Origin of the sequence: Oligella urethralis DSM 7531, assembly GCF_000372065.1 — a bacterium.
In the GTDB taxonomy this organism is placed as follows: domain Bacteria; phylum Pseudomonadota; class Gammaproteobacteria; order Burkholderiales; family Burkholderiaceae_B; genus Oligella; species Oligella urethralis.
On the sequence record NZ_AQVB01000002.1, the window covers coordinates 115,344 to 173,014 of the forward strand.

The following is a 57,671-nucleotide window of genomic DNA, read 5'->3' on the forward strand; positions in this document are numbered from 1 at the left end:
GCCTGCCATTGATAATGCAACAGGCAACACGAGCGCTTTAAAAATTTTTTTCATGTGTTTAATACTCCATCCTTAGTGTAAATAAAAGTCGCAAACTCAATGAAACATTGCAAGATGTACATTTGATTACGACTTGAAACCTTAATCATAACTGATTCTAGCTGTAGTTTTCAAAATTTTCTTAATCTGCTGATCTTGCTCAAGGATTCAGGGCAAATCAAGAATATACACGCTAAAATTTTCCCTGAGTTTCGTATTATCAAAGTCGGTCTTGCAGTTTTTTGTAGTAATATCCAATAAAGTGTGTGTTTTATAGCTAAGAAATTCTTAATTGTTAAATTAGTCTGATTGAGGCTTGACATCTTATTTTATTGGTAATATAATCTTTTTCTTAGGTTGTTAGAGGCTCTTTAGCTCAGTTGGTTAGAGCGACGGAATCATAATCCGCAGGTCCCCCGTTCGAGTCGGGGAAGAGCCACCAAACACCTCATATGCGCCCGTAGCTCAGTTGGATTAGAGTGCTTGGCTACGAACCAAGAGGTCGTGGGTTCAATTCCTGCCGGGCGCGCCAGATTATAAGCCCTCATAGCATTTGTTATGAGGGTTTTTTCATTATGTTTTAGGATAATAAGCGCTTATCCGCTTTTAGAAACGATTAACGATTAACGGTCCCAGTATTTACTCAGGACCGTTACTCTTTGTGCTATCTTAATCTAGTTTGATGGCTGCAGATTTAATCATTTCTTGGTATTTTGCTAATTCCTCTTTAGCATAATTAGTGAAATCTTGGGCGCTACCAGGTTCTAAATCAGAGGCCATATTGCGCATCTGCTGTTGTACACGCTCATCTTTCATACCTTCTGCGTAGGCTTGGTTGAGTTTTTCGATAATAGCTTCCGGTGTGCCGGCCGGCGCAACCACACCAAACCAGGTGGAGATATCGAAATTCGCAATGCCACTTTCTTCAAGTGTCGGTACCTCACTTAAAAAACTACTGCGTTCGGCGGTCGTAACGGCCAAGGCGACGACTTCATCTGCTTTAATTTGTGGGAGTGACGATGCTAGATTATCAAACATGAGTTGCGTTTGATTAGCTAATAGCGCCATTTTGGCGGGGTTTGCACCTTGGTAGGGGATATGCAGCATATCCACCGCCGCACGCTGTTTAAATAATTCGCCAGCCAAATGACCAGCACTGCCATTACCACCCGAAGCGTAGTTAACTTTATCACCATGTTGTTTTAGATAATCAACTAAGGTCTGGACATCGTTGATGCCATTTTCAGTAGCAAACTTTTTATTTAGAATGAGCACATTTGGCACATTGGATAAAAGTATCACCGGCGCAAAGTCTTTGCTCGGGTCAAAGGGCATTTTTTGATAGAGCCAAGGATTAATCGCCATGGTTGCAACCGCTCCCATGCCTAGGGTATAGCCATCGGCTTTGGCTTGAGCAACACTTGCTAAACCCACATTGCCACCGGCGCCGGCTTTATTTTCAACGATCACATTTTGGCCAAGCGTTTCTTGGACTCGCTCACCTAATTGACGGGCGGCTGCATCTAATGGGCCACCCGCTGCGTAGGGCACCACAAAATGAATGACTTTATTAGGATAATTGCTAGCTTCATCGGCTAGGGCAGGGGCATTTGTTAGGCATAAAGTTAAGCCAAGCGCTGTGAGTGTTAAGCGTTTTAAGAAATTACGTTTGTGATTGTTCATATAGAGCTTCCTATATTCTGTCTGATTAGTTTTTACCGGTGCTACCAAAGCCGCCGCTGCCGCGATCGCTTTGATTGAATTCATCGACCACACGGAATTGTACTTGATGCACTGGCACCACCACCAATTGTGCTAAACGTTCCATCGGTTCAAGCCTAAAGCTTTGCTGACTGCGATTCCACACGGAGACCATCAGCTCACCTTGATAGTCAGAGTCGATTAAACCGACCAAATTACCTAAAACAATTCCATGCTTATGACCTAATCCGGAGCGCGGTAAAATCATGGCTGCATAGCCAGGATTATCCAAATGGATGGCTAAACCAGTGGGGATAAGCTCGGTTTGGCCTGGTGCTAGGACTATGGCTTCATCAATGCAAGCTCGTAAATCGAGACCGGCAGAGCCAGCGGTGGCATACTGAGGCAGTTGCTGCTCCATGCGTTTATCGAGAATCTTCAGATTGACTAACATGCTTTAATACCTATGTTGAGTTGAACGAATTGCTTTATATTTAAAAAATCGCTATGCCTGGCAGCATATACAGTGGCGGCCAAATCACAGCAGAGCAAAAATTAGCGAGTTGAAATTTGTAAAATGGTACCCGTAATACGCCCGCTACTGTGGGTACACTTGAACGTAAGGGACCTAAAAAGCGTCCAAAAAAAACCGCATAAATACCGAATTTACGAAATAGTAGATGAGAACGTAAAATCACATTGCGGTAACGTTGATAGATCCTGGCATGAAGCAGCCCAGGACGCACTTTGCGACCAATGGTGTAGGAGATATTATCACCCAAAAAGCAGCCGATGGAGGCAGCCACACTAATTGGCCAAAAGGGTAGCGCATCCGCCCCGATGAGGGCACCGGTCGCTACGAGGATGACCGTTGCAGGCATCAGCAGACCAATCACAAAAATGGATTCTAGCAAAGCCACCATGCCAATAAGGGGTGGTGCCCAGGCCTTATTTTGAGCAATAAAATTCAAGAATAAATCAACATATGCTTGCATTAGTTACCTTGAGCGATAGCGCCGGGCGATTTCTGCAACCAAGGCAGCGGCAGCAGCTGGTTTTGACGCTGGCTGCATCTCGCTGACGCCACTATCAGCAAACAGCACAAAGCGAGTGCTATCCCTATCCATGACGTCTTGCGCTAGATTACCGACCACCAGAGGTAGCTTTTTACGTTGACGCTTGGCTTCGGCGTATTCGTATAAATTATCCGTTTCGGCAGCAAAGCCGATGGGCCATGGGCCGTTTTCCATCGTGGCAACGCTAGCGATAATGTCTGGATTAGGGGCAAACTCCAGTGCTGGAAAACCACCATCTGCTGTTTTTTTAATTTTGCTAGTGGTGCTATTTTTAATATACCAATCAGCCACGGCGGCGACGGAGATAAAAATATCGTGTGCCGCTGCCACTGTCATCACGGCTTCATACATCTCACGCGCCGAGCGCACACTTATAAAATCAACACCATAAGGACGGGGCAGGGCTGTGGGACCAGAAATTAAGGTGACCTTGGCGCCTGCGCGACGTGCTGCCGTGGCAATGGCATAACCCGTTTTACCGGAGGAGCGGTTGGTGATAACTCGCACTGGGTCAATGGCTTCTTCGGTGGGGCCAGCAGTCATTAAGATTTTTATGCCTTGCAGTAGTTTAGGACTGAAGAAGCTAATCATCTCTTCAACTAAGTCTGGCACCTCCAACATGCGTCCTGAACCAATCTCGCCACAAGCCTGCTCACCTGCGGCAGGCCCCCACACGCTAATACCATCATCAATTAAGCGTTGAATATTACGTTGTGTGGCGGGGTTAGCCCACATCTCTCGATTCATGGCGGGTGCAAGGATTAATGGGCAAGCTCCACGGGCTAAACAAAGGGTTGATAGTAAATCATCAGCCAAGCCATGGGCTAATTTTGCAATAAAATCAGCGCTGCATGGGGCAATCAAGATCGCATCGGCCTCACGACTTAAATTGATATGCGCCATGCTATTAGCCATGGTGGGATCGAGGGTTTCGCTATATACATGCTTACCAGATAGGGCTTGCATGGTGGTTGGTGTAATAAAGGCGCAGGCGGCATCCGTCATCACGACCTGAATGCTGGCCCCCTGATCCTGCAAACGTCGGCATAACTCTGCACTTTTATAGCAAGCAATACCGCCGGTTAGTCCGAGCACGATACGCTTTTCACTAAGCAGCTGGCTCATGATGCATTCTCCTCTGTCGTTTAGACTTGCTTCTGTCGTCGAATTCTAAGTAATTCGTCCAGTATTAATAAGCCAGCGCCCACGGTAATAAAGCAGTCGGCTAAGTTAAAGGCGGGGAAGTAACGATCGCCCCAGTAAAACAGTAAAAAATCAATCACATGACCGAGTAGCAAACGATCGATCAAATTGCCTAAAGCCCCCGCTAGAATTAAGGTCAGCGCCAAATTAAATAATGATTTAGCAGGATTGCGTCGCAGCAAATAAATAATCACGGCGCTAGCAATGAGACTGAGGGCAGCAAAAAACCAACGCTGCCAACCTCCGTGATTGGCTAGAAAACTAAAGGCCGCCCCGGTGTTATAGACCAAAATAAAATCAAAAAATGGCAGTATATTCAGGCGCTCAGCAAACTGGAAATTTAGTTCAAAATACCATTTACTGAGTTGATCTAACACAATCAAGACGGCTGCAATCACTAACCATCGACTCAGGGGCCAGTGGCTCTGAGCAAGCGTTGCTGTCGGCTTTTTATGAGCCGACAAGGTTTGCGCTTGAGACTCTGCCGGCTTAGGCATAGTGACGTTCCTCGCCGTGCGTGGTCAGATTTTCAATGCAGCGACCGCAAATGCCTGGGTGCTCAGGATCCTCATTAACATCCTCACGATAATGCCAACAACGTTCACATTTCTCATGGTTAGAGGCTGTAATTTCAAAGCGCGGCTCGGTACTGTCGGCAGCGGCTTGATGAAGTGTGGCGCGCGATACGATAAAGACAAAGCGTAAATCATCCGCTAAGCTCTTAAGCAACTCATAATCCTCGCCAGTCGCATAAATATCGACCTCAGCCTGTAGGGCAGAACCGATTTTACCTGCGCTGCGCACCTCCTCTAAGTCTTTATTGAGTCGTGCACGAATTTCAAGTATGCGTGCCCATTTCGCCAGTAATACGTCAGCATCCTCAATCGCAGGTAGGGTTTCAAAGACCTCGGTAAAAATAGTTAAGCCATCTGCTAGTGCCGTGTTTTTAAGGAAAGTGCGGCGCATCTCAGTCCACGCCTCCTCACATGTAAATGAGAGGATGGGGGCCATCAGTTTGACCAAGGTCATGGTGATGTAATAAAGGGCTGTTTGCGCTGAACGACGCGCAAGGCTTTCCTTAGCCGTGGTGTAGAGGCGGTCCTTTAAAATATCCAAATAGAAAGCGCCTAAGTCCTCTGAGCAATAGATCTGCAAGCGATGCACTGCTGGGTGGAACTCATACTTGTCATAGAGTTTTTGGATATAGTCCTGCATCGTGGCCGCTGAGGCAATGGCAAAACGATCCACTTCCAGTAGCTCATCAAGGGCAACTAAATCCTTAGTCACATCAAAATCGCTGAGATTACCTAGGAGGAAGCACAGGGTATTACGAATCCGGCGATAGCTCTCAACCACACGTTTTAAGATCTGATCGGAAATCGATAACTCACCCGAGTAGTCGGTAGCCGCCGTCCATAGACGAATAATCTCTGCACCGAGGGTATCAGACACCTGCTGGGGCGCAATGACATTACCCAGGGACTTACTCATTTTGCGACCATTGCCGTCCACCACAAAGCCGTGTGTCAATAAACCGTTGTAGGGTGGACGACCATAGAGCATGGACGAGGTCAAGAGAGAAGAGTGGAACCAGCCGCGATGCTGATCCGAGCCCTCTAAGTAAAGATCGGCAGGCCAGCGTAAATCATCGGCATGGGAACCCTTGAATTCGTGGTTTTGACCGCCCATCACATGCACATGCGTGGTGCCTGAATCAAACCAGACATCTAAGGTGTCTTGGTTTTTCTCATACTGATCGGCCTCATCACCGAGGAAATCCGAAACCCTAACCGACTGCCAGATCTCGATACCTTCTTTTTCGACGAGTTTAGCAATGTCCTCTAACAGCTCAATGGTGCGAGGGTGTAATTCTCCTGTTTCCTTATGCACAAAGAATGCCATCGGTACACCCCACTGACGTTGACGCGAGAGGGTCCAGTCTGGGCGGTTGGCAATCATATTGTGCAAGCGGGCACGACCCCAGGTAGGATAGAAGTTAGTATTTTCCACGCCCTCTAAGGCGATTTCACGTAAGCTGCGAGTGTCGTCATGGGCCGTTCTGTCCATGCCAGCGAACCATTGGCTAGTAGCACGATAAATCACTGGTGTCTTATGACGCCAGCAGTGCATGTAGCTGTGGTTAAGCTTTTCGAACTTAAGCAAATTGCCAGCAGCCTTTAAGGCCTCAACAATTTTAGGATTGGCATCCCAGATTTTCATGCCGCCAAACAGGGCTAAGCTATCGGCGTAAACACCATTACCCATAACCGGGTTTAGGATCTCATCATCCTGCATACCGTATTGCTTACAACTAATAAAGTCCTCCACACCATACGCTGGTGAGGAGTGCACAATACCGGTACCAGCATCAACCGTGACATAATCGGCTAAATTAATCTTTGATAAGCGGTTGTAGCCCGGATCCATTTTTGCTAATGGATGGTAAAAGCCAATACCTTCAAGCGCTGCGCCTGTACACGTTGCTATCACTTCGCCGCTTAAACCATAAGCTGCAAGACAATCTTCATAGCGATCCTTGGCCAAGATTAATAGCTCACCACTGGCAGGGCGCGGGCTGACCTTGACTAACACATAGTCTAACTCAGGGTGTACGTTAAGCGCTTGGTTAGCAACCAGGGTCCAGGGGGTGGTGGTCCAGATAGCCACGGCGCCATCGGCAATGCTGTCAAGTCCAAAGGCCTTGGCCACTTTGTCTTTTTCAGCAAAGGGGAAGGCCACATCAACTGCCGGATCCATGCGATCCTGATACTCTACCTCGGCTTCAGCCAGGGCTGAACCGCAATCAAAACACCAATTGACCGGTTTTAAGCCACGGAAGACGTAGCCCTTTTCGATCATTTTAGCGAGGGCACGAATCTCATCGGCTTCGTTTTGATAGTTCAGGGTGAGATAAGGATTATCCCACTGACCTAAGACACCAAGGCGAATAAAGTCCTCGCGTTGGTTAGCGATTTGCTCCATAGCATAGGCACGTGCTTTAGCCATCATCTCTTTCGTGGCTAGGTTTTTGCCGTACTGCTTTTCGATTTGAATTTCAATCGGCATACCGTGACAGTCCCAGCCTGGCACAAACGGTGCATCAAAGCCTGACATATTGCGGCTTTTGAGAATAATATCCTTGAGAATTTTATTAACAGCGTGACCGATGTGGATACTACCATTAGCATAGGGAGGGCCATCATGCAAAATAAACTTAGGTCGACCTTTTGAGGCTTCACGAATTGCTTCGTAGACCTTTTTTTCTTGCCATTCTTTAACCCAAACGGGTTCGCGCTTTGCTAAATTACCTCGCATGGGGAATTGGGTTCCCGGGAGGTTTAATGTATCTTTATAGTCCATGCTGATTAAAATATTCACGAGCAGTGTCCAAGTCTTGATTCATGGCACTGACTAGGGTTTCTAAATTAGGAAATTTTTCTTCGTCCCGTACATGCTGTAGGAACTCGACTGTTACTAGTTTACCGTAAGCATCGATGTTTGTATCTATCAGGTGCACTTCAAGTAGCACTTCGCCATTGGCAGTGACCGTCGGTCTGACGCCTAAACTGGCAATGCCAGCCATGGCAGGGTAATGAGCGCTTAATTGGTGCAGCGGTGACTCATGCGCTGAGGTGCTGGACGGCGCCTGAATTGTCGTAGGCGGAATCAGACCTCTGACTTTGACCACATACACCCCAGAACGAATAGCACAGTGGGGCATCAGCTTAATATTCAAGGTCGGATAGCCCAAGGTACGCCCCAGTTTTTTGCCGTGCGTGACACGACCGCTGATACTGTAAGGACGTCCTAAAAAACGATTGGCCGCTGCGATATCGCCAAAGGATAAGGCATTACGTAACTCGGTACTGGAATAGCGGATACCGTGAGAGTCATTTACATCCTCAATGGTTTCCACTTCAAAGCCATGGCGCTGACCGTAAGTGCGGAGTAAGGCGAGATCGCCCTCACGTTTATGACCGAAACGAAAATCTTGCCCCACGAGTAAATAGCGTAGTTTAAGCTGCTTGACGAGAATTTCTTCAATATAAGCAGTCGGTGAGGTATGTGCTAGTGCTTCATTAAAATGACTGAGCGAAACAAAGTCAGCGCCCAAAAGGCGTAAGCTGCAGATTTTATCTCTGAGGGTACTAATGCGTGTTGGTATTAATTCGGGACGCTTATTCAGAAGCGCAAAATACTCTCGCGGATGTGGTGTAAAGGTCATCACCCCCATCGCCAAGCCTCGTTGAGTCGCTGCTTTTTTAAGACGATAGAGGAGGCTGGCGTGGCCGCAATGGACGCCGTCAAAATTGCCAATGGTCAGGGCGGTGCCGGGATAGTCCACCGCATCTAGGCTAAATGAGTCGGGAATAATGGTATTTTTCACGGGCATCAGTTTAACATGAACCGCCCCACTGGCTTGCTATAATGAAGGTTTTTCCGCACAACATTACTAGTGATTATTTATGAGTTCAAGCATTGAGATGACGCTTTCTACCCGTTCGCAAGCAGCAGCGACTAAAACGCAACGCATCGTGATTTTAATTTCTGGTCGCGGTTCTAATATGCAGTCAATCGTGCGGATGGCCCAAGCGCGCCAGGATATGGAGGTGGTGGCCGTGATCGCTAATCGTGCTGATAGCGCTGGTTTACTGTGGGCCAAGGAGCAGGGGATTAGCACGCAGTTAGTTGCGCACCGTGACTACCCCGATCGTTTGGCTTTTGATCGCGCCTTGATGGCGTGTATTGATAGCTATCAGCCAGATTGGGTGATTTTGGCCGGATTTATGCGTATTCTAACGGATGTTTTTGTCAGCCACTACATGGCTAAACTCATTAATATTCATCCTTCATTATTACCCTTATTTCCCGGTTTGGATACACATCAGCGAGCGTTGGAGGCCGGTTGTACCGTACATGGTAGCACGGTGCATTTTGTGACCCCCGAGTTAGATGCAGGTCCTACCATTGCGCAGTCATTGGTGCCCGTGTTGCCGAGTGATGATGAAGCGAGTTTGACGTCGCGCGTACTAGCGATCGAGCATCAGTTGTACCCGGCGGTTATTGATTATTTAGTCAGTGGTGTTTGTTATTTAGATGAGCAAGAACAGGTGCAGTGGACTAAGCCAGCGCAGCGATTATTTGCTCACCCTGGGTTAAAGGATTTTTTGAGTAATTAAGATGGTCAAACAGAGAAAAAAGCCCACCTCAGGCCGTGTTCGTCATATTGCCGGTGGCACTAAAGGCAGCGTTACAGCGCACCATAAAGCGCGAAGTCCGGCCGATTTTGCAACGGTACGCCTCCAGCAATTACAGCGGGTGCTGACTGAGATTTTGAAGTTTAAGCATCCTGCTGATGCGGTTTTATCCCAGTGGTTTCGAGAGCATCGTTCACTGGGTTTGCGTGACCGTGCTGAGATTGCAGAGACGGTGTTTGATATTTTGCGACACTTGCGCCTTTATCGTCATTTTGCTCAAAGCGGTGAGGGCAGTGAGTATCGTCGTTTGGCTATCTTGGGGCTCGCTGCAACCAATGGTGAGGACTATGTTGCTGGGCTGTTGACACCCTTCGAGGCCGAGTGGTTGGCGCATGTTAAGGCCTTGCCCTTAGAGGGGATGGCGTGGGAGGTGCGTCATAGCCTGCCTGACTGGTTGGCTGCAAAGTTTCGTGATTTACCGGCTGCAGACCGTTTAGTAGAGGCTTTAAACAACAAGGCGCCTTTGGATTTGCGCGTTAATCCCTTAAAAATTCAGCGTGATGAGGCACTTCAGTTGATGCAAGCGGCGCCCTATGCGGCAGCGGAGCCGGAGCCAAGTAAATTTTCCCCTTGGGGTATTCGTCTGGCAAATAAACCGGCGATTAACCACTGGCCTTTATTTAAGAATGGCAGTTTGGAGGTGCAGGACGAGGGTAGCCAAATTCTCTGTGCCTTGGTGGGGCCGCGGCGTAGCGATATGGTGATTGATTTTTGTGCCGGTGCCGGTGGCAAGACTTTATTACTCGGGGCGATGATGCGTTCAGCCGGTCGATTATACGCCTTTGATGTGTCCGAGGCGCGTTTAGCCAGAGCACGTCCGCGTCTGTCACGCAGTGGTTTGTCTAATGTCACCCCAGTGGTGATTGCGAATGAAAATGATCCACGGGTTAAGCGCTTAGCAGGCAAAGCTGAACGGGTCTTGGTGGATGCGCCTTGTAGCGGCTTTGGTACCTTACGCCGTAATCCAGATATGAAGTGGCGTCAAAGTCCGGCGGCACTCGCCGAGTTATGTGACTTGCAACAGCGCATCTTGCAGAGTGCAGCGCGTTGCGTTGCACCAGGCGGGCGTTTGGTTTACTCGACCTGCAGTGTTTTGCCCGAGGAAAATGAAGCGCAAATCCAGCAGTTTTTGGCGAAGCACTCTGACTTTCGTTTGTTAAATGCTGTGACTACCTTAGGTGATCGCATTCAGGGTCTGACTAGCGAGGATGATTATTTGCGCTTAAGACCAGATGTGCACGGCACCGATGGTTTTTTTGCTGCCGTACTAGAACGGCGCTCAGCCTAATCGACGACACGGTGATTTGATACAGTCGCATGTTTTTAATTAAAGGAACTCGAATTCAAAGATGCTTGAGCAATTAAACCCTGAGCAACGTAGTGCAGTGACCACCGATCAACAGCATGTGCTGGTGTTAGCGGGGGCCGGCAGTGGCAAGACTAAGGTCTTAACCAGTCGTATGGCGTGGTTAATTCAGCAGGGCTTAAGTCCTGCTTCTTTATTAGCAGTGACTTTTACGAATAAGGCTGCTAAAGAGATGCTGTCACGCTTGGCCTCGATTACCCCTCTCAATACCCGCAGTATGTGGATTGGTACCTTCCACGGGCTATGTAATCGAATGTTGCGCGCGCATTATCGTGATGCTGGCTTAGCGCAGCAGTTTCATATTCTTGATAGCTCGGATCAGCAATCGGCGATTAAGCGTCTTTTAAAAACGCATTCAATTGATGTTGAAAAGTTTCCTGTGCGTGATGTGCAACGCTTTATTAATGCTCATAAGGAAAAGGGCGAGCGTGCGAGTGATTTGCAGGCTTGGGATCCACACAGCGCGAAATTAATTGAGTTATTTCAGCTTTATGATGAGCAATGTCAGCGCGAGGGGGTGGTGGACTTTACCGAGCTGTTGCTACGCTGCTATGAGTTGCTAAGCCGTAATCAATTGATCCGAGAGCATTATCAGCGGCGCTTTCAGCATATTTTGATTGATGAATTCCAAGATACGAACGATTTGCAATATCGTTGGTTATGTCTGTTAGCGGGTGGTGGCGCCAGCTTATTTGCTGTGGGTGATGATGATCAGTCGATTTACGCCTTTAGAGGGGCAAATGTCGATAATATGATGGCGTTTGAACGTGACTATGCGCGCGGCAGTATCATCCGCTTGGAGCAGAATTATCGATCTTACGGTCATATCTTAAATAGTGCTAATGCACTTATTAAGCATAATCCTAAGCGCTTAGGTAAGGCCTTATGGACGGAGCGTGGTGAGGGCGAACCGGTGCGTATTATGGAGCTTGATAATGAGCAGGAGGAAGCACGCTGGGTGGTGGATGAGATTCGTTCACTGTGTCGCGAGGGTACAGCACGTCAGGAAATCGCAATTCTGTATCGTAGTAATGCACAATCGCGCGCCCTTGAACATGCCTTATTTAGCGCTGCGATACCGTATCGAGTGTATGGTGGTACCCGTTTCTATGAGCGTCAGGAGATTAAGCATGTGATGGCTTATTTACGCTTAATCCAGAGTTTGAACGATGATACGGCTTTTTTGCGCGTAGTCAATTTTCCGGCCCGTGGTATTGGTGCACGCACCTTGGAGACCTTGGGTGATTATGCGCGCGCCATCGGTTGTAGTTTAGCGATGGCCGTGGGGGCCGTCAGCGGTCGTGGTGGCACGGCCTTAAGCGCCTTTATTGAGCTGATTCAGGCGATGCGTCGTGTTGCTGAAACAGTGAGTTTAGCTGAATTAATCCAACATGTGATAGTGCATGCCGGCCTGAAGACCTATTATGAAAATGAGCGCGAGGGACAGGAGCGTTTAGATAACTTAGAGGAACTTGTTAACGCTGCTCAGGTCTTTAGCTATGAAGAAAACTTCGAGGGCAAAAAGGCCGTAGAGTTAGTTAAGCAGGTGGCGACTGATGTGGAGTTTGCGGTTGAGGAAAGTAGTGCCTTAGCCGAGTTTTTATCGCATGCTTCATTAGAGTCTGGTGATAATCAGGCCGAGCGGGGTGAGGATGCGGTTCAGCTGATGACGATTCATGCGGCCAAGGGTTTGGAGTTTCAGGTGGTCTTCTTAACCGGCTTGGAGGAGGGGTTATTTCCTCATGAAAATAGTCTGCTCGAAGAGGGCGGTCTGGAGGAGGAGCGCCGCTTAATGTATGTGGCCATCACGCGGGCACGGGAGCGGCTGTATATCACGATGGCACGTAGTCGTATGTTATATGGGCAGTCACGATATGCCTTGCGTTCCAGTTTTCTGGATGAAATGCCTGAAGCAGCGCAGAAGTGGCTCTCGCCTAAGGACGTGAGCTATTATGCTGCAGCACGAGGGCAGAGTGCGTGGAGCGGTTCTTCTTTTGGTGGTCGTGCGAACACGGGCGGAGCTGCTTTTCCAGGTGGGACGATTGGGGCAGGCCGCGCCACACAAGCGCAAGCGCCGATGAGCTCAGGTGTACGCGTCGGTGAGCAGCTGTTTAAAATAGGTTTAAGCGTGCGTCATTCACGATTTGGCGAGGGTGTGATTATGCAGTTGCAAGGACAAGGTTCGGATGCCACTGCTAGAATTTATTTCTCCGAACACGGGGAAAAGAATTTAGCCCTCGGTATTGCGAAGCTTGAAATAGTGAAGGCTTAAATCAGTCAGCGAGATAGGAGTTTATGGTGAGTCAAAAATCTTTCTTAAGATTATCCTTAAGCGGTATGGGCATGCTGCTTTGTGTCAGCCTCATATCGGCTTGTAGCTCCTCACAGGAGCTACAGCGTCCGGTCAGTAACCTAGATGGCAAGCAAAGCGCTCAGTCTCGTAGTAGTCAGGGGGCGTGGCGTAGTGGTTCTGGCGTGCAGATTTACGGCACGATTGATGCTGGTTACGGCTATTCTTCAAGCAAAACAACGGTCACACGTCCCGATGGCAGTCGCAGCACCATGCGTTCTAGTCATAGCGGCTTACAGAGTGTTGGGCGCTAGTGGCTTCTTTTGCTGTGCCGATGGTCGCGATGGCTCAGTCTGCGCAAGATTTAATTTAAGCTTTAAAAGTATAAAAGCTGCTTGAGTTTACAAGCAGCTTTTAACTTTATATTGGCTATCAAACGAGGCGCTTTATTGGCTTGGAGGTACGAAGCCATGGGCTTCAACATCCTGATCCTCGAATAAATAGCTTTCCATTTGCCCGGTGAGGTATTTACGCGCACGCGCATCGGCTAGATTTAGGCGATTTTCGTTAACTAAGCGCGTTTGAATATTGATCCAATCCTGCCACGCTTGCTTAGAAATATTTTCCCAAATCTTTTTGCCCAACTCACCTGGGTAGGGAGGGAAGTCTAGACCCTCTTTCTCTTCTTTGTATTTAGCACAGTAAACTAAACGACTCATACTAGATTCCTGATTTAAAATTTTTGAAAAAAATCAAACTGTTGCGATTACGATTGTAATTCAATTGCTTTGACTTGGGCAAATCGCTGACGGAGCCCTGAATAAAGCCACGTTTAATAAACCAATGGGAGGTCCGTGTGGTGAGAACGAACATGCGCTTATAGCCTAAGGCCTTGACGCGTTGTTCAGCGTGGCGCAATAAGGTCTCGCCATCACCGGCATTTTGCCAATCGGGATGGACAATCAAACAAGCCATCTCAGCCATTTTCTCCTCTGGGTAGGGGAAGATGGCAACACAACCGTAAATAACCCCGTCATGCTCTAGCACGGAGAACTTTTCTACATCACGTTCAATGATGCCACGGTCACGCGGCACTAAGGTGCCATCGGCTTCTAGTGGTTGAATTAAGCTTAAAATCGCCCCAATATCATCCACGGTAGCGGGGCGTAGGTCATCCAGTGAGTCTTCCACCACCATCGTACCGACCCCATCGTGGGTAAAATACTCAAGTAACAAGGAGCCGTCAATTTCAAAAGGTATTAAGTGTGCGCGCTTGACCCCGCGACGTACTGCTTCGGTGGCCCATTTAAGATAGGACTGAGTCTGTGGTTCTAGCAGCTTTGAGGCAATTAAGCGCTCGGCTTCGGCACGAGCTAACTCGGTAATCAAGGTGCCTTCTGCATCTCGCACACGATTGTCCTGCGTGACAAAAAGCAGCTTGTCCGCCTGCAAGGCACCTGCAATGCTGGTCGCTAATTCCTCCATGGCCAGATTAAAAGCCTCACCTGTCGGTGAAAAGCCGATGGGAGAGAGGAGCACAATGGCATTGAGTGCGAGTGCTTTGCGGATTGAGTCTAAGTCAAATTTACGTACCTTGCCCGTGTGCTTATAATCAACCCCATCAACCACACCGACGGGTTGTGCAATCACAAAGTTACCGGAAATGATATGGATTTGTGAATTGGACATGGGGGTGTTAGGCAGCCCCTGACTAAAGGCGGCCTCAATATCTAAACGAATTTCACCGGCTACCTCTTTACAGCATTCGAGTACATCCACCGCGGTGGGCTCAATCACGCCACGTTGTAGCTGAGTGTCAATGCCTTTAAGTTTAAGCTGCTGATTTACTTGAGGGTGAGACCCATACACCACCACCAGCTGCACGCCGAGCGCACTGAGGAGGGAGAGATCGATAACCAAGTTATTCAGCTTGGATTCCTCAATTAACTCACCCCCAAAGGCAATCACAAAGGTTTTACCTCGTACCTCACGCACATAAGGCGCCACCTCCCTAAACCATCGCACGAATTGGGTCGGTGCAAATTCAGCGGCTTCAAGCGCTGAAACGGTCTCAATTTCCTGTGGGTTTGACATGGCTGCTTAAACCTCTTTGCTAATAATATAATGAGTAAACCTTTGATTTTAGCCTAAATCGCAGTCTTGTATAATCCTAATCAGGCACAATCTACTAAGCCTTAAAAAATTTATAAAATTATTACTACTACAATTAGCTATGCAAAAATCACAAGATCGAGACAGCTCAGATCTTTCATCTAAAGTAGCCCTATCGCAGACTAAACAACTGCCACCGTTTATCGACTTTCCTGAAGATTTACCGGTGAGCGAGTGCAGAGCGGAAATTCAAAACGCACTAGCGCAACACCAAGTGATTATTGTGGCGGGTGAAACCGGTTCGGGTAAAACAACGCAATTGCCGAAAATTTGCTTAGCCATGGGGCGCGGTCAAGATAAAATGATTGCCCATACTCAACCACGGCGCATTGCTGCTGTGTCTGTCGCCAAGCGTATTGCGCAAGAACTAAAGACTGAGGTTGGGCAATTAGTGGCTTATCAGGTGCGCTTTAATGAGCGTAGCGGACCTCGTTCGCAGATTAAGCTGATGACAGATGGTATTTTATTGGCCGAAACCCAACGTGATCCGCTATTAAAACGTTATGACACCATTATTATTGATGAGGCGCATGAACGCAGTTTAAATATTGATTTTCTGTTGGGCTTTTTAAAAAATCTACTCCCTAAGCGACCTGATTTGAAAGTGATCATTACCTCGGCCACCATTGATGCTGAGCGTTTTGCTGAGCATTTTAAGGATGCCGAGGGTCGTCCCGCGCAATTGATTGAGGTGAGCGGGCGCATGTATCCAGTGGAAATACGTTATCAACGTGAGGATAGTTATGGCGCGGTGAGCGACGATGGGGATGAGGATAATGAGCAGCCTGACTTGAGTGAGATGATTAGCGATGCGGTCAGTGAATGTATACGCTCTGGTCCAGGTGATATTCTGGTGTTTTTGCCTGGAGAGCGAGAAATTCGCGAGGCGGCGGAGGTGTTGCGCCAAGTTAATCAGCAAGGTTTGGAGGTGTTACCACTGTTTGCGCGCATGTCGCAAGCTGATCAGGAGCGTATTTTCAAGCCGAGCACCAATCTTCGTCGAGTCATTCTCGCCACCAACGTTGCCGAAACGTCTTTGACGGTACCAGGGATTCGTTTTGTGGTTGATAGCGGTTTGGCACGGGTTAAGCGCTATTCGTGGCGTAATAAGGTGGAGCAGTTGCAGATTGAGCCGATCTCCAAGGCGGCAGCCAATCAGCGTGCTGGCCGTTGTGGTCGCTTGGGGCCGGGTATCTGTATTCGTCTATACTCTGAAGAGGATTTTAAGCGCCGTCCGGATTATACTGATCCCGAGGTGCTGCGTTCCTCATTAGCCTCTGTGATTTTGCGTATGAAGGCGTTGCGCTTGCATGATATTGAGGCGTTTCCCTTTGTCGATAAACCAAGCGGCCGAGCGATTGCCGATGGCTATCATTTACTGCAGGAATTGGGTGCCTTAAATGAGCATAATCGCTTGACCTCGACTGGTCGTATGCTGTCGCGGCTACCCTTAGATCCCAAAATTGCACGCATGATTTTGGCTGCAAAAGAGCATCATTGTTTGACTGAAATGTGCATTATCGCTGCGGCCTTATCCATTCAGGATCCACGAGAACGCCCCTTTGAAGCGCAGGAAGCCAGTACCCAAGCACATGCGAAGTTTCGTGATAAAGAGTCGGAGTTTATTTCTTATTTAAAGCTCTGGAGTTGGTATCAAGAGCAATATGAGAGCCGTGAGTCAAATCGCAAATTGCAACGCCAGTTACGTAAGGAGTTTTTATCCCCGCTACGCCTAAGAGAGTGGCAAGATATTCATCAGCAAATTAGGCAGTTGGTAGAGGAGCAACAATGGCGTTTTAATCAGGTTGACGCTACCTATGAGGAATTGCATCGAGCCTTATTAAGCGGCTTATTGGGTAATATCGGTTTACGCAGTGAAAGCGTGCGTGAATATGAGGGCGCCCGCGGTATTCGCTTTGTGGTGCACCCGAGCTCCTATTTACAGCGACGGGCGGCAAAGTGGATTATGGCAGCCGAGTTAGTAGAAACCACACGCCTCTTTGCACGCACCGTAGCCCGGGTGGAGCCGCAATGGATAGAGCAAGCAGGTCGCCATTTATTAAAAAAGCTCTATTCTGAACCACATTTTGACCCGCGTCGCGGTCAGGTGATGGTGTATGAGCGAGCGACCCTCTATGGTTTACAGCTTTATCAGGGGCGCAAGATTAGTTATGCGCGACTGGACCCTGCCCATGCACGGGAGTTATTTATTCGTGAGGCCTTGGTGGCGGGCGCAATACGGCAAAACTTGCCTTTTTTGACGCATAACTTGCGCTTGATTGAGGAGATTGAGCATTTAGAACATAAGTCACGTCGCCAAGACATCTTGGTGGATGATGAGTTAATTTATCGCTTCTATGATCAATATATTCCTCAGGATATGCACCAAGTGGCGACGTTGGAGCATTGGTATAAAAATCTCTCAAGCGCAGAGCAGGCACAACTAAAACTGAATAAAGATGAGTTAATGCGGCATGAGGCTGCCGGTATCAGTACCGAGCAATTTCCTAAGTATTTAGAGTTAGATGGTTTAAGCTTAAAATTAACTTATCATTTTGAGCCTGGTTCACCTAAAGACGGGGTGACCATGGAGGTGCCGGTGTATGCTTTAAAGCAGATCAATCCAATCCACACGCAATGGTTAGTGCCGGGCATGCTTAAGGAAAAGGTCGCCCTGTTGTTACGCTCATTGCCGCAGCGCTTACGGCGCCATTGTGTGCCGATTCCAGACTATGCCGAACAATTTGTCGAGGCCGTGTCCGCTGCACCGGCCTTAAAAGAAAAGCCGCTCTTATCCGTCTTGATTGATGATATTTGGCAGCAAACAAGGGTGCGGGTACAGAGCACAGATTTTAAAGAGGAAACGATTCCGCCGCATCTCTCGATGATTTATAAAGTGGTCGATGAGCATGGGCGGATGTTGAGTTCTAGTCGTAATTTGGCTTTATTAAAGGCTGAGCATGCGCCAGCCGCTGAACAAAGCTTTAAAGAATTGCTGGGAGAGGATAGGGGTACGCAAGCCACCCTAGAAGACCATCAGCATATTAGCAGCTGGGATTTTGGTGAATTACCAGAATTACTGGAGCTTAAGCGTGGACGACAAACCGTGGTCGGTTACCCCGCTCTCGTGGATCAGGGTAATGATTGTCGCATTGATGTATTTGATGAGCTGCATGAGGCGACCGCAGCGCATCGCCAGGGTTTGATCCGCCTCTTTAAAATCGCCCTAAAGGAGCAAATTCGCTACCTTTCAAAAAATCTCAAGGCGCTGCCACAGTTAGGCATGCTCTATCTGAGTCTAGGGACGCAAGAGGAGTTACAAGAAGAAATTATTGATTGTGCGCTGATTCAATCGTGTTTAGCTACGCCATGGCCGAGTGATGAAGCAAGCTTTAATGAACGGGTGAGGGATGCCAAAGGGCGCTTTGGTCTGTTATTGCAGGAAGTCATCCGCTTATTGCAACAAATTATGAATGAATGGGCCACGGCTTTAAAAAAATTGAACCTCATTAAAGCGCATAAAAAGGCCTATGAAGATATTTCACAGCAGCTTAATACGCTGATTTATAAGGGCTTTGTAAGTCGTGTTGACTATAATATCCTACAGCATTACCCACGTTACCTAAGAGCGGTACAATTGCGTATTGATAAATTAAAAAATGACCCTAGCCGCGATCAGCATTTGATGCATGATGTGCAGCTGTTGCAATCGAAGTATCAGCGTCGCTTATCCCAGCTTAAGGGAGTACCTGATCCGCAGATGGATGAGTTTGCTTATTTATTGCAAGAATTACGGGTGGCTTTATTTGCGCAGGAGTTGCGTACGCCCATGCCGGTTTCCGTCAAGCGTTTGGAAAAAGCGTGGCATAGTATGTCACACTAACATAGTAGTATTAGAGAGTAGATTATGAGTGATACCTTGCTCGCCACCGCTGAGTCTGGTGCGGCTGAGCTGTCAGCCACCCCAGCGTTTGTGCATTTACGAACCCATTCCGAGTATTCGGTGGTGGACGGTACCATCCGTATCGGCGATATGATTAAGCAGGCCAAGGCATTTAATCAACCGGCCTTGGCTTTGTCCGATTTGGGTAATTTATTTGGTTATATCAAGTTTTATAAGGCAGCTCGTCAAGCCGGTATTAAGCCGATAGCCGCTTGTGATTTTTGGATTGATAATCCGCAGGATGAAAAAAAGCCTTATCGTTGCTTGTTAATCGCTCGTAACCATGCCGGTTATTTACAACTATGCCGCTTGATTTCCCGCTCCTGGATTGATAATCCACAAATTGATCGGGGTCAGTTAAAGCCAGAATGGTTGGCAGATCCTGCTGAAACCGATGGTTTGATTTTATTATCGGGGGCGCGCGCAGGCGATATCGGTCAAGCGCTTGAGGTCGGTCGTTTTGAGCAGGCGCTGAGTTTGGCAGAGCATTGGGCTAAGTTATTTCCTAATCGCTTTTATATTGAATTGCAAAGAGCGGGATTTGAGGGCGATGAGCGCTATGTGCAAGAAGCTTTAAAGCTAGCTCAAGAGGCTCACTTACCGGTGGTAGCCACCCATCCCATCCAGTTTTTAAAAGCCGATGATTTTGATGTGCATGAGGTGCGGGTGTGTATTGCTGAGGGTGAGGTATTAGCCAATGCCAATAGAAGCAAACGCTTTAATTCGCAGCAATATTTTCCTAGTTCAGAGGAAATGCTGGATAAGTTCAGCGATATTCCTTCAGCCACGATGAATGCCGTGGAAATCGCCAAGCGCTGTAATCTCACGATTCAACTCGGCAAGCCGAATTTACCAGATTTTGAGACCCCTGAGGGGATGACGCTGGACGAGTATTTAATCAGCCTATCACATCAAGGTCTGGATAAGCGACTGGAGTTTTTATTTCCCGATGCTGAGGAACGGGCTAAGCAAGAACCAGCCTATCGAGAACGCTTGGCGCTAGAGTGTAAAATCATCATTGATATGGGCTTTCCAGGCTATTTCCTGATCGTACAGGACTTTATTAACTGGGGTAAGTCCAATGGCGTGCCGGTAGGTCCTGGTCGAGGTTCGGGGGCGGGCTCACTGGTCGCTTATTCACTGGGCATTACCGATTTAGACCCGATTCGTTATGACTTACTATTTGAGCGCTTCCTTAATCCGGAACGGGTTTCCATGCCTGACTTTGATATTGACTTCTGTCAGGATCAGCGTGAAAAAGTCATTGATTATGTTAAGGAAAAGTACGGGCGTGATGCGGTTAGTCAGATTGCTACTTTTGGTACCCTGGGAGCCAAGGCGGTAGTGCGAGATGTTGGTCGCGTATTGGAAATGCCATATTCCCTATGTGATGGACTGTCTAAATTAATTCCGTTTAACCCAGCAAAGCCATGGAGTCTTAGTGATGCCATGGAGGGTGAGCCGGAGTTTAGGCGACGTTATGAGCAAGACGAGGAGGTTAAGTCCATTGTTGATGCCTCGTTGCCACTTGAGGGCCTGGTGCGTAACGTCGGTATGCACGCTGGGGGTGTGTTAATTGCACCGGGTAAGCTGACCGATTTCTGTCCTCTCTATTGCCAGCCGGGACATAGTGGGAGTGTGGTCTCGCAATATGATAAAGACGATGTGGAGCAGGCCGGGCTGGTAAAGTTTGACTTCTTGGGCTTACGTAACCTGACCATTCTTGATTGGGCGGTGCGTTATGTGCAACGCTTTAATCAGGGCCAAGAGGCCTTTGATATTATGGCGGTGCCCTTAGATGATCCGGCAACGTACCAACTACTGTCCGAGGGCAATACCACCGCCGTCTTTCAATTAGAGTCTCGCGGCATGAAGGAGCTGTTACGCAAGCTCGTGCCTTCCACCTTTGAGGATGTGATTGCGGTACTGGCCTTATTCCGTCCGGGACCGCTTGACTCTGGGATGGTAGATGATTTCGTTAATCGTAAGCATGGTCGAGCCGAGGTGGATTATTTCCATCCTGACTTAACTTCTACCCTTGAAAGTACCTACGGCGTCATTGTGTATCAGGAACAGGTGATGCTGATTTCGCAGATTATTGGTGGCTATAGCTTGGGTGGTGCGGACTTGTTGCGCCGTGCCATGGGTAAAAAGAAGCCTGAAGAAATGGCACGACATCGCAAAATCTTCGAAGAGGGTGCGATTCAAAAAGGCTATGACGGCGAGATGGCCAAAAACCTGTTCGACCTGATGGAAAAATTTGCGGGTTATGGTTTTAACAAATCACACTCTGCCGCTTATGCCTTAATTTCCTATCAAACGGCTTGGTTAAAGCATTACTATCCAGCAGAATTTATGGCCGCCACCTTATCTTCAGATATGGATGATACGGCAAAAATCGAAATTTTCTGGCGCGATGCCTTGGATAATGGCTTAAGCATTTTGCCGGTAGATATTAATCACTCACAGTACCGTTTTGAGCCAGTTCCTGATCAACATCAAAAGGAATCAGGCACTATTCGTACCATTCGCTACGGCATGGGCGGTGTGAAGGGCGTGGGTGAGAGTGCAATTGAGAATATTCTCAAGGCCCGCGAGCTTGGGGGCGAGTTTAAGGATTTATATGATTTTTGCTCGCGCATCGATCGTCATACGGTGAATAAACGTGCGATTGAAGCCTTAATTCGTGCCGGTGCCTTTGATGCCTTGGAGCCTAATCGTCGTGCCTTATTAGGTAGTCTCGCTAAAGCGATTGAGGCAGCTGAGCAAAAGGCGCTCAATGCCGATCAGGTGTCTTTATTTGGTGATGATAGCGGTGATATCGTCGCCCACGAGATTCAAGGCATTAAGCCCTGGAGCCTTTACGAGGCCTTATTGGAGGAAAAAAGGGCCTTGGGCTTTTACTTTAGTCATCATTTATTTGATGTGTGGCGCGATGAGGTGCGACGCTTTGCGCCGACACCCTTGGCAAGTTTAAAGGAGTCACGTTCATCACAATGGGTGGCAGGCGTATTAACCGCTAGCCGCGCCTTTCAATTAAAGGATAAGGATGAGCGTTTATACTTTTTATTAATTGATGATGGCAGTGCCCAAATTGAGGTTACCTGTGATGCTCATTTATATGAAAGTTGTAGGCATTTAATTAATACGGATGATTTATTGTTGGTGCAGGCACGCGTATCACGTAGCAGCTTTAATAATACGATTCGTATTAATGCGACTGCTTTATATAATTTACAATCGGCTAGAGAGTCAGTGGCAACGGATCTCACCTTGGTGTTAAATGAAGCCATTAGTCCGAAGCAATTGCATGTATTAATGAATCCTTTTAGGGCCGAGCCTGAAAACGGCTTTCCCGGTGTGGCGGTAAAAATCCAATATCAACCCGATCCGGCTACACAATGTGAGATTATGCTTGGTGAGGAATGGCGTGTGCGATTAAATCCGCAATTGTTGGAGGGATTGTCGGCGCGTGAAGAGATTTCAAGCATTGAGGTTAATTATTAGTCAGTTCTACCGTGCCATTGATGGTTATCCGATGATATTTTTTAAGCAGAGCAGCCCCAGAACATGAGCGAAGTCACCAGTCAAATCAGCAGTTTTCTTGTTTTAATGATAGTTCCGCTAAACCTTGCCTTATTTTTGTTGGGTCTAGGGATTGTTTTTTATCTAATACGTTTAAGACGTTTTGCGCTTTTATTGGTCCTCACAGGGGCGCTTTGGCTGGGCGCATGGTCTTTGCCCATCACCTCAATCAAGGTCGGTTCTTTTTTAGAAGAACAGTATGCGGTCAGGAGCATGGATGATTTACCCATGACGGATGCCATTGTGGTGCTAGGTGGTAATACCGGTGGTAATCGACAGAATTGGTTTGAACCCGAGTTAGATGGCAGTTCCACCCATCGTCGCGTGGATACGGCCGAGGCCCTATATCAGCTGGGTAAAGCGCCTAAAATTATCGTTTCCGGCGGGGCTAATGAGGGCGATATCAGTGAAGCGCGTGGCATGGAGTCCGCCCTACGTCATTTAGGCGTACCGGCGGATGCGATTATTCGTGAGGATTTTAGCCGTACCACCCGTGAAAATGCCTTATTTACCCAGCGCACCATGGCTAAGCACCATATTAATTCACTGCTGGTGGTAACCTCCGCCTTACATATGCCGCGGGCCATGGCCGTATTTCATCATTTGGGCATTGAGTCCTATGCAGCGCCTAATCCACCGCAAATCGTCTTACCTAAGGATGAACCGGACTTTAATCCCTATTTACCTAATATGCGTGCCCTTGTTGCTAGTCGCTCAATTATTAAAGAATGTCTTGGCTATTGGGTTTATCGCTTTAGAGGGTGGGTTTAAGTAGCACGGACGAGGCTGCTTTGCTAACTTGCTTTAAGGTATTGGAGGGCGGTATCTAGCACTTCTTGCTGTTCAGGCCAGCGACCGTTTTCGCCTAAAATTAGGGCCTGGGGTGACCAAGGTGCGGTATTGCGCATATCCGTGACGCCGATTAAGGTCATTTGGCGTGCATTGACCGCAGCCGCAAGATGTGAGACCCCAGAGTCGTTACAGATAACCAGGGCAGCATCTTTTAGTAAGGCGGCAAAGGCACCCAGACCCAAGGCTGGTAGTAGGGTGGCAGAAGGCGCGTTAGCTGTTGCTTGCTTAACTTCATTTGGTGGTGGGCACATCAGCACTTGATAGCCCTGCGCTTGTAAACTGCGGGTTAATTGCTCATAGCCTTGCCAAACCTTATTTTTACCCTTATGTAGACCGACGGCGGTGGGGGCAATAAGAATAAACTCGCCTTTTTCTAAGCCATGCTGGGATTGATACATTGCCTTTTCTGCTAATTGCTCATCGGTGAGTGGCAGTAAAACCGTCTCTTTAGGCTCTGCTAGGCAACTAAAGCCCCATTCAGTGAGCGCACTACGAGTTAAGTAAAACCAAGATTCAACCGCATGTGGTTTGGGTGTAGGCTTTTTGATTGGCCAATTTAATAATAATGAGCGTCCGTCATCTTTATAACCGGCGCTACTTAAACCGGCAAATTTAAAGCAAAGTGCGCTAGTTAGTGAGTCGGGCAGTAATAAACCGACCTCCCCATCCGCCACTGGATGTGCTTTACGAAATTGTTTAATGGTGCGAGCATCCTCGCGCCACTTACCACTCATCGCTAAAAAGCTTACTTGGGTGCTTTGTAAATAACCAGCCAATAAATCTTGAGCCCATGGTTTGGCGCAGATAACGACTTTATCAGCACTAGCAATTACGGCATTCAGTGAGGAGAGGCTCATACAGACATCGCCAATCCAATTCGGTAGACGGATAAAAATTCGTGAGATTTTTTTCATAGCTAAAGCGCATGTAGTTCAATCAACTATTGAAACTTTACACTTTTTTAGCCGTAACCGTTAAAATCACAGTGAATTATTAATAATAAGGTTCATGAGTGAGTGATATTGAGCATTTGAGTAAAGCGCAGCAAAAGGCGGTTCGGCGCAATTTATGGCGTCGAATTTTTGAACGTGTTGGTTCGTTCTGGAAGTTCTTAGCCATTTCCGTGCTATGTACTATGATCGCCTCTGCTACGCAGCCGGCCTTGGCCTATTTGATGAAGCCTTTGTTAGACGAGGGTTTTGCCGGCACACGTCCCGACTTTGTTTGGTTGATTCCCTTGGCCATTATTGGGCTGATGTTTATTCGTGGCGTCTTTAACTTTTTTGGCGAATACTTGATGGCTTGGGTGGCCAATAAAGTGCTCTTTAGGATGCGTAAAGAGATGTTTGACAGCCTGCTACATATGCCAGATACCGAGTTTCAAAAGGGTGATAGTGGGCGCTTATTAAATCGCTTTACCGTTGATGCGGGTAATGTCACTCAGCATGCGGCTGAGGTGGTGACGAATTTAGTGCGCGAAGTCTTTGTGGTGCTCGCAATGCTAGCGTTGTTACTCTACCTATCGTGGGAATTAACCTTAATTATTCTCGTCATCTTTCCCTTTTCTGTGCTGGTGGGTGGCTATTTTGCAAAGCGTCTACGTACTATTAACCGTCGTACCTTAGATATGAATGCTGTCTTAACCTCTACGGTCAAGGAGGGGATTGAGGCGCAGCGTGTGATTAAGCTGTTTGACGGGTTTGAGCGTGAAACAACACGCTTCGAAAGGGTGAATCAAGGCTTAAGAGCTTTTGCGATGCGTGCCGCCACAGCGGATGCGGCAATGTCACCGCTGACTCAGTGGGTGATCTCTTTTTCGGTGGCAGCAGTGGTGAGTGTCGCCTTGCATCAGGCGGAACGTGGTTTAACGCCGGGTGATTTTATTGCCTTTATCACCGCCTTAGGGCAGATTTTTGACCCGGTACGTCGTTTAACCAATCTAGCCAGTAAATCTCAAAAAATGATGGCTGCCGCTGAAAGTGTTTTCAAACTGATTGATACGCCGCAAGAACGAGATGAGGGCACGCAAATTTGCACAGTACGGGCAGACTCATTGATTGAGTTTCAGGACATTACCTTTCAATTTAATGAGGAAAGTGCTGAGGTCCTTAAGCATCTGTCCTTTCGTGTTAAGGCAGGTCAAACCATTGCTTTAGTTGGTCGTTCTGGTAGCGGTAAGACGACCTTGGTTAATATGTTGCCGCGTTTTGTGGAGCCTAGTGCTGGGCAAATTGTGATTGATGGTACGCCAATCCATGAATTTACTTTAGCTTCTTTGCGTCATAATTTATCGCTGGTGAGTCAGCATGTGGTTTTATTTGAAGGTAGCATTGCTGATAATATTCGCTACGGTTCTAATCACGCCGCGAGTGATGAGCAATTGCGAGTGGTGCTGGAAGCAGCGAATTTATGGGATTTTGTACAAACGTTACCGGAGGGGTTGAATACCCAAATCGGCGAAAGTGGTTCGTGGTTATCCGGCGGTCAGCGACAGCGCTTAGCCATTGCCCGAGCTTTATTAAAAGATGCACCAATATTGATTTTGGATGAGGCAACATCGGCTTTGGACAATGAATCTGAAAAGTTGGTGCAAGACTCCTTAGAGCGTTTGATGAAGGGACGCACCACCTTTGTGATCGCACATCGCCTGTCGACAGTTAAAAATGCAGATCGTATTTTAGTGTTGGATGGTGGGGTGATTATTGAGGATGGCAGTCATGAAGCGCTCTTGAAAAATAGCGGACTGTACCAATCTCTATACGAAATGCAGTTTAAAGAGGCATAATTCAGCATTTAGCCTTGCTACAGCACACCTCATAAACCCTATTGCTATGATAAAGGCAATAGGGTAATTTATTCGGAGAAATATTATGAATCAAGTGAAGAACCACACCATTGAAAATTGGGGCTATGAGCATCCGGACGTCAAAGGTCCCAATGCACTTATGTTTTTTACTTGGGATCTATCCAAGACCATTGAAAATGCCTTTCAAGATGCCGATGAAAGCAATCTTGAGGCCTACGTGCAGCAAGCACAGGCCTCGGTTGATCGCTTATTAAGTCGTTATGTTGAAATCGGTGCCGATCCCCAAGTGTTTGAGGGGCAGTATATTAATCTGACGATTGAACAAAGACCGGACTCAAACAGCGCCTTAATTGCGCTAGAGACCTCACCGGAGCTTGAAGCAAAAATTATTGCAATGCAGGCTCGGATCCAACCCGGTCACAGTTAATTGATTTGAATCGAGTGAAATGACGCCGCTGTGAGCTTTAGTTCCCAACGGCGTTGTGATCTTACATCAATACGATATCGTACATTTCCTGCGTGTAGTTATTATCAACTTCCAGACTAATGGGTTTACCAATAAACTCATCTAGCATGCTGAGAAAGCTGCTTTCCTCATCCAAAAACAAATCAATCACATGTGGCGACACAATTAATCTAAATTCTTTAGGATTAAACTGCTTTGCTTCACGTAAAATCTCACGCATGATGTTGTAGCAGACTGTTCGTGCCGTCAGGATTTGCCCACGGGTTTCACAAGTGGGGCAAGGCTCACAGAGTAAGCTTAAAAGCGAGTCGCGGGTACGTTTACGCGTCATTTCCACTAAGCCCAAACTGGAAAAGCCATTGACCGTGGTGTGGGTGCGATCATGGGCCAGTGCTTTTCTCAGTTCATCTAGTACCGCTTCTTGGTGTTCGACATTATCCATATCAATAAAGTCGATAATTATAATCCCGCCGGTATTGCGCAGGCGCAATTGACGGGCAATGGCAAGACTAGCTTCTAAATTGGTTTTAAAAATGGTGTCATGAAAATTTCTAAACCCTATGTAACCACCGGTATTTACATCAATACTGGTTAAGGCCTCATTGTGGTCAAAAATTAAGTAGCCGCCAGATTTTAAATCGACGCGACGCGAGAGGGCAGTCTTAATCTCTTCGTCCACATTGGCCAAATCAAATAAGGGGCGTGGTCCAGTATAGTGACGAATTTTATCTGCTATCGCTGGGGTATAAACCTGTGCCCATGCTTGTAGTTGTTGACTGATGGTGCGTGAATCGATTTCAATACTTTCTGTATCGGCGGTTGCAAAATCACGCAACACCCGTTGTGCCAGACTTAGGTCTTCATAGAGTAGGGCGGGTGCCCCCTTTTTTTTCATCTCATCAATGGTTTTTTGCCAGCGTAGTCGCAAATACTCCTGATCGTTTTTTAGCTCCTCGTCAGTCGCCCAACTTGCTTGGGTACGAATGATATAACCGCCTTTTTCCTGAGGGTCCATCAGCTTTTGTACACGCGCTTTAAGCGCTTCACGCTCCTCTTCGGATTCGATTTTTTGGGAAATACCAATATGCGGATCGTGAGGCAAATAAACGAGGGCGCGTCCCGCAATACTGATTTGATTAGAAACGCGCGCACCTTTGGTGCCGACTGGATCCTTGATGACCTGCACTAATAATGTTTGTCCCTCAAACAAGACCTTTTCTATGTGTACCTGTACATTGTCATTGAGTCGACTCTCTCGATTCTCTCTGAGATCGGCAATATGCATAAAGGCCGCTCGCTCTAAGCCAATATCAATAAAGGCGCTCTGCATGCCTGGCAAGACCCGAGTGACCTTGCCCAAGTAGATATTACCCACCTTGCCGCGCTGATTGCTACGCTCAAGTTGAATCTCTTGCACCGTGCCTTGCTCAACAATCGCCACGCGCGTTTCAAACGGCGTGACATTAATTAAAATCTGCTCATTCATTAAAAATTAAAAATATGTAAGTTTTTCTATCACATTATCTTAGCGTATGTCGCAGCGCTTTGCTGTGCAGCGACTTTTTAAGCACGTATCAAATTGAAACAAGACCCTGCCCTATGCCTTTGGACCATTTTATCAGTGGCTCAGCAAGCCTATGTGGTTAAAAAAAATTACAAAATGTCCCGAAAGCTAATTTTTTCATTGATTACACTGTGGCTGATGTAGCTGTTAATCAAGGAGATATTATGAAGTTCAAAAAATGCTTAATTCAAATGCTCACTGTGGTGGGTATCTGTTCATTGAGTGTCAGTAGCGCAATGGCTGAAAAAAGAAGTATTAATACGAACAAAACGATCAGTGAGGGGATTAAAGATAATCCAATTATGGCTTATGTGGTCCCAGTATACGAGGACATCTGGGTTTCAGAATTGAATAGTAATCCGGACGATGGTTCGGTCAGTCTTCGCTATAACAATAATGAGAAGACTCGCACGAGCTTGGTGTCAGCGAAAAAGTTGCCAGACAATATGAAAGCGGAAGATGCGATGGAGCATCTTGATAAGGGGGTGAGGCAGGCACTTGGCGATGGCAAAGAAAGCTTGGTTGAGAGGCAGTTTAAGACGGATAAGGGACATGAGGTCGAGTGCCTCGGATTCATTAATGAGAATGAAAAGCGCAGTCAATCAATGTGCGTCTCGGTGTTTGATCACTATTATGTGCAAGCAAGTTTAGCTTGGGCTTTAGATGATGAAGAGCGAGGTGAAGAAGTGTTCTCACGATCCGATGACTTTGTGAAGGCTGTGTTCGATAAGTTTTCTGAGTATGAAGGGATTTAATTAGCTGTTATTTGTCAACGAGCCGGCGATTTTGCTGATGCAAGGAGTGTAGGAGCTGGCAGAGCAGTGGCCGGCTCGTTGCATTATTTATTCAGGCAGTAAAGCTGCTTAGATAGGCTTTACTCCACGGTCACACTTTTTGCTAAATTGCGTGGTTTATCTACGTCGGTGCCACGTGCTACTGCTGTGTGATAAGACAGTAACTGCAAGGTCACCGTATGTAGGATAGGTGATAATTTGCCATAATGCTCCGGCATACGAATGACGTGCATACCAGGGTTACTGCTAATATTTGTATCCGCATCAACGAACACATAAAGCTCACCGCCACGCGCACGTACTTCTTGCATATTAGACTTGAGCTTTTCAAGTAATTCGTCATTCGGTGCAATCACCACCACAGGCATCGCTTCCGTTACTAAGGCTAGGGGGCCATGTTTGAGCTCACCCGCAGGGTAGGCTTCAGCATGGATATAACTGATTTCTTTTAGTTTTAATGCGCCCTCTAAGGCGATAGGATAGTGTAAGCCGCGGCCTAGAAATAAGGCATTTTCCTTGCTAGCAAAGCGATCAGCCCATGCCATTACTTGAGGTTCTAGTGCAAGGATCGAGCTAAGTGCAACTGGTAAGTGGCGTAGCTGTTTTAAATAGCTCGCCTCCAGTTCTGGAGTCATCCTACCTTTGGCTTTGGCTAAGGCAACGGTTAATAAGAACAGTGCAACTAATTGGGTAGTAAATGCTTTGGTAGAAGCTACACCGATCTCCACCCCTGCACGGGTAATGTAATTTAGCTTACATTCACGTACCATGGCGCTGCTAGCGACATTACAAATGGTTAATGTGTTGTCCATGCCTAAAGCGCGTGCGTGTTTGAGTGCTGCTAGCGTATCTGCTGTTTCACCTGATTGGGAAATCGTCACAACTAGGGTGTTAGGGTTGGGCACGCTCTCACGATAGCGATATTCGCTAGCGATTTCTACATTGACCGGGACTTTAGCAATCGCTTCAATCCAATAACGAGCAGTCATACCGGCATAATAAGAAGTACCGCAGCCTAGAATGAGAATATTATCGATGCGCTTAAAGATAGCTTCAGCCTCCTCACCAAATAACGGAGGATCAATGCTTTCAATATCTTGTAAAGTATCGGCTACCGCACGTGGTTGTTCAAAAATTTCTTTTTGCATGTAATGACGGTATGGGCCTAAGTCAGCCGCTGCCGTATACGCTGACACCGTATGTACTTTGCGCTCAACAGGCGCTAAGTTCGCATCTACTATCCAAATGTTTGAAATTTGAAGATCGGCCATATCACCGTCTTCTAAGTAGATAATTTGATCCGTGGTGCCGGCGAGTGCTAAGGCATCAGAGGCAAGAAAGTGTTCATTATCACCTAGCCCAATGACAAGCGGAGAACCTTGGCGAGCAGCCACAATACGATGCGGTTCATCACGACAAAAGACGGCAATAGCATAGGCACCGCTCAAACGAGCGACAGTTTGTTGGAGTGTTTCAAATAAATCGCCGTGATACAGGTGATCCATCAAATGCGCAATCACCTCAGTATCTGTTTGGCTTTCAAAGGTGTAGCCCTGGGCGATCAGCTCTTCACGTAATTCCTCGTAGTTTTCAATAATTCCGTTATGCACTAGCGCAATGCGGGGTGAACCCTTGTCTTGACCAGAAAAATGGGGATGCGCATTATGAGTTGCGGGTGCGCCATGGGTTGCCCAGCGCGTATGCGCAATGCCTGTAAAACCTTGGATGCCATCGGCTTTGATTTGCTGCGCTAACTCTGCTACCCGTTGTGTACTGCGAGCGCGGTTTAATTCACCATTCATATAAACGGCAACACCGCAAGAGTCATAACCGCGATACTCAAGACGTTTAAGACCTTCTACCAAAATAGGGGTAATATCGCGTTGCGCTACAGCACCTACAATTCCACACATGAGCTTATCTCCAAAAAAGTAATTTCGCTATTTTGCTATAAAATGCTTGAAATTAAAAATCAAAATTGTATGAAAATATGTATAATTATTTTATTGAATAGTTTTGTTTAAAGTATAATAAATTATTAGGTAATTTTTGAAATTAAATTTCAAATCCTGTGTTTGATTGTTCATATTTACTGAGAGAAAGCGGGGTGAGGATGGTGTTATTAGATGATTTAGATAAACGGATTTTGAACGTCTTACAAGAGGATGCCTCTATCAGTAATCAAGCCTTGGCTGAAAAAGTCTTTTCCTCGCCTCCTACCTGCTTACGCCGTGTTAAGCGATTGGAAAAAACGGGGATTATTCAAAAACGCGTCACCTTGTTAGATGCCCAAGCACTAGGAAGCGATTTAACTGCGATTGTTGAGATCAATCTAACCCAACAATCGGCCGAAGTGTTTGATGCCTTTGAAGCCTTAGTTGTGTCAGAAAGCTCTGTAAAACAATGCTACCGTGTCACGAGTGGGCCTGACTTTATTGTGATTTTACAAGTACCAGATATGAATGCTTATCATGAATTAGTGGGTAAGTTATTTACGGCAACGAACCACGTCAGAAATGTACGGACCTTTTTCTCTACGTATCGTAGTAAGTTTGATACCACAGTCACGCTAGCGTAGGTGGCTGTGGTTAATCGCTGTTAGTCTAGGGGAGCCACAGTGCTCAGTCGGCGTTGCAGTACAGAGCGGGCTGTGCGAAGGCTCAGACGTTTCAACACCAGTTTGTAAAACGTTTTGCAGGCATCAAGCATTGACTCGGCCTTGGTGCTGCAACCCATGCGCAATTACGCTGTTTCTTAGGCAGAGGTGGGCGAAGGCTTTGCAGGGCTTTGTTTGCGTGTGTGTGCGGGCAGTGTGATGCATACTAGGCACACGAAAATAAGGGCAACGCTGATCCAACCCATCTTGGGGAGTCGCTCGCCCACAATGACGGCTGCAAGTGCGGCTGCGACAACTGGCTCCAGTAAGGTGATGGTGGTCGCTGTGCTGGCCTGGATCCGTGCCAGACCATAACCAAAACAGAGGTAGCCTAGGAACATCGGCACCAGCGCCATGTAGATGCCTACGGCGGCGTTGTTCCAAGAGGCGAGAAATGGTGCGCCAGTGGTGAATAGCACTGGCATCAATAGCAGCCCACCGATACCGAAAATGGATCCCATGGCGGCACGGGCGGGAATTTGGCGTTGCATCAGGCGACGAGCGGCCCAGGAATACAGCGCATAAGTTAGGCCAGCCAGTAGACCTAGGACCACGCCGAGTGAGATCGAAGGCGCCGCACTAAGTGTATTGTGTCCACTGCTTTCCGCAAGACAGAGTAATACCATCCCTAGTAGACCGAGCATGGCTCCGATGACCCATCGGATACTGACGCGTAGGCCATCCATGAGCATTTCAATGATGGCCGACAGCAGTGGTGCAGTGCCGATAGATACCACGGTGCCCACCGTCACACCGGCAAGGCGCATCGAACCGTAAAAGGCCAAGGGATAGATTGCGACGGCTAATGCACCCAATAGTAGCCAACGGCATTGTGAATGCAAGGCACGGGCATGGCGGGCGATAGTGCGGATGGCAATACTCGCTTGTAGCAAACCGCCGACACCCATGGCCGCCGCGCCGATCGCAGCCGCACCAACTTCCGGCGCGAAGGTGGCAGAAACGCCGGTCGTACCTCATAGTATGGCGGCTAGTATGACACAAGCGACTCCGAGGAAATGCTCATTCACTGAGGTGTTCATAGGGTTTCCAATAGCGAAGCTGCGATGCGCTTGGACTGGATGACGCAATCGCTATTGCCTTCTAGCCCGGCGCGGACGATCCCACCTTCTAGCAAGAAGGCTAGGTGACGGGCAAGCTGTGTGACGCGCTCCCCATCGGCGGGCAGCAATTCGGTCAAGTGCTTGTGTAAGAGTGCCTCTACTTCTTCTTTATGGCTTCGTACGATCTCTCGGCCGACATCCCCAGCTGGGAACTCAGCGGCTGCGTTGAGTAACCCACAACCGCGAAAACCGCGCTCATAAGCATGTTCGGCGTGATCGGCATAGGCATCGAATATAGCCAGCACCCGTTCAGCTGGCCCTTGGGTCTGGCTCACACGGGACTCGTACAGAGAGAGCCATTCGGCATGACGAAACTGCAGGTATTGCGTCACAAGATCGGCTTTAGAGGCAAAGTTGTTGTAAAGACTTTTCTTGGCTACACCAGCTCGTTTGACGATGGCGTCTATACCCGTGGCCACGATGCCATTGTTGTAGAACAGGAGGGCGGCGGCATGCAACAGCCGGTCGTGAGCGCTTTCTTTCTGAGGGTTGGTAGGAGGTGTCATGGGCTTATTCCAATAAAAAGTAGGTAGACCATTATGCCTACTTTTGGCAGTAAGTGGTGAGTGCGTGAATCCATAAGGTACGGGGGAGGGAGTAGCGAATGAAGGAATAGCGAGGCGTGTTAGTGGTGTGTGACGGCTGGCTTTAGCTAACGTCTTGGAGTGAGGTTCTGACTTAGCATCAAGAACCTTGGTAGTTCTAGATTAACTTGTGGCGCAGTTGTTCTGCATGATTGAGCCCGTCGACTTGTCAATCATCCAATGATAGTGTCGGTGTCATCATGCAGGATTAAACTGGACAATGGATTGCTCAACGGAGCATGGTTATTGGTGTCGTTTTGTTAGTCATCGTCACTGTAATATGTGTTTTTAGTGAATTCAGTAATACCCTTTGCTAAGGCTTCAGCCTCCATTTCTTTTGTGATAAATACAGGTTTCTCATCAGGGTATCGGGGTGCAAATTCACCCTGAGCTTCTTTTTTCATGAATTCGATTAAACGCTTGGGTGCAGGTCGATCATTTTGTTTGATGTATCTCATGGTAGAACTCCTTGGAATAATTGTTTATAAATAAATAAAGCTATTGCTTTTTTAACATAGTCAAGCGCAGTGTAAAACTGCAGTTCCGGGGAGGGATTAAATTAAATTGTTGATGACATTTTATTCCACTTAAAGCCCTTGAGGTTACGTAGACGAAGAAAGTAGAGACCAAAGCCTCACAATTTTTGTTTGGTAGTGAGCCATAAGAAGCAATCCGCAATTAGCTCATTGTTATTTTAATTCTTGGCTGGGTAGTAAAGCCGCTTTGATTTAAGCTGAATTCATGGCAAGACTAGCTAATCCTGATGTCGTGATGTTTACGCCATCTCTTTACGCTGAGATGGTGCTATCACTTTTTTCTTGACTTCTTTGATGCTCCTAACCTTCAGGCGCTCTTCAGTATATATATTATTGATGCGTTTAATCTTCGCATTTAATTCTTGATATTTGTTGAGACAGCTGTGATAACAATGAAAATGCAAGTGCGCTTTATAAAAGCTGCCTATACGGCAGAGAACCCTTAGCAAGGCCAAACCACCTGATCAGGTATTTTATAAGCTGCCTATACGGCAGAGAACTGAGAAATTTGTTCAGCAGTTTTGAATTCAATTTTATAAGCTGCCTATACGGCAGAGAACATAGGCGCCTCTTAACTGATATAAGGATAATATTTATAAGCTGCCTATACGGCAGAGAACGTGATGAAATATAAAGCACCCGTTGCTTGCGTTTTATAAGCTGCCTATACGGCAGAGAACTATTGCGCCAAAGCGTGTGGCAACCAGTACATTTTATAAGCTGCCTATACGGCAGAGAACGCTTTAAGCCGTTGTTCCGCAGATCCGACAATTTTATAAGCTGCCTATACGGCAGAGAACTAAACCTAGCTTAAACCGTTGTTTTAGGTTATTTTATAAGCTGCCTATACGGCAGAGAACAAGGGTGCTTAGGCGTATTGCAAGGCTTGCAATTTATAAGCTGCCTATACGGCAGAGAACACTATTTTTAAAATGTGATTCCGAAACATTCATTTATAAGCTGCCTATACGGCAGAGAACTAGGTTATGGTTTAGGTTATGGTTTAGGTTATTTTATAAGCTGCCTATACGGCAGAGAACTAACCTTGGTTGCGGTCTAGTAAACCGCTAAATTTATAAGCTGCCTATACGGCAGAGAACGGCACTGGTTTAAGTAGCATCAAGGCTGGCGATTTATAAGCTGCCTATACGGCAGAGAACCTAAAGAAAATTCAACCCTCCGGTGGCAAAGATTTATAAGCTGCCTATACGGCAGAGAACGCCCAGGTTAGGCACGTGCGGAAAGCGCTCCCTTTATAAGCTGCCTATACGGCAGAGAACTTTAAACGTATGGCCCTGTTTTTAAGACAAGATTTATAAGCTGCCTATACGGCAGAGAACTACGAAAATAGCTTGCATAGCGTCCTAAGCATTTTATAAGCTGCCTATACGGCAGAGAACTTTAAACGTATGGCCCTGTTTTTAAGACAAGATTTATAAGCTGCCTATACGGCAGAGAACTACGAAAATAGCTTGCATAGCGTCCTAAGCATTTTATAAGCTGCCTATACGGCAGAGAACTTAGTTTATTAAGCATGTGATTGCTTAATAAATTTATAAGCTGCCTATACGGCAGAGAACGAGACCGAGCAACCGCCATTAGCTGACGTACTTTTATAAGCTGCCTATACGGCAGAGAACCAGATGCGCAGGTGCGCCAATCCGTTACGCCATTTATAAGCTGCCTATACGGCAGAGAACGTGTATTCAAATAGGTAATTACCAGGAGGAAATTTATAAGCTGCCTATACGGCAGAGAACCAAGTAGGTTGAAGTGATAGCCCTGATTACTAATTTATAAGCTGCCTATACGGCAGAGAACTAGTAAAACGCCGACTAGCTGCTAAGCGTACTTTTATAAGCTGCCTATACGGCAGAGAACTTATTAGTGCTGCAGAAGGTACAACAACTCACTTTATAAGCTGCCTATACGGCAGAGAACAGCTAATGCATTCCATGTTTTGCCTATAAATTTTTATAAGCTGCCTATACGGCAGAGAACTTTCGAGACGAAAAAAACATGACTGGCATCGATTTATAAGCTGCCTATACGGCAGAGAACTTGTTCACTTGCCCACATAGCCCGCATCTTTTTTTATAAGCTGCCTATACGGCAGAGAACAAGGAGGCGTCAATCATGTTCATCACCTCTGATTTATAAGCTGCCTATACGGCAGAGAACTATGAGTGCAAGGTGAAGTTAGATGCGGTAGTTTTATAAGCTGCCTATACGGCAGAGAACTCCCCATCTTGCTCTTCAAAGTAATTTGCAATTTTATAAGCTGCCTATACGGCAGAGAACATCTTGATTCTCCTGAAAATCTCGCGCGTAGTTTTATAAGCTGCCTATACGGCAGAGAACTCGGCAAGAAGTTGAAGCTGAGCGCTTGACGTTTTATAAGCTGCCTATACGGCAGAGAACCTCTATTGTCAGTTTAGTTTCTTCCATTTAAAGTTTATAAGCTGCCTATACGGCAGAGAACGTGCCGGAGATATTGCTCGCTACGCTAAATATTTTATAAGCTGCCTATACGGCAGAGAACGCTACCTAAAGTAAGATTATTTGCGATAGTTTTTTATAAGCTGCCTATACGGCAGAGAACGCATGCATCAAGGCTATGCTAGTAACCAGCTTTTTATAAGCTGCCTATACGGCAGAGAACCAAGCTCAGAGTCTAGTAAAGACAACGCATAATTTATAAGCTGCCTATACGGCAGAGAACGTCTTCATAGCCTTGACGTTGACCTGCTACGTTTTATAAGCTGCCTATACGGCAGAGAACACTCCTGCCGAACGCAAATTATCTAACCCTGTTTTATAAGCTGCCTATACGGCAGAGAACTAACCGGCGCCCACTCGAGTACAATATCGATTTTTATAAGCTGCCTATACGGCAGAGAACTCAATGCGCTGCGGGACATCATCAATATTAAATTTATAAGCTGCCTATACGGCAGAGAACACACTTGATTTAATCGCTTCTGCGCGCGGCGTTTTATAAGCTGCCTATACGGCAGAGAACTAATCTCCTACGGTTTATGAAAAGCACCACGTTTTATAAGCTGCCTATACGGCAGAGAACGCGGTGCTTTAGCATTACTTTGATACTCCACTTTTATAAGCTGCCTATACGGCAGAGAACATTTCTCAAGCTGTAAAAAGTCAAATGGGATTTTTATAAGCTGCCTATACGGCAGAGAACGCTTAAAACATGGATTTCGCTTTTAACATTAATTTATAAGCTGCCTATACGGCAGAGAACTGATGGAAAATAGTCTTTTCCAAAGTGAATCTTTTATAAGCTGCCTATACGGCAGAGAACTAAGCACCTACACATACCTATCCACTTGGTGTTTTATAAGCTGCCTATACGGCAGAGAACACGAAGCAAATATGACACTACGTAATTACAGTTTTATAAGCTGCCTATACGGCAGAGAACGAGCTTGTAGATCTTTCCAAGCAATTTTAACTTTATAAGCTGCCTATACGGCAGAGAACTAATACTAACCTAAGACTATGATTAAGTCTTATTTATAAGCTGCCTATACGGCAGAGAACCTATCTTGCGTAAGCTTAGCGTATGTTCTAGCTTTATAAGCTGCCTATACGGCAGAGAACAACATTAGTGGCCAGATACATCTTCGAAATATTTTATAAGCTGCCTATACGGCAGAGAACACCTTGCTTAATACCTGAGTTTACAAGCGTAGTTTATAAGCTGCCTATACGGCAGAGAACGTACACAAGCGCGGTTGATGGCACCGGTTTGTTTTATAAGCTGCCTATACGGCAGAGAACCTTAACCACTGAGCAATCAGAATTGAGATAGTTTTATAAGCTGCCTATACGGCAGAGAACATAGGTACTCTTTTTTATTACGCGCAAAAAGATTTATAAGCTGCCTATACGGCAGAGAACGATCGGAGTGTGTACGAAAGGCTAGGGCAAATTTTATAAGCTGCCTATACGGCAGAGAACATAAAATAGTCATTGAAGTCAAAGCCCAATCATTTATAAGCTGCCTATACGGCAGAGAACATTTGCATTGCGATAACCTTTTAACTTTTTTTTTTATAAGCTGCCTATACGGCAGAGAACTGACGGTGAATATAACTATGGGAGTGCTTAATTTTATAAGCTGCCTATACGGCAGAGAACCTCACCGAAAGCAGCCATCCGGTATCCGTGGGTTTATAAGCTGCCTATACGGCAGAGAACCTGTTTCAAGTGGGGGTTTTTCCTTTTTGCAATTTATAAGCTGCCTATACGGCAGAGAACGCGCATTTTGCAAGTGTTTAGCTGTTTCAAGTTTTATAAGCTGCCTATACGGCAGAGAACATGTTCAAAACACGCACCATCCTGGAGCTACTTTTATAAGCTGCCTATACGGCAGAGAACAATCAATTTTAAAGCCATTTTTAGGCTGTTTGTTTATAAGCTGCCTATACGGCAGAGAACCCTAGTCAGCGATTAAAAAGCTAAACCCGCATTTTATAAGCTGCCTATACGGCAGAGAACTATAATAAAGTTAATGAGATAAACAACATTTATTTATAAGCTGCCTATACGGCAGAGAACTGATTCCTTTAAAGTGATTTGAAACACGATAATTTATAAGCTGCCTATACGGCAGAGAACAAATGCCTGAATTGATTGACGCTATTTCAAAATTTATAAGCTGCCTATACGGCAGAGAACCTACGGAATATCATGATGGATCGTGTTGCTGATTTATAAGCTGCCTATACGGCAGAGAACTTTACGTCTTCAAGCTTCGGTGGATACTCCGATTTATAAGCTGCCTATACGGCAGAGAACAACGGGCATTACTTAGCTAGCTTTGAGATTAATTTATAAGCTGCCTATACGGCAGAGAACGAGCAGCGGGAACTTGAGCGCTACTGCCAGATTTTATAAGCTGCCTATACGGCAGAGAACAAGCGCGCGGCAAAATTGATTTTCCCGCGCCATTTATAAGCTGCCTATACGGCAGAGAACTTAGCCCATCACTATCCCGACGTGCCTAATAATTTATAAGCTGCCTATACGGCAGAGAACCATTCTCAGCATACTAACTAAACTAAACTAAATTTATAAGCTGCCTATACGGCAGAGAACATCATCCACTACTATGAACTAAACAATGAAGATTTATAAGCTGCCTATACGGCAGAGAACCAAAGTTTGAGCCCTGATCAATTAAAGGCTTTTTTATAAGCTGCCTATACGGCAGAGAACGCAGGAAACGAAGCAGCATTTGGTGGTGCGATTTTATAAGCTGCCTATACGGCAGAGAACTAGCACAATTCATGCTTGAACCTTTATATTATCCTAATTGTTAAAGAACATGCATATAAAACCCTTTTCTATTTCAAAATACATCATCCCTTGTGAGCCTTGTACTAGCGCGCTCTTTGCAGAGAGTTGGTTTATCTTAAGAAAAGGGTTTTTTGCATCATTGACTCATAGACTAAACTAGAAGTCAGGTACTGTTGAGGTAGGACTCAGACCATAACTGCTAAAAAGTCCTTCACTTTTCATAGGAGCTGGTTTGCGATTAATCATTAACAAAAATCTTTGCCCAGTAGAAGCGCTATTAATATGAGCATGAGGCAATGTGACAGGCTTCAGCTTTTGAATCCTTAGCTCTAACACCTTCTGAATCTCTGCCTCGCTTTTACCTCTACGTTGCATTGCTTTTTTTATCCTTTTTAAATCGCTCGTTCCTTTGTTTTGCACACGACTATAAGTAAAGTATCTTGGAACCTGTTTAGGGATCTCATGGATATTCGAAATGATGGCATAATCATTAATACCTTTACCGAGTAGCTTTAGCTTTATACCTTCTAGAGTCTCAAAGCTGGCAAAACAACGTATTCTGCCCCCAAGTGTCATAATCTGTTTTTTATAATCAGGAAAGCTTAATCCGACTTTCCCGTCAAAATCAGTTAAGACACTATGTAGGTCTTGCAAAGCAAGTGAGGTTACGGCAGACTGTGGCAACTCTTCGTGCGGAATTGCCTTTATCTCAAAATAATGTGTCTGCATACGATTTACTCCTTACCACTTTCTCCGAAGACGCCACCACGAATTAGGATGGCAATCACATAGTGTTGCTGCTCTAGACTAGGGGCTTGATCTTTAAGAATCCAGTTATCAAAAAGGTTGTAAAAGTCATTCTTTGATCTAGGCTGTCTGAATGCAGTTCCTAAAGTTGTGACTGAACCGTAGGGCTCTACGGCGATAGGGAATTGTGCGTCGTCCTCATACCATGTATCGATGGTGCGAATGGCATTGCCGACCTTTTGGCTATGCATCGCCGCCTTATCATTCGAAGTGTAAAGTACTTTACTCTTGGTGTCTTTTCTGTCTAAGATCAGTTCCTGGGAAGGATATACTTCCTGACCATTACCGACAATAGCTTCAGCTTTAACTCGCAAAAAGACAGGTGCGTCTCGACCCTTGAGGCCATCATCAATCCATTGGCTTAGCTTCTCAAGTTCAGCGCTAGTATTATCAAAGTTCATCAGGCTAAGGGATTTAGCGTCACTAACCGTAATTGATTCGTCCTTATTTTCTACTGTAATAGAAATTGATTTGGAGCCAATGCGATTGCGCCATAACCATCTAGCATTCAAAATGTTTTGTGCATAGCGTTTCGCTAGCGCTGAGAATCCATGCTCATTGGTGTAGTTGTCGACCACCTCTAATAGCTTGCTTTGATAGTCCTGATCGTTACACACTGAAGGTCTACCTGTAAAGGGGATGATCTTTAAGGTGAAGAATGCCACCAAGGTGTCGCAGTCATCATTCAGCATAGCAACGTCAACCCGTTGTAGGTTGGGTTTTTGTACTTCTGCATCGAGTTTTAATGGGTCATTGGCAATGGTGTTTTTTAAGCGATTGGAAATAGTGCCTCGTATTGACTTCTCTTGTATAACTACTGGTAAAAGCTTTTGCTCCGTGCTCACACTGCTTTTTTGGTAAAAATGCGCATCCGAAAAGTCAAAATTGCGCTCGAAGGCTAAAACTGAAGCTGTTTTTAATTTAGTCATAATTTCATTCCTTATAGGTTTGTATTGCTAGGTTGATGTTGAGTGATTAAATATAGGTTTTCGACAGAATTGTCATAACGCCAGAAATATTGATTGATGTCGCCCTTGAGTCTATGAGGGAAGACCCACTTGCCAAGGCCATAAATGACTTCAACAAATTGTGAGGCATAGTTAGGGTTTCTTATGTTGGCTACTTGGTCAGCATCGTATTTTTGGGTTATAGCTTGATAGCCCACGGGAATAGGCACTAGCCATCCACGGTCTCTTTTAAAAGAATAGCGTGTCCATTCACTTTGTTCGGCTTTAGGTGGAATTTGATAGATGGCCGCCGTACTGATTAACACGTCTAGCATGTCCGTCTCTGGGTTGTGACCTACGGGGCAGATGTAGCGTGTTATTTCACCAGTTTCAGGGTCGATTTTCTCCTCTATTTCAGTGCGGTAGCCTTCGACCATTTCGTGATAGATATTCGCAGCATCTTCATAGGCATCAATCAGAACAAAGCCTGGTAACAGGCGGCGCTTCAAAGTGTCAGTATCTTCAGCGGTAAAGAACTCAACTGCTCGAATGTATTCTACAGAGCCTCCAGCGAATCGTTGCATTAAACAAAGATTTCTAAATTTTTCCTCAAAAGTTTTTTTGTTCTTATCTAAATTGAACAGTCTGAGTTGATCTCCAGTGGCTTTAATCACAAGGCTAACGGTTAAGTCGACATAACCCTCTTCGATGATAGGCGCCGTTTTGCCATCTTTAAGAATGGGGGCACGTTTTTGATTGAAGGTGGCAAAATAACCTGAGTCATCCATTTTGATTTTAAAATCACGGCATGAGATCAAAACACCATCAAAGGAAATATCTGGAAAATCAGCTAATTTTTTGAGTCTTCTCTCAAGTGCATGTGCTGCGCTTATAAAGCCATTCAGGGCAGGAAACCCATAGCTTTGTGGGCCTGATATGGCGTTAGCGTTCGTTAGCTTTAGACCATCGACCAAAATGTAGAAGTAGTCATTCATTTTTAGACCTCCTCATATCGGTTTTTAGCAATAAGTGTGTCTTTCATTTCTTTTTTCATGTAGTCAAATTCCTCCGCTGCAAATTCGTCTTTACGACCTGGAAGCTCTTTTTGGAGCCATAGAAGAATCCAGCGTGCAAAACGTTCGGCGACTTTTTCGATCCAGTTAGTGGCTGTGGAATCTACGCAGGAGCTTGGATCTAACCACTGTTTTTCTTCAGAGATAAGGGAGTAGTTCTCACTCCATCCGCCTTCCCAATTCGCTTTTATCTCATCTGCAATAAATAAAATATTGAATAAAATTTCATCGATGGCTGCTTGGCGGCGATCTCGTGCGTGCATGTCATTGTTTCGGAGTTTGGTTACTTCCTTTAGTTTCTCGAAGCCATTGCGGCAGATATGACGTGTTTTGTCGTTATAAATACTGCTATCAGAACGACTTAAGGGTATGTTATCTATACGTTTAAAAATGGGTGGGTAAGAGGGTAATAGATAGTGTTGACCGTTCTGTTGCGCATTTAATCTGCCAACGTTTTGTGCATTAGCACCCCCTAGTTTGGTGATAGCTAAGCCACGTAGAATTCGGTATGGCGCCTCAATATCTTGAGATTTATTTCTCTTATCCCGTACTTCTCTCTGTATCTCATGAATACGTCTCACTTGCTGGTAAAAGTGATTGCTCAATGCAGAAGGGTAGAGCGGCACGAGATTGATATAACTATCAGTTTGAATGGCGTTATCAGTGGTTGGCCAAAGTATTTGTTTATTAAATCCATCTACTGAGGGTGTTTCCGTGGTGTTAGTTAGCGTATCTTTTAGAGCAAGTCGAAACGCTTCAGACTTTGTAGAGTCATCATTAAATACACCACCTAACAAAGGCGAGTCGGTAATTATAAGCTCCTCAAGGGTGCTATCATTAATAAGCGTTTTTAAAAAAGTGGCAAGCGGGAGGGAGGCGCTGTTACCATTGGCGTCTATAGCTAACTCACCTGGGGTGTGTGAGCCGATATAGTACTCCTCGCTTAGATCTACGATGGGTTGAAAGGTCACATTATGACCTCGTGATGAAGAATGGATACCTTTTGATATATGAGTTCCAAATTTTAAGCTTGACATCATCTTAGTTGCCTCATTTTCAATCCAGTTGTGAAGCTGGTACTTGTCTTTCTCTTGCTTAAGCTTTTCATTAAGCTCAGCTAGTTTCGTGGGGTCCTCCTCTTTGGCGATGTCATTGGAGATTTTTTTGGTTTTTGCCTCAAAAAAACCATTTAAAGTTTTTTGTAGTTGTTGGCGTATAGCTAAATGGATGGGTAAATTCATCTCATGTTTCCTTGATTCGATTAAAATACATTGGTAACATAGTTTTATTTGTTGACTTTAAAAGGGTGGGTTGTATCGGATTTCTCCTATGGAATTGCTCAATTAGTGTTATCTTATCATCAGTTTTTCTAAAAGTAAATTATTTTTATTTAAAAAACATTGGGTATATAAAATCTTTTGTTTAAGCCACTTTTATCTTTTTCATCTTCTATAATTTATTTCTAAGTGCCATTAATGATAATATGGTGTTTTCTGCCGTATAGGCAGCTTATAAGAATGTATTTTAGATAAATACGCTTCTCTGCCGTATAGGCAGTTATTTTATTTAGAATCCCATGCGCCGACCCATGGGTGATATTTCCATACTTGCTGACCTTTGCCGTATTTTGTTAGGTTCAAGTTGGCGTATCTTAGGGAGGCTTGGCTGATGCTTAGGCCACTTTGTGAGGCTACTAACTCAAGCGCTTCTGTAAAATCCTGCTCTAGCCATCGTTTCATATTGGTATTCTGCTCAGCGTGATCAAAGCGATCTTGTGTTATCAAATGCCTTACCGAGCCATCGGGATGGTCGGGGTTGCTTAATGCATTGGCATAGGTTTTAAAGCACAAATCACCATCAATATTTAAGGCAACATAGCTTTCTTGAATGCCCCTTGCTTGTCTAAAAGGGTACTTTTTGCTGTGATATGCAGTAAATGGCGCCGCATTATTTTCCTGCCTGTAAATACTTACGGCATGGTTTTCATCGTTTAGAATCGCCTTCATCACCTGATGCTCTAAATCTGCCAGCGCATTAGATACATTGTTTAATTCATGGCTTGTAGTCTGTTGGGATAAACGGCGTGACTGCTTTCGGGCAATCTTTGATGTGCTATTTGTTGTCGCACCAGGGGGTGTAATTTTGGCTTTACCTCGTAAAAGTCGTGCAATAGACGTGATATTGCTAATTTCATTTTGAGCAACGATACGATCAAGCTTATGCTCGTTAAGTTTGAAGTCTGAGCTTTCATATCCTGGCTTAGTATAGGCGATATCATTCGATTCAAGAGCTCTAATATTTTGGTTTAATATCAAAATATTTTCATCGGTAGCAACTTTATCAGGTCTGTGTCGCCATACCCGACCCGCAAGCTGAATGATTGAGCGCATGGATGATGGCTCGATAATTGCCCAGTCGTAATCATGATCACGACCAACTTCGGTCACCGCTGTGCCAAAAACAATGAAAATATGGTGCTTAATATCCTGATTGTGGATATTTTCAATGACACCTTGTATTTCAGGATGCAGGAAGAGTTCCTCAGGTTTTTTTCTATTCAATATGCGATCGAGCTTGGCCTCAAGATTGGCTCGGAGTAATTGAATTTGCTGCGAGTGATAAGGGACAAGATGAATTAATGTGTCATGAGGGGCTGTTTCATTTAAAAAATCAGTTAATACTTTAATCATTGGGTTAATATTTGCAAAGCGAATTAAGCCTACGCTGACACTAACCTCACCAGCAACGGATGAAATGGTTTTTTGATTGTTTAAGGAGTGTAGCTTTAAAGCACCCTCAAGTAATTTAGCACTTAACTCATCTTTCGAATCAACATGCAACCAATCCGCTTTTCTTCGGATCGGTAGTTCGCGTAATTTATTGATTCGTTTTTTACAAAACTTCTCATGATAATCTGCTAACTCAGCATTGTTATAGCAAGCAATATGATTATTGAACTCATCAAACCAGGCACAGATTGTGGGCTGGTTCGGAAGTCCTAAGAAGCTATTCCATATTTTGCGCCCATCCTCATACGCTTTATGAAGGCCGACAGCCATGTCTTTGGTAATGGTTGCAGAGGACAATAAAACCCGACTGCCCAATAATCCGCTCCAATATACTAGGCGTGATAGGGCGGGCAAATCGCCTTGGCCGAAGTCATCTGGCTCATCTAGAATGACATCACTACTTAGAATTCTTAATAAGGGCGCCATATAGCGGCCGCCGCGTTGCTGTTCGCAAACCTGCATCAGGTGATCTATAGTACAGCTTATCCATGGGGTCATAAGTAACTGTTTGGTTTTATGATCGCGAATGACAGTCCCAAAAAGCTCACTATCAAGTGCTCCCTCATCAAGTGTATCGATGAATTCACCATCATCAAAAAAGAGGTCATGCTCAGCACTTTCACTACCTGATAAAGCTCCGTTGTCGAGTTTGTCGGTCTCACGATTGTCGTCCTCCGGCTTTGGAAATACTGGTCCACCGACTAAGGTAGCTAAGCTTTCGTCATCCAAGTCAAAGTGCGATCTTAAGGCCTCACCCGTTTGAGAGGTTAAAACGCGTAGACCAAGAGCAAAGGTTAGGCGGCTACGGCCTATATCGCCAGATAATGCGGTCATAATTTTGGCATTGCCTAAGGTTTTGCCTGTCCCTGTACTACCCATACTAATGCCAAAGAAACCTCTTTCTTCACTGCTTTCAGAAAATGACTTCACTAAGTCGGAGGCTCTATCTTGCCAATTGAATCGAGGGTTTGTGCTGCGCTTCCTTAGAGTTGAGTTATTTTTAAGGGCATTTAGCTCAGATTTTATTAAGGGCAAATAACGAGAAAAGTGAGCCGTCATGCTGGCTACACCAACTAAATGTTCATCCAAAAACTGCTTACCTGAGATATTATCTTTGTCTAGATTTGCCCAAATTTCCTCTTTATCCTTTTTGTCGCACTGAATGATTTCTTCATAATGACTTAATCTTTCAGGATCTAGCACTCGTCTTGGAGAATCACTAGCTAGGCTAGAGTAGTTATGATCGCCAAACATCAAGCATAGTCGTGATAAGTGCAAATGTAAGGGGTTCCACAAATCATTAGGCTTTGTTAAAGACATAAGATAGCCGTTTTCTAAGGCTTTACGGCTCCAACGCTTAAGGTCTCTTAACCAAAGCTTGCTTAGGGTTGGATCTTTTTTTAGTCGTAGAAATGTGTTAACACACTCAGGTGCTTCTTCAATGGTTCTAGAACTTTTCACCCAAAAATCAACAGGACTTAAGGTTTCATAGAATTTGTTAACGTCAAAATGAAGGGGGGTGATATTCTCCTGATAAAATGGCATACGATGATGGCTGACAATAAGCCATGAAATCCATTGCGCAAGCGGTGGCATGCTCTCAAAACCAAAGGTGTCTGAATCATTTCTAAGATGCTCCTCATCAACGATTATGTCGTGATACCACTCCTTGTGTGTTTGAGTGTATTTATCCCATTCCATTAAGCGAGTTAAAAACTCCGCATTAGTCTGACAGCCCTCGATCATTTTTTTAAATAAGCAAAGTGAAATCCACTCATGACGATAGGGATCGGATCGCCGGACTCGTGAACGAAGCTTGTGATCAAAGCCCACTGTAGCTTTACCCAGATCATGTAATAATGCGCCTAGAACACTGACTATTTGAATGCTCGCTAAATAGTTCCACTGGTTTTCACTTTTAGCGCGGAGGATATTGCGCTCCGTCCTATTGGTGGGTGTTCTGCCGTCATCATTGAATTGGCTTCTATCTCCCACCACCCAAATTAGCTCGGTTTGTTTGCGACTGCGCATCCAGAAGCAGGCTACCGCTGTGTTTTTGCGTGCAGTCTGGCGTAACATGCGTTTTAATGTTTGCAGGCCTTCTGCTGTTATCTGGGTTTGCCAACTGCGGTCACCCGTGCGTTCCGCAAATTGATCAACAATGCGACGCGTTTCTTTGAGGGCATTTTTGTTGCATTGGCTAATGATAAGAATGTTCATTTCTTTTGCATTTGCTGGCTAATCAGTTTCAAGGTGTCAATGATGATATCGAGGGCATTTAGCTTTGTAAAATTATTGATGCAGGCTTGACGAAACTCTTTTTCATTATCTCCTTCAACTGCACTAATAAAGGCTTGAGGAAGTATGATGGCATCTTTAATAATATCAGCTGCATCAAAGACTAAGCCGCCTCGGCGAGTTTTGCCATGTAAAACTGCTAAGCCAAAAGGCAGACCTAACACCCAGCAGGCGGTTGCGCCTAGCCCATAGGCTAAATAATTACCATGATCTAAGAATCGGTTTGCTGGGTCTGTAGCGTCACCTCGCTGACTACGCTTAAATGAGGAGTCGTAAGAAGTCATTTGTACTGCTAGACGATAAAGGTGAGAAGTAAAGCGCCCCTCAGCAGCCAATAGGTTCATGTGATCCGAGGCGGTATCAAATGTACTACGGTAGTCGTCACAGAGTTTATGAAGTGTATTTTTTAATGAGGACTCATCAGGCCATAAGGTTTGAATATATTGAAGACGGTTTGTTTGCAGGAGTTTGGCTGCTTTTAACCTCAACTCGTCATCAAACCAAAATTTGCACCAATTTTGTAAGTATTGCGTTGGTCTATATTCACTTTGAGGGCTAAGCCACTCAACCTCCGTACTAGCAAATAACGGTGTGCCACCTCCGCCACAAAAACCAACCAATACCCCTGCTTTTGCTAATTCTCGTACCGCCGACTGAGTGATGGAAGTGCCCGTACCTAACAATAGGGAAGTCGTATTAGCGATAGGAATATTCCAATAAAGCGACTCTTTGCCATGCGGTGTTATGTATTCGACACGACCACCGTTTACTAAGATGCGGCAATGCTCTAAATAGTATAGGTTAGCTCGTTTAGAGTGGAGAATGGTTTTAAGGTCAGATGGTGGGATATACGGTGTTTTGCTGGACATCATGAAGCTCTAGTTAACAAGGCTATACGATAGGAGAATTTGGAATTAAGGTAAGTGCTAAATCACTGCTCCGCTATAGGTCTAACTTTAAGGGGACATACAATATCAAATAAAGCACTTCACTTAGGCCTAGCGCTTCTGAAAACCCGCAGTATAAAACCAAGCTTAAGAAATTCTATCATATTTAAATCATCTAATATATCAGCAGCAAGACATTGGTTTAGATTAAAAGAAAAAGCGCCTGCTTAGGCGCTTTAAATTTAATTGACTGAGAAGCCCAAATATTCAGGTAGCCATAGCGCAATAGACGGGAAGAACATCACGAGCAATAGGGCGCAGAACATCGTCAACATAAAGAGCATGGCCCATCCAAAGGTATGTTCTAAGCGAATATTTGAGATCTTGGTAGTGACCATTAAGTTCACTGCTACAGGCGGCGTGAACTGCCCAATCGCAATATTCATCGCTAGCAAAATGCCGAACCAGACGGGATTCCATTCAAAATGATTGATTAATGGGATTAAGACTGGGGTCAGAATTAGGTAAATCGAAATCGCATCAAGTAGCATTCCGGCAAAGAGCACTAAAATCATAATGAGGAATAATAGTACTAAGCCATTATCAGACAAGCTCAAGATGATATCCGCTAGGTGTGTAAAAGTCCCAAGCGTGGTGCCTGACCAGGCAAAAATGCCTGCTAAGGCGATGATTAACAGCACGATACCAGAGAGTTTTGCCGCTTCGTTAAACATCTCAAGTAAGCCACGCCAGGTGAGTTGTCGATACACAAACGCACCTAAAAACAAACCATAACTTACCGCTACAACGGCTGCCTCAGTCGGTGTGAAGAGCCCAGAGCGTAAACCGCCTAAGATAATGACGGGCGCAAATAAGGCAGGTAAGGCCTTGATAAAGCTTTGTTTAAAAGGTGGTCTTTCTTCTGTTTTGCTACTCTCCCAACCGCGAAGTCGAGCCAAAATATAACTCGGCACCAACAGCGCAACACCAGCTAATATACCCGGAATCAAACCAGCGGCAAACAGTGCGCGTAAGTCTAGCCCTGGCATCATCACCGAATACAAAATTAAAGCAATGGATGGTGGGATTAAAATAGCCGTAGAAGCCGCAGCCGCAATCATTGATGCGGAGAAAGGACGCGGATAGCCCGCTTTGGTCATGCTAGGTAACATCACCATTGCGACAGCCGCTGCATCCGCAGGGCCCGAGCCGCTCATGCCACCCATAATTAAGCAAACGATGACTGCTACCAGGGTTAGGCCGCCAGGACGTTGTCCAATGATCGATTGAGCAAAGGTAACTAAGCTAGCCGCCACCCCTGCGCGCTCAAAAATTAAGCCCGTTAAAATAAAAAGTGGAATAGCAATTAAAGGGTATTTAGCGATACTATTATAGGTATTGGTGCCGAGTGTTGCTAGCATATCGGGTGATAAGCCCATCACAATACCTATCGCACCACCTATACCAAGTGCATAGGCAACTGGCATACCGATTAGCATCGCTAGCAAAAAGGAAAGTAACATCCATAAGTCAGCACTCATGATACATTCTCCTCTGTGCCAAGCCGCATTCTAGCCATCCAATTTTGGGTGGTTCTCAGCATAATCACTGCTGATAAAATTGGCATCCAAATCAAATATATCCAGGTGGGATAGCCAAGGCCAGGTGAAAGGGACTCATAAATGTATTCTTCCCATGTTAAGACGCCACTATACCAAGCAACTAAACTCAGGACGACGACAGTGCCAAGCCATTGTAGAGTGTATAAAAGGCGCCTACCGCTAGCGCCTAAACGCTGTTCCAGGAAGGTGATACGGATATGGTCATTAGAACGAGCCGCTACAGCAGCTCCAGCAAAGGCCAGTACCACCATTAGGAATACCGAATACTCTTCGGTAAAGGCAAAAGAAATATCCGTGGCATAGCGGACTAAGACATTGGCTAAACTGATGATACAAATCGCAGCCAGTGCAATGATTGCTATCCACGATTCAATACGAATTTTTTTCGCTTTTGACATAATAGCTAGTAAACAATGTAAAACAAAAGGCGCAGCTAATAATAGACTGCGCCATCATCAGTTAAAACAAGATTAACGTTCTGAAATTGCTTTTTGAGCCGTTTCAACTAGTTCTGCGCCAATGCGCTTGGTCCATTTGTCGTACACGCTTTGTGTCGCTTCAACAAAGGATTGATGCTGCTCTTGACTAAGTTCAGTCACTTCAACACCACGCTCGCGAATGTCATTTAAGGTAGCTCCTAGTTCAGTGCGTGACTTTTCGATACCCCATTGGCCAGCATCATAGGCTGCTTGCTTGAGCAGGGCCTGATCCTCTTCGGCGATGGTCTTCCAGACACGCTCACTCACGCCAAAAATTAATGGGTCATTCATGTAATGCCAGAGTGTAAGGTATTTCTGACTGGCTCTATCGGCACGAGCTGCTGAAAATACGGATAAGGGGTTTTCTTGACCATCGACTGCTCCGGTCGTTAGGGCAGGTAAGGCATCTGCCCAACTCATTTGCGTAGGATTAGCACCGAGGGCGTTAAACGTATCTAAGAAGAGGGGTGAACCCACAACCCGAATCTTTAATCCGCGTAAATCCTCAGGAGCGGTGATGGTATGCTTTGAGTTAGAGATTTCACGGAAGCCATTTTCACCCCAGGCTAAAGGAACAACCCCACGCTTGGCGATGGCGTCAAAGACCATTTTACCTGCCTCACCCTGTGTAATCGCATCAACTGCTGCATTGTCAGGCATTAAAAATGGCAGTGAAAATAAGTTAACTTCGGGCACCTGTGGTGACCAGTTAATGGTGGAGCCTAAAGCCATATCAATCAAACCACTACGCAAGGCGGAGAATTCTTTGGTCTGGTCGCCCGAAACTAATTGAGCATTTGGGTAGACCTTAAGTTTAATACGACCCTCTGAGCGTTCTTCGACCAGCTCCGCCCATTTCTCAGCTGTTTGACCCCAAGGGTAGGCATTGCCCAGCACGGTTGATACTGAGTATTCCTTTACCTCTTGCGCAAAGGCGCTTGCACAGAGCATCGAGGACATGGCAAGCGATGCTAGACTGATTGATAGACGTTGTTTAAAATTCATGAGCTCCTCCAAAAATAAGAATTTAAATTTACTTTTTATTTTGACCTAAAAGCAAATGAAGATGTGATAAAAGTGCCCATTTAGAATTAATTTATAAAATTCCTTGATTAGGAATACGTTATATATAAAAACAGTTTTTCAAAAGCAAAACCCCTTGTCGACCCATCTCAACAAGGGGGGTTAAATTCTAAATCGAGTTCTTCCCCCTATGTCACACTAGTAGTCCGATCATTTAATTTTTACTTTTAACCCATTTGGGGTGGCGGATAGGGGCTAATAATGGCATTTCATCATCTTGAGTTTAAAGAACAACTCAGCCGAAAATCATTGCCTCCTCATCATCAACGTATGGCAGACTTGGGCCATGAATGAAATTGAATGTGCTGCTTATTGCCGCGAGCACGGCTTATATCCAGAGCTGCAAACTGCTTGGCAGGCCGCCTTTGAGTCAAGCTTTTACCGAGTACTTAAAGAGTACAATCAACTGGCACACCGTGATAAGGTGCAGGCGCCTCGCAAGGTCGTAAAACCGACAGCGTGGGTAGCTCAGGCACCGAATCAGGTATGGACATGAAATATGACTTACTTAAAATCGACGGTGAAAGTTCAGTTCTATCGCCTCTACATGATGGTTGATATCTATCGTCGTCTGATTGTTGGTTGGGAGGTGCATCTGGATGAGGGTGCAAAGCATGCAGCTCAACTGATTCGTCGCGCCTGCGTGAAACACAAAGTGCAGCGAGAAACGCTCGTACTGCATTCCGACAACGGCAGTCCGATGAAGGGTGCCACGATGCGAGCTACCTTGCAGCAGCTAGGCGTGATGCCGTCCTTTAGTCGTCCGGCGACTAGCAATGATAACCCGTATTCTGAGTCTTTATTTAAGACCCTTAAGTGCATGCCTCACTACCCCAACAAGCCCTTTGCCGACATCACAGAAGCCCGTCAATGGGCGTGGCAGCAAAACAGGCAAAGTCTGAACGCTGGAAAGGACGCACAACACGCAATTGGGAACCGGTGGCAGAGGTGTACCTCAACCCATCAGAGAATCAGCTAACTCAAGGTCAAACCGTGAGTTTAGCGGCATGAAATATCGGACAACTCGCTTGACAAACACTGAGATATAAAACAACCTATTGGTATGCATTTCTACGAGTTTTCAGTAGTCAGGTAACCACCCCCTTAATTAATAAGTAAAATCAAATAGACTTAAATGTACTTTTATTCACAAAAATTGTGGATAAATTGATTAAAGTTTGTTTTCTTTATGTAGCCTATAGGCTACAATGTACGTAATGAAATATCAAATTAAAAGAACTGATGTTTTTGACAAATGGCTAAGCACCTTGAAAGATAAACAAGCAGTCAAAGCAATTAATATACGCATTATTCGTTTTATTAATGGGAATTTTGGAGACTCAAAGCAACTGTCTGAACGTCTATATGAAATGCGAATATTTATTGGTAAAGGCTATAGGGTTTATTACACGATACATCAGCAACAAGTAATTATTTTACTTTGTGGTGGTCATAAAGGAACACAAAGACAAGATATTGAAAATGCTAAACAAATTTTAAAATCTTTGGAAAATTGAAATGAGCGAAAAATTAAAAGATTTTAACCCCTTTGATTACATGGAAACCCAAGAAGACATTCAACTGTTTTTAGAAGAATGCTTGTCTGATGACGATCCAAATACATTTATCGAAGCCCTTGGTTTTCTCATTAAAAAACATGGGGTTAGCGAAATAGCAAGAGAATCCGGCTTAAACCGTGAGAGTTTATATAAAGTAATCAATGGAACGAGTAAGCCTCAATGGGAAACTGTTTTTAAGGTTTTCAGAGCGTTACATTTTAAATTTCATCCACAATCTTTATAACCCTTGTAGTCCCAAAAAATTGAGGGACTACACGGTGAGTGAAAATTTCATTTAATTATTTATAGGCTCAGAGTCGATTGTATCTAGTCATAAAAACACCTTAATTGCGTCATAAAATCTTCATCGTTCTTTTTCTACAATGGATATAATTTCTTTTTATAACGTTTAAGTTGAGTTAATGAAACTATTATCAGTACTAATTCTTAGCCTCTGCGCTGTTCAATCGGTCTATGCCAATGATGAACGTAGTTGGATAGTGAGTGGTGATGAGCTTATGTACAATTTAAGTGCTAATGAGTCAAGCCAAAATTTAACGTTAGCGCCGTCTCTGTTAAATGCTCGGGCTCAAGGCTATATTGTGGCAGTGATGGACTCTAGGGATTGGTGTATGAAGGGGGAAGTTTTGCCTCATGATGTCTACGATCGAGTGTATAGCTATTTAAATTCTCTTGATAAAGATGTCTTAAGTATGAATGCGAGTGAGCTTGTTAATAATGCTTTAGAAACTTATTGCGAATCTTAAATTTATTCATTCACTTCTTTACCCATTTGCTAGATGCGAATCATGGCTATTCCATTTCAAACACTACAGTTAAATTATCCTTCATCTAATCCAGGCAGTATGCGATACGTCTCAAGAGAATCTCTGTTTAAAGAAATCGGTTGGGATGAGTTTCTTGATAATAACAACTATGCTAATACTTGTGCTATCCGTGTTAGCCTTGCTATGTTGAAGTCCGGTTTATCATTAAGTAATGGCTCTCATCGCGTGCTTGACGGTAAGCTACAAGGTAAGCGTATTGAAGTAAATATGAGAAAATTAGCCAATAGGATTGAGCAAAGCGGTCAATTTGCTAAGGCCGAACGTTATACTCAAGATATCTATGCTCACGTCAGAGGGCGAAGCGGCATTATTGCTTTTTTCAATATTCCCGGCTATAGCGGTGGTGGTCATATCGACTTGTTGGATGGTTCAGCACCTTATATGCGTTGCGAGTCGGATTGCTATCACTCTCAAGAAGTGTGGTTTTGGCCGATGCGCTAAAGCATAGCAGAGATAGGCTATTGATTGAGCCTCAAGTCAATTCGACAAACTGTTTACATCACCAATGTGGTTGAATCCATCAAAGGTGTTATCCGCACTTTCGGGTGTCGATTTCTTGACGGGCTGGTAGTAGAAAGTCCGTCGTGGGACATCAAACCAGCGGCATAGCTTCGCAATGGATACTTCATAGCCATCTTCTTTTAATCCCTGCTGGATGGCTTCAATCATTTCTCTTCCTCGTCCAACAGGGATTGCAACTTTTTTCTGGCGCGTAGCTCCAACATCGCCTCACCATAGGCTTCTTGTAGATCTTTCACCTTACGCTCATATTGCTCTCGAATATCGTGAGGTTTAGCTCGTAGGGCATTCTCCATGCCCTCAGTGGCCTCCTCAATCCATCCTTCAATCTCAGAGGGTGATAAAGCATAGGTCCGACTGGCTTCCGAAACGGTGGTTTTGCCTTTAAAAATATCTAAAACTAACGCACTTTTACGCTTGGCTGTCCAACAACGATTCTCTGACTTCATCTCTGTGCTCATGTTCAAATTTTCTCCTTAATATCAAATTAAGACCTGAGCAGGTTTTGACTGGGTCATTACAGGATCCGCACCAAAATAGGATGCAATTTGAGTGATAAATCCAGCTCGGCTAAAGGCTAAAATAAATCCATAAACCACAATCAAACCGGAGAAAGTCAGCGGTAGAGAAATCACAAAGAGATTAATAGTACGTCATTTAGCCTTCATATGGCTAAGTGAAATTGCTACGCAAAACCCGACCACCATTGAGATAAGTGGAGCGGTATTTCCCAGTATCAACGTACCGAGCAGACCCCGATGGAATAGAGGATTATTAAGCACGCGCTTAAAAGCACCACTGTCTGATACGGCTTCAATCAGGACCACTGTAACCGGCAAAATGAAAAACAGCACAAACAAGATAATGGCAGGAAATGTCAGTATGCCAAAATGGCGTCGCGAGATTTCCATACCATATTAGTCATACATACAAAAAAACCCGCTAAGCCTTTGTTTTAGCGGGGTTTTTATAAGTTTTTAAGCAATTTTAACGTTGCTTGTATAAATTCTTTGGCGGGAACGGAGGGATTCGAACCCTCGATACAGGTTTAAGCCCGTATGCTTCCTTAGCAGGGAAGTACCTTCAGCCTCTCGGTCACGTTCCCAAAGAATTTATAATTATATAGTTTAATTTTCAGTTTTGCCAGTATTTTGCTGGTTTAGCTTGAAAATTATTCTTCGTCTGTTGTTTCTTGGTCTAAACCGAAGACTTTATGCAAAGCACGCACGGCCAGTTCCATATATTTATCCTCAATCAGCACAGAGGTTTTAATTTCACTGGTGCTGATCATTTGGATATTAACCCCTTCTTCTGCTAGGGTGCTAAACATTTTACTGGCTACACCGGCGTGAGAATGCATGCCGATACCAACGATGGATACTTTACAAACCTTATCATCGGTGATGACTTCACGCGCATTGACATTTTTTAATACCACCTCGTTAATCACCTTAATCGCTTGTTTAAAGCCGCTGCGATTAACGGTAAAGGAGAAGTCGGTGGTGCCGTCAACTGATTGGTTTTGAATAATCATATCGACGTCGATATTAGCATCAGCAATGGGGCTGAGAATGCCGGAGGCGATACCTGGACGATCAGGCACCCCTAAGATAGTGATTTTAGCCTCGTCGCGACTAAAGGCAATACCAGAAACAACAGCAGCTTCCATACTTGGATCTTCCTCAATAGTAATTAGGGTGCCTGAAACAATCTCCTCTTCAACGGGAATCTCAGGATCAGTTAATGATGATAAAACGCGTAGTGGTACTTTATACTTACCGGCAAACTCTACGGCGCGAATTTGTAAGACTTTTGAACCTAAAGAGGCCATCTCCAGCATTTCTTCAAAAGAAATCACATTCATACGACGCGCTTCTGGTACTACCCGTGGGTCCGTGGTGTAAACGCCATCTACATCGGTAAAAATTAGGCATTGGTCGGCTTTGATGGCAGCCGCAATCGCAACGGCAGATGTGTCTGAACCACCACGACCGAGGGTCGTAATATGGCCTTCTGGGTCAATGCCTTGGAAGCCCGTGACGATCACGACCTTGCCGGCATTTAAGTCATTGAGAATACGCTGACCGTCAATCTCCTTGATACGTGCTTTAGTGTATGCACTGTCGGTTTTAACCGGTACTTGCCAGCCAGTGTAGCTGCGGGCATCTACGCCTTGAGCTTGTAATGCCAGTGCTAACAGCGCACTACTAGCTTGCTCACCGGTAGCGGCCAACATATCCAACTCACGCGGATCAGGCATATCGGACAGCTCGGCCGCTAAACCTAAAAGACGATTAGTCTCACCAGCCATGGCGGAGGGCACCACGACCACTTGGTGTCCGGCTCTATGCCACTTGGCAACGCGTTTAGCCACATTTTGAATGCGTTCGATGGAGCCCATCGAAGTACCGCCGAATTTTTGTACGATTAGGGACATTTTTAATAATAAAAAAGGTTGAAGAAACAGTTAATATTACCTTAAAAGTCAGTACTTCTAAGGGATTTTGGTTTAAAAGTCTATAAAAAAACACATCCTACGTCGGTGGACTCAGGCTATGTTGAAGCGCAATATTTTTCCAAGGGTAAACCCTTAAAAGTCATCAAAATGACGATTATTTAACAATGATAGGAGTATGTTTAGAGGGTAAAGTTATTCATTTCTAAACAATAAAAGCGATTATTTGGGAGACTATGATGCGTATCGGTTTTATCGGCCTTGGTAATATGGGGGGTCCTATGGCCTTAAATCTTGCGAAAGCAGGTCACGAGCTCACCGTCTTTGATTTATCTGCAGAGGCGATTGCGCACTTACAGGAAAAGGCACAGATTTCCGTTGCCAACTCACCCGTGGCCTTAGCTGAAGCAGGGCAGGATGTGATTGTCACCATGTTACCGGCGGCTGCGCATGTTAAATCAGTTTATCTTGGGGACGATGGGGCTAGCGGTATTATTGCGGCGAGTAAGCCAGGTACGATATTAATCGACTCCTCCACTATTGATCCGGGTAGTGCGCGTGAAGTAGCCGAGGTGGCTGAGGCCAAGGGCGTGATTATGCTTGATGCGCCAGTTTCTGGTGGTACCGTTGGAGCTCAAAATGCTACTTTAACCTTTATGGTCGGTGGTAGCGAAGCGGGTTTTGCCAAGGCAAAGTCGATTTTAGAAGCGATGGGTAAAAATATTGTTTATTGCGGCGAGCATGGCAATGGTCAGGTGGCTAAAGTAGCCAATAATATGCTCCTTGGCATTAGTATGATTGGTGTGGCTGAAGCCATGAACTTGGGTGTTAAGCTCGGGATGGATCCAAAGATCTTGGCCGGTATTATTAATACTTCCTCAGGACGTTGCTGGAGCTCTGAAGTGAATAATCCATGGCCGGGTGTGATTGAAACCGCACCGGCAGGTCGTGATTATCAGGGTGGCTTTTTT

The 57,671-nt window shown here is 45.4% G+C and carries 46 protein-coding genes, 3 tRNA genes and 1 CRISPR repeat array (2 of these 50 cut by a window edge); of the genes, 20 read left to right on the forward strand and 29 right to left on the reverse strand.

Going from position 1 to position 57,671, the window contains the following annotated elements; all coding sequences use genetic code 11:
- On the reverse strand, positions 1-54 hold the start of the coding sequence (locus A3GA_RS0102095) for a TRAP transporter substrate-binding protein (protein WP_018025731.1). It extends 945 nt beyond the left edge of the window; 54 of the gene's 999 nt are visible here — the first part of the coding sequence; it begins with the start codon at positions 52-54; its stop codon lies off the left edge, out of view.
- A 350-nt stretch (positions 55-404) separates the two neighbouring features.
- Between A3GA_RS0102095 and A3GA_RS0102100 the strand changes: the two genes are divergently transcribed.
- A tRNA-Met gene (locus A3GA_RS0102100) sits at positions 405-481 on the forward strand.
- A 12-nt stretch (positions 482-493) separates the two neighbouring features.
- Positions 494-571 (forward strand) — tRNA-Arg (locus A3GA_RS0102105).
- 137 nt (positions 572-708) lie between these two features.
- Here the strand turns inward: A3GA_RS0102105 and A3GA_RS0102110 are convergent.
- From A3GA_RS0102110 to ribF, 7 genes are read right to left on the reverse strand one after another with little or no spacing between them, the layout of a single operon-like run.
- On the reverse strand, positions 709-1,722 hold the full coding sequence (locus A3GA_RS0102110; protein ID WP_018025732.1) for a Bug family tripartite tricarboxylate transporter substrate binding protein: 1,014 nt from the start codon (positions 1,720-1,722) through the stop codon (positions 709-711).
- A gap of 25 nt (positions 1,723-1,747) precedes the next feature.
- Positions 1,748-2,194, reverse strand: a complete 447-nt coding sequence (gene dut / locus A3GA_RS0102115) for a dUTP diphosphatase (RefSeq protein WP_018025733.1) — start codon at positions 2,192-2,194, stop codon at positions 1,748-1,750.
- A gap of 40 nt (positions 2,195-2,234) precedes the next feature.
- Entirely contained in the window at positions 2,235-2,735 is a 501-nt protein-coding gene (locus tag A3GA_RS0102120) for a DedA family protein (protein ID WP_018025734.1), read from the reverse strand.
- Between the two features lie 3 nt (positions 2,736-2,738).
- Entirely contained in the window at positions 2,739-3,941 is a 1,203-nt protein-coding gene (gene coaBC, locus A3GA_RS0102125; protein ID WP_018025735.1) for a bifunctional phosphopantothenoylcysteine decarboxylase/phosphopantothenate--cysteine ligase CoaBC, read from the reverse strand.
- Between the two features lie 20 nt (positions 3,942-3,961).
- Complete coding sequence (lspA, locus tag A3GA_RS0102130; protein WP_018025736.1) at positions 3,962-4,516, reverse strand: signal peptidase II; 555 nt, start codon at positions 4,514-4,516, stop codon at positions 3,962-3,964.
- Complete coding sequence (gene ileS / locus A3GA_RS0102135) at positions 4,509-7,379, reverse strand: isoleucine--tRNA ligase (RefSeq protein WP_026156754.1); 2,871 nt, start codon at positions 7,377-7,379, stop codon at positions 4,509-4,511. The genes lspA and ileS overlap by 8 nt, the downstream gene beginning before the upstream one ends.
- A complete protein-coding gene (ribF, locus tag A3GA_RS0102140; RefSeq protein WP_018025738.1) occupies positions 7,369-8,412 on the reverse strand; it encodes a riboflavin biosynthesis protein RibF in 1,044 nt (347 codons plus the stop codon). The genes ileS and ribF overlap by 11 nt, the downstream gene beginning before the upstream one ends.
- Before the next feature lie 73 nt (positions 8,413-8,485).
- Here ribF and purN point away from each other — a divergent pair, with 73 nt between their 5' ends.
- The 4 genes from purN (at position 8,486) to A3GA_RS0102160 (ending at position 13,247) form a co-directional block, all read left to right on the forward strand.
- Positions 8,486-9,199, forward strand: a complete 714-nt coding sequence (gene purN / locus A3GA_RS11145) for a phosphoribosylglycinamide formyltransferase (RefSeq protein WP_018025739.1) — start codon at positions 8,486-8,488, stop codon at positions 9,197-9,199.
- 1 nt (position 9,200) lies between these two features.
- The gene (locus tag A3GA_RS11150) at positions 9,201-10,565 is read left to right on the forward strand and encodes an RsmB/NOP family class I SAM-dependent RNA methyltransferase (protein WP_018025740.1); all 1,365 of its coding nucleotides are present in this window, start codon (positions 9,201-9,203) and stop codon (positions 10,563-10,565) included.
- 61 nt (positions 10,566-10,626) lie between these two features.
- On the forward strand, positions 10,627-12,915 hold the full coding sequence (locus tag A3GA_RS0102155) for a UvrD-helicase domain-containing protein (RefSeq protein WP_018025741.1): 2,289 nt from the start codon (positions 10,627-10,629) through the stop codon (positions 12,913-12,915).
- A 23-nt stretch (positions 12,916-12,938) separates the two neighbouring features.
- Complete coding sequence (locus A3GA_RS0102160; RefSeq protein WP_018025742.1) at positions 12,939-13,247, forward strand: hypothetical protein; 309 nt, start codon at positions 12,939-12,941, stop codon at positions 13,245-13,247.
- 132 nt (positions 13,248-13,379) lie between these two features.
- Here A3GA_RS0102160 and A3GA_RS0102165 read toward each other — a convergent pair whose 3' ends face one another.
- Together A3GA_RS0102165 and argA are read right to left on the reverse strand one after the other, a co-directional pair.
- A complete protein-coding gene (locus A3GA_RS0102165; protein ID WP_018025743.1) occupies positions 13,380-13,652 on the reverse strand; it encodes an oxidative damage protection protein in 273 nt (90 codons plus the stop codon).
- A gap of 1 nt (position 13,653) precedes the next feature.
- Entirely contained in the window at positions 13,654-15,027 is a 1,374-nt protein-coding gene (gene argA, locus A3GA_RS0102170; protein WP_018025744.1) for an amino-acid N-acetyltransferase, read from the reverse strand.
- 139 nt (positions 15,028-15,166) lie between these two features.
- Between argA and hrpA the strand changes: the two genes are divergently transcribed.
- The 3 genes from hrpA (at position 15,167) to A3GA_RS0102185 (ending at position 23,404) form a co-directional block, all read left to right on the forward strand.
- Positions 15,167-18,988, forward strand: a complete 3,822-nt coding sequence (hrpA, locus tag A3GA_RS0102175; RefSeq protein ID WP_018025745.1) for an ATP-dependent RNA helicase HrpA — start codon at positions 15,167-15,169, stop codon at positions 18,986-18,988.
- A 24-nt stretch (positions 18,989-19,012) separates the two neighbouring features.
- Positions 19,013-22,555, forward strand: coding sequence for a DNA polymerase III subunit alpha (gene dnaE, locus A3GA_RS0102180; protein WP_018025746.1), 3,543 nt, complete (start codon positions 19,013-19,015; stop codon positions 22,553-22,555).
- A gap of 63 nt (positions 22,556-22,618) precedes the next feature.
- Complete coding sequence (locus A3GA_RS0102185) at positions 22,619-23,404, forward strand: YdcF family protein (protein WP_018025747.1); 786 nt, start codon at positions 22,619-22,621, stop codon at positions 23,402-23,404.
- 23 nt (positions 23,405-23,427) lie between these two features.
- On the opposite strand, the gene A3GA_RS0102190 is transcribed toward A3GA_RS0102185, so the two are convergent.
- A complete protein-coding gene (locus A3GA_RS0102190; protein ID WP_026156756.1) occupies positions 23,428-24,399 on the reverse strand; it encodes a glycosyltransferase family 9 protein in 972 nt (323 codons plus the stop codon).
- 98 nt (positions 24,400-24,497) lie between these two features.
- On the opposite strand from A3GA_RS0102190, the gene msbA reads away from it, so the two are divergent.
- A complete protein-coding gene (gene msbA, locus A3GA_RS0102195; RefSeq protein ID WP_018025749.1) occupies positions 24,498-26,270 on the forward strand; it encodes a lipid A export permease/ATP-binding protein MsbA in 1,773 nt (590 codons plus the stop codon).
- 85 nt (positions 26,271-26,355) lie between these two features.
- Positions 26,356-26,718 carry a hypothetical protein gene (locus tag A3GA_RS0102200; protein ID WP_018025750.1) on the forward strand — a complete coding sequence of 121 codons (363 nt, stop codon included), beginning with the start codon at positions 26,356-26,358 and terminating at the stop codon, positions 26,716-26,718.
- 61 nt (positions 26,719-26,779) lie between these two features.
- Here A3GA_RS0102200 and rng read toward each other — a convergent pair whose 3' ends face one another.
- Complete coding sequence (gene rng / locus A3GA_RS0102205) at positions 26,780-28,243, reverse strand: ribonuclease G (RefSeq protein WP_018025751.1); 1,464 nt, start codon at positions 28,241-28,243, stop codon at positions 26,780-26,782.
- Between the two features lie 242 nt (positions 28,244-28,485).
- On the opposite strand from rng, the gene A3GA_RS0102210 reads away from it, so the two are divergent.
- A complete protein-coding gene (locus tag A3GA_RS0102210; RefSeq protein WP_018025752.1) occupies positions 28,486-29,076 on the forward strand; it encodes a hypothetical protein in 591 nt (196 codons plus the stop codon).
- A gap of 119 nt (positions 29,077-29,195) precedes the next feature.
- Here the strand turns inward: A3GA_RS0102210 and glmS are convergent, their stop codons facing one another.
- The gene (glmS, locus tag A3GA_RS0102215; protein ID WP_018025753.1) at positions 29,196-31,028 is read right to left on the reverse strand and encodes a glutamine--fructose-6-phosphate transaminase (isomerizing); all 1,833 of its coding nucleotides are present in this window, start codon (positions 31,026-31,028) and stop codon (positions 29,196-29,198) included.
- Positions 31,029-31,228: 200 nt separating this feature from the next.
- On the opposite strand from glmS, the gene A3GA_RS0102220 reads away from it, so the two are divergent.
- Complete coding sequence (locus A3GA_RS0102220; RefSeq protein WP_018025754.1) at positions 31,229-31,693, forward strand: Lrp/AsnC family transcriptional regulator; 465 nt, start codon at positions 31,229-31,231, stop codon at positions 31,691-31,693.
- 176 nt (positions 31,694-31,869) lie between these two features.
- Here the strand turns inward: A3GA_RS0102220 and A3GA_RS11155 are convergent, their stop codons facing one another.
- The 12 genes from A3GA_RS11155 to A3GA_RS0102280 form a co-directional block, all read right to left on the reverse strand.
- Entirely contained in the window at positions 31,870-32,679 is an 810-nt protein-coding gene (locus tag A3GA_RS11155; RefSeq protein ID WP_018025755.1) for a DMT family transporter, read from the reverse strand.
- Positions 32,680-32,807: 128 nt separating this feature from the next.
- On the reverse strand, positions 32,808-33,398 hold the full coding sequence (locus A3GA_RS0102230; protein ID WP_018025756.1) for a TetR/AcrR family transcriptional regulator: 591 nt from the start codon (positions 33,396-33,398) through the stop codon (positions 32,808-32,810).
- 338 nt (positions 33,399-33,736) lie between these two features.
- Positions 33,737-33,934, reverse strand: coding sequence for a hypothetical protein (locus A3GA_RS0102235; RefSeq protein WP_018025757.1), 198 nt, complete (start codon positions 33,932-33,934; stop codon positions 33,737-33,739).
- 490 nt (positions 33,935-34,424) lie between these two features.
- A CRISPR array of direct repeats spans positions 34,425-39,313; the repeat unit is 28 nt; unit sequence TTTATAAGCTGCCTATACGGCAGAGAAC.
- Between the two features lie 177 nt (positions 39,314-39,490).
- On the reverse strand, positions 39,491-40,063 hold the full coding sequence (gene cas6f / locus A3GA_RS0102240; RefSeq protein ID WP_018025758.1) for a type I-F CRISPR-associated endoribonuclease Cas6/Csy4: 573 nt from the start codon (positions 40,061-40,063) through the stop codon (positions 39,491-39,493).
- Positions 40,064-40,068: 5 nt separating this feature from the next.
- Positions 40,069-41,070: a type I-F CRISPR-associated protein Csy3 gene (csy3, locus tag A3GA_RS0102245; protein ID WP_018025759.1), complete on the reverse strand. Its 1,002-nt coding sequence runs from the start codon at positions 41,068-41,070 to the stop codon at positions 40,069-40,071.
- An 11-nt stretch (positions 41,071-41,081) separates the two neighbouring features.
- Positions 41,082-42,083 carry a type I-F CRISPR-associated protein Csy2 gene (gene csy2 / locus A3GA_RS0102250; protein ID WP_018025760.1) on the reverse strand — a complete coding sequence of 334 codons (1,002 nt, stop codon included), beginning with the start codon at positions 42,081-42,083 and terminating at the stop codon, positions 41,082-41,084.
- A gap of 2 nt (positions 42,084-42,085) precedes the next feature.
- Entirely contained in the window at positions 42,086-43,402 is a 1,317-nt protein-coding gene (gene csy1 / locus A3GA_RS11160) for a type I-F CRISPR-associated protein Csy1 (RefSeq protein WP_018025761.1), read from the reverse strand.
- 321 nt (positions 43,403-43,723) lie between these two features.
- The gene (cas3f, locus tag A3GA_RS0102260) at positions 43,724-47,170 is read right to left on the reverse strand and encodes a type I-F CRISPR-associated helicase Cas3f (protein WP_018025762.1); all 3,447 of its coding nucleotides are present in this window, start codon (positions 47,168-47,170) and stop codon (positions 43,724-43,726) included.
- Positions 47,167-48,120, reverse strand: a complete 954-nt coding sequence (cas1f, locus tag A3GA_RS0102265) for a type I-F CRISPR-associated endonuclease Cas1f (protein ID WP_026156758.1) — start codon at positions 48,118-48,120, stop codon at positions 47,167-47,169. Before cas1f ends, cas3f begins: the two co-directional genes overlap by 4 nt.
- Positions 48,121-48,377: 257 nt before the next feature.
- Positions 48,378-49,676, reverse strand: a complete 1,299-nt coding sequence (locus tag A3GA_RS0102270) for a TRAP transporter large permease (protein WP_018025764.1) — start codon at positions 49,674-49,676, stop codon at positions 48,378-48,380.
- Positions 49,673-50,155, reverse strand: coding sequence for a TRAP transporter small permease (locus A3GA_RS0102275; protein WP_018025765.1), 483 nt, complete (start codon positions 50,153-50,155; stop codon positions 49,673-49,675). The genes A3GA_RS0102270 and A3GA_RS0102275 overlap by 4 nt, the downstream gene beginning before the upstream one ends.
- Positions 50,156-50,227: 72 nt before the next feature.
- The gene (locus A3GA_RS0102280; protein ID WP_018025766.1) at positions 50,228-51,241 is read right to left on the reverse strand and encodes a DctP family TRAP transporter solute-binding subunit; all 1,014 of its coding nucleotides are present in this window, start codon (positions 51,239-51,241) and stop codon (positions 50,228-50,230) included.
- 364 nt (positions 51,242-51,605) lie between these two features.
- Between A3GA_RS0102280 and A3GA_RS11790 the strand changes: the two genes are divergently transcribed.
- The 6 genes from A3GA_RS11790 (at position 51,606) to A3GA_RS0102305 (ending at position 54,167) form a co-directional block, all read left to right on the forward strand.
- The gene (locus A3GA_RS11790; protein ID WP_018025767.1) at positions 51,606-51,815 is read left to right on the forward strand and encodes a hypothetical protein; all 210 of its coding nucleotides are present in this window, start codon (positions 51,606-51,608) and stop codon (positions 51,813-51,815) included.
- A 3-nt stretch (positions 51,816-51,818) separates the two neighbouring features.
- On the forward strand, positions 51,819-52,298 hold the full coding sequence (locus tag A3GA_RS11165) for a DDE-type integrase/transposase/recombinase (protein WP_048768955.1): 480 nt from the start codon (positions 51,819-51,821) through the stop codon (positions 52,296-52,298).
- A 238-nt stretch (positions 52,299-52,536) separates the two neighbouring features.
- Complete coding sequence (locus A3GA_RS0102290) at positions 52,537-52,836, forward strand: type II toxin-antitoxin system RelE/ParE family toxin (protein WP_040613993.1); 300 nt, start codon at positions 52,537-52,539, stop codon at positions 52,834-52,836.
- Position 52,837: 1 nt separating this feature from the next.
- Positions 52,838-53,122 carry an addiction module antidote protein gene (locus A3GA_RS0102295; RefSeq protein ID WP_018025769.1) on the forward strand — a complete coding sequence of 95 codons (285 nt, stop codon included), beginning with the start codon at positions 52,838-52,840 and terminating at the stop codon, positions 53,120-53,122.
- A gap of 178 nt (positions 53,123-53,300) precedes the next feature.
- Positions 53,301-53,645, forward strand: coding sequence for a Rap1a/Tai family immunity protein (locus tag A3GA_RS0102300; protein ID WP_018025770.1), 345 nt, complete (start codon positions 53,301-53,303; stop codon positions 53,643-53,645).
- A gap of 42 nt (positions 53,646-53,687) precedes the next feature.
- Positions 53,688-54,167 (forward strand): T6SS effector amidase Tae4 family protein, encoded by a 480-nt coding sequence (locus tag A3GA_RS0102305; RefSeq protein ID WP_018025771.1) that lies wholly within the window; start codon positions 53,688-53,690, stop codon positions 54,165-54,167.
- 36 nt (positions 54,168-54,203) lie between these two features.
- On the opposite strand, the gene A3GA_RS12380 is transcribed toward A3GA_RS0102305, so the two are convergent.
- From A3GA_RS12380 to A3GA_RS0102330, 4 genes are all read right to left on the reverse strand, one after another.
- Entirely contained in the window at positions 54,204-54,395 is a 192-nt protein-coding gene (locus tag A3GA_RS12380) for a helix-turn-helix domain-containing protein (RefSeq protein WP_018025772.1), read from the reverse strand.
- Positions 54,392-54,706 (reverse strand): DUF1153 domain-containing protein, encoded by a 315-nt coding sequence (locus A3GA_RS0102315; protein WP_018025773.1) that lies wholly within the window; start codon positions 54,704-54,706, stop codon positions 54,392-54,394. Before A3GA_RS0102315 ends, A3GA_RS12380 begins: the two co-directional genes overlap by 4 nt.
- 550 nt (positions 54,707-55,256) lie before the next feature.
- Positions 55,257-55,350 (reverse strand) — tRNA-Ser (locus A3GA_RS0102325).
- A gap of 66 nt (positions 55,351-55,416) precedes the next feature.
- Positions 55,417-56,682: an aspartate kinase gene (locus tag A3GA_RS0102330; protein WP_026156759.1), complete on the reverse strand. Its 1,266-nt coding sequence runs from the start codon at positions 56,680-56,682 to the stop codon at positions 55,417-55,419.
- Between the two features lie 257 nt (positions 56,683-56,939).
- Here A3GA_RS0102330 and mmsB point away from each other — a divergent pair, with 257 nt between their 5' ends.
- On the forward strand, positions 56,940-57,671 hold the 5' portion of the coding sequence (mmsB, locus tag A3GA_RS0102335) for a 3-hydroxyisobutyrate dehydrogenase (RefSeq protein WP_018025776.1). It continues 168 nt past the right edge of the window; 732 of the gene's 900 nt are visible here — the first part of the coding sequence; the start codon lies at positions 56,940-56,942; its stop codon lies off the right edge, out of view.

Coding starts and splice junctions, on each gene's coding strand:
- A3GA_RS0102110 (WP_018025732.1), bottom strand. CDS start 1,722: ATGAACAATCACAAACGTAATTTCTTAAAACGCTTAACACTCACAGCG.
- dut (WP_018025733.1), bottom strand. CDS start 2,194: ATGTTAGTCAATCTGAAGATTCTCGATAAACGCATGGAGCAGCAACTG.
- A3GA_RS0102120 (WP_018025734.1), bottom strand. CDS start 2,735: ATGCAAGCATATGTTGATTTATTCTTGAATTTTATTGCTCAAAATAAG.
- coaBC (WP_018025735.1), bottom strand. CDS start 3,941: ATGAGCCAGCTGCTTAGTGAAAAGCGTATCGTGCTCGGACTAACCGGC.
- lspA (WP_018025736.1), bottom strand. CDS start 4,516: ATGCCTAAGCCGGCAGAGTCTCAAGCGCAAACCTTGTCGGCTCATAAA.
- ileS (WP_026156754.1), bottom strand. CDS start 7,379: ATGGACTATAAAGATACATTAAACCTCCCGGGAACCCAATTCCCCATG.
- ribF (WP_018025738.1), bottom strand. CDS start 8,412: ATGCCCGTGAAAAATACCATTATTCCCGACTCATTTAGCCTAGATGCG.
- purN (WP_018025739.1), top strand. CDS start 8,486: ATGAGTTCAAGCATTGAGATGACGCTTTCTACCCGTTCGCAAGCAGCA.
- A3GA_RS11150 (WP_018025740.1), top strand. CDS start 9,201: ATGGTCAAACAGAGAAAAAAGCCCACCTCAGGCCGTGTTCGTCATATT.
- A3GA_RS0102155 (WP_018025741.1), top strand. CDS start 10,627: ATGCTTGAGCAATTAAACCCTGAGCAACGTAGTGCAGTGACCACCGAT.
- A3GA_RS0102160 (WP_018025742.1), top strand. CDS start 12,939: ATGGTGAGTCAAAAATCTTTCTTAAGATTATCCTTAAGCGGTATGGGC.
- A3GA_RS0102165 (WP_018025743.1), bottom strand. CDS start 13,652: ATGAGTCGTTTAGTTTACTGTGCTAAATACAAAGAAGAGAAAGAGGGT.
- argA (WP_018025744.1), bottom strand. CDS start 15,027: ATGTCAAACCCACAGGAAATTGAGACCGTTTCAGCGCTTGAAGCCGCT.
- hrpA (WP_018025745.1), top strand. CDS start 15,167: ATGCAAAAATCACAAGATCGAGACAGCTCAGATCTTTCATCTAAAGTA.
- dnaE (WP_018025746.1), top strand. CDS start 19,013: ATGAGTGATACCTTGCTCGCCACCGCTGAGTCTGGTGCGGCTGAGCTG.
- A3GA_RS0102185 (WP_018025747.1), top strand. CDS start 22,619: ATGAGCGAAGTCACCAGTCAAATCAGCAGTTTTCTTGTTTTAATGATA.
- A3GA_RS0102190 (WP_026156756.1), bottom strand. CDS start 24,399: ATGAAAAAAATCTCACGAATTTTTATCCGTCTACCGAATTGGATTGGC.
- A3GA_RS0102200 (WP_018025750.1), top strand. CDS start 26,356: ATGAATCAAGTGAAGAACCACACCATTGAAAATTGGGGCTATGAGCAT.
- rng (WP_018025751.1), bottom strand. CDS start 28,243: ATGAATGAGCAGATTTTAATTAATGTCACGCCGTTTGAAACGCGCGTG.
- A3GA_RS0102210 (WP_018025752.1), top strand. CDS start 28,486: ATGAAGTTCAAAAAATGCTTAATTCAAATGCTCACTGTGGTGGGTATC.
- glmS (WP_018025753.1), bottom strand. CDS start 31,028: ATGTGTGGAATTGTAGGTGCTGTAGCGCAACGCGATATTACCCCTATT.
- A3GA_RS0102220 (WP_018025754.1), top strand. CDS start 31,229: ATGGTGTTATTAGATGATTTAGATAAACGGATTTTGAACGTCTTACAA.
- A3GA_RS11155 (WP_018025755.1), bottom strand. CDS start 32,679: ATGGGTGTCGGCGGTTTGCTACAAGCGAGTATTGCCATCCGCACTATC.
- A3GA_RS0102230 (WP_018025756.1), bottom strand. CDS start 33,398: ATGACACCTCCTACCAACCCTCAGAAAGAAAGCGCTCACGACCGGCTG.
- A3GA_RS0102235 (WP_018025757.1), bottom strand. CDS start 33,934: ATGAGATACATCAAACAAAATGATCGACCTGCACCCAAGCGTTTAATC.
- cas6f (WP_018025758.1), bottom strand. CDS start 40,063: ATGCAGACACATTATTTTGAGATAAAGGCAATTCCGCACGAAGAGTTG.
- csy3 (WP_018025759.1), bottom strand. CDS start 41,070: ATGACTAAATTAAAAACAGCTTCAGTTTTAGCCTTCGAGCGCAATTTT.
- csy2 (WP_018025760.1), bottom strand. CDS start 42,083: ATGAATGACTACTTCTACATTTTGGTCGATGGTCTAAAGCTAACGAAC.
- csy1 (WP_018025761.1), bottom strand. CDS start 43,402: ATGAATTTACCCATCCATTTAGCTATACGCCAACAACTACAAAAAACT.
- cas3f (WP_018025762.1), bottom strand. CDS start 47,170: ATGAACATTCTTATCATTAGCCAATGCAACAAAAATGCCCTCAAAGAA.
- cas1f (WP_026156758.1), bottom strand. CDS start 48,120: ATGATGTCCAGCAAAACACCGTATATCCCACCATCTGACCTTAAAACC.
- A3GA_RS0102270 (WP_018025764.1), bottom strand. CDS start 49,676: ATGAGTGCTGACTTATGGATGTTACTTTCCTTTTTGCTAGCGATGCTA.
- A3GA_RS0102275 (WP_018025765.1), bottom strand. CDS start 50,155: ATGTCAAAAGCGAAAAAAATTCGTATTGAATCGTGGATAGCAATCATT.
- A3GA_RS0102280 (WP_018025766.1), bottom strand. CDS start 51,241: ATGAATTTTAAACAACGTCTATCAATCAGTCTAGCATCGCTTGCCATG.
- A3GA_RS11790 (WP_018025767.1), top strand. CDS start 51,606: ATGAATGAAATTGAATGTGCTGCTTATTGCCGCGAGCACGGCTTATAT.
- A3GA_RS11165 (WP_048768955.1), top strand. CDS start 51,819: ATGACTTACTTAAAATCGACGGTGAAAGTTCAGTTCTATCGCCTCTAC.
- A3GA_RS0102290 (WP_040613993.1), top strand. CDS start 52,537: ATGAAATATCAAATTAAAAGAACTGATGTTTTTGACAAATGGCTAAGC.
- A3GA_RS0102295 (WP_018025769.1), top strand. CDS start 52,838: ATGAGCGAAAAATTAAAAGATTTTAACCCCTTTGATTACATGGAAACC.
- A3GA_RS0102300 (WP_018025770.1), top strand. CDS start 53,301: ATGAAACTATTATCAGTACTAATTCTTAGCCTCTGCGCTGTTCAATCG.
- A3GA_RS0102305 (WP_018025771.1), top strand. CDS start 53,688: ATGGCTATTCCATTTCAAACACTACAGTTAAATTATCCTTCATCTAAT.
- A3GA_RS12380 (WP_018025772.1), bottom strand. CDS start 54,395: ATGATTGAAGCCATCCAGCAGGGATTAAAAGAAGATGGCTATGAAGTA.
- A3GA_RS0102315 (WP_018025773.1), bottom strand. CDS start 54,706: ATGAGCACAGAGATGAAGTCAGAGAATCGTTGTTGGACAGCCAAGCGT.
- A3GA_RS0102330 (WP_026156759.1), bottom strand. CDS start 56,682: ATGTCCCTAATCGTACAAAAATTCGGCGGTACTTCGATGGGCTCCATC.